Annotated in this window: 51 protein-coding genes and 3 pseudogenes (2 of these 54 running past the window's edge); 31 read left to right on the top strand and 23 right to left on the bottom strand. The window is 74.0% G+C overall.

The features are described from left to right. On the top strand, positions 1-507 hold the end of the coding sequence (locus tag AB0J86_RS07215) for a glycoside hydrolase family 3 N-terminal domain-containing protein (RefSeq protein ID WP_363853846.1). It extends 702 nt beyond the left edge of the window; 507 of the gene's 1,209 nt are visible here — the last part of the coding sequence; the start codon falls outside the window, past its left edge; it ends in the stop codon at positions 505-507. Between the two features lie 270 nt (positions 508-777). Here the strand turns inward: AB0J86_RS07215 and AB0J86_RS07210 are convergent, their stop codons facing one another. The 3 genes from AB0J86_RS07210 to AB0J86_RS07200 all read right to left on the bottom strand — a co-directional run bounded on the left by AB0J86_RS07210 (position 778) and on the right by AB0J86_RS07200 (position 4,406). Next, on the bottom strand, positions 778-1,404 hold the full coding sequence (locus AB0J86_RS07210; protein WP_363853844.1) for an NAD(P)H-dependent oxidoreductase: 627 nt from the start codon (positions 1,402-1,404) through the stop codon (positions 778-780). A gap of 453 nt (positions 1,405-1,857) precedes the next feature. Further along, positions 1,858-3,132 (bottom strand): UDP-N-acetylglucosamine 1-carboxyvinyltransferase, encoded by a 1,275-nt coding sequence (gene murA / locus AB0J86_RS07205; protein ID WP_363853842.1) that lies wholly within the window; start codon positions 3,130-3,132, stop codon positions 1,858-1,860. Between the two features lie 83 nt (positions 3,133-3,215). Then, positions 3,216-4,406 carry a low temperature requirement protein A gene (locus AB0J86_RS07200; RefSeq protein WP_363853839.1) on the bottom strand — a complete coding sequence of 397 codons (1,191 nt, stop codon included), beginning with the start codon at positions 4,404-4,406 and terminating at the stop codon, positions 3,216-3,218. Positions 4,407-4,664: 258 nt separating this feature from the next. Between AB0J86_RS07200 and AB0J86_RS07195 the strand changes: the two genes are divergently transcribed. The 3 genes from AB0J86_RS07195 (at position 4,665) to AB0J86_RS07185 (ending at position 8,838) form a co-directional block, all read left to right on the top strand. Next, a complete protein-coding gene (locus tag AB0J86_RS07195; protein ID WP_363853837.1) occupies positions 4,665-5,729 on the top strand; it encodes a glycoside hydrolase family 43 protein in 1,065 nt (354 codons plus the stop codon). Positions 5,730-5,857: 128 nt separating this feature from the next. Next, positions 5,858-7,378: an NAD(P)/FAD-dependent oxidoreductase gene (locus tag AB0J86_RS07190; RefSeq protein ID WP_363853834.1), complete on the top strand. Its 1,521-nt coding sequence runs from the start codon at positions 5,858-5,860 to the stop codon at positions 7,376-7,378. Continuing rightward, positions 7,375-8,838: a glycosyltransferase family 39 protein gene (locus AB0J86_RS07185; RefSeq protein ID WP_363853831.1), complete on the top strand. Its 1,464-nt coding sequence runs from the start codon at positions 7,375-7,377 to the stop codon at positions 8,836-8,838. The genes AB0J86_RS07190 and AB0J86_RS07185 overlap by 4 nt, the downstream gene beginning before the upstream one ends. Positions 8,839-8,936: 98 nt before the next feature. Here the strand turns inward: AB0J86_RS07185 and AB0J86_RS07180 are convergent, their stop codons facing one another. Beyond that, entirely contained in the window at positions 8,937-9,218 is a 282-nt protein-coding gene (locus AB0J86_RS07180) for a hypothetical protein (protein WP_363853828.1), read from the bottom strand. Positions 9,219-9,373: 155 nt separating this feature from the next. On the opposite strand from AB0J86_RS07180, the gene AB0J86_RS07175 reads away from it, so the two are divergent. Continuing rightward, positions 9,374-9,949 carry a hemerythrin domain-containing protein gene (locus AB0J86_RS07175; protein ID WP_363853825.1) on the top strand — a complete coding sequence of 192 codons (576 nt, stop codon included), beginning with the start codon at positions 9,374-9,376 and terminating at the stop codon, positions 9,947-9,949. On the opposite strand, the gene AB0J86_RS07170 is transcribed toward AB0J86_RS07175, so the two are convergent. From AB0J86_RS07170 to AB0J86_RS07160, 3 genes and pseudogenes are all read right to left on the bottom strand, one after another. Continuing rightward, positions 9,864-10,178: a hypothetical protein gene (locus AB0J86_RS07170; RefSeq protein WP_363853823.1), complete on the bottom strand. Its 315-nt coding sequence runs from the start codon at positions 10,176-10,178 to the stop codon at positions 9,864-9,866. The genes AB0J86_RS07175 and AB0J86_RS07170 overlap by 86 nt on opposite strands. An 80-nt stretch (positions 10,179-10,258) precedes the next feature. Next, complete coding sequence (locus tag AB0J86_RS07165) at positions 10,259-11,119, bottom strand: manganese catalase family protein (RefSeq protein ID WP_363853821.1); 861 nt, start codon at positions 11,117-11,119, stop codon at positions 10,259-10,261. A gap of 208 nt (positions 11,120-11,327) precedes the next feature. Then, positions 11,328-12,005, bottom strand: a pseudogene (locus tag AB0J86_RS07160) (HAMP domain-containing sensor histidine kinase); the annotation flags it as partial. A gap of 30 nt (positions 12,006-12,035) precedes the next feature. Here AB0J86_RS07160 and AB0J86_RS07155 point away from each other — a divergent pair. Both AB0J86_RS07155 and AB0J86_RS07150 read left to right on the top strand, forming a co-directional pair. Beyond that, positions 12,036-12,680, top strand: a complete 645-nt coding sequence (locus AB0J86_RS07155) for a response regulator transcription factor (RefSeq protein WP_363853818.1) — start codon at positions 12,036-12,038, stop codon at positions 12,678-12,680. Between the two features lie 90 nt (positions 12,681-12,770). Further along, positions 12,771-13,598, top strand: a complete 828-nt coding sequence (locus tag AB0J86_RS07150) for an MBL fold metallo-hydrolase (protein WP_363853815.1) — start codon at positions 12,771-12,773, stop codon at positions 13,596-13,598. Positions 13,599-13,711: 113 nt separating this feature from the next. Here AB0J86_RS07150 and AB0J86_RS07145 read toward each other — a convergent pair whose 3' ends face one another. Together AB0J86_RS07145 and AB0J86_RS07140 are read right to left on the bottom strand one after the other, a co-directional pair. Further along, a complete protein-coding gene (locus tag AB0J86_RS07145) occupies positions 13,712-14,149 on the bottom strand; it encodes a VOC family protein (protein ID WP_363853812.1) in 438 nt (145 codons plus the stop codon). A gap of 1 nt (position 14,150) precedes the next feature. Then, complete coding sequence (locus AB0J86_RS07140) at positions 14,151-14,735, bottom strand: DinB family protein (RefSeq protein ID WP_363853809.1); 585 nt, start codon at positions 14,733-14,735, stop codon at positions 14,151-14,153. Between the two features lie 61 nt (positions 14,736-14,796). Here AB0J86_RS07140 and AB0J86_RS07135 point away from each other — a divergent pair, with 61 nt between their 5' ends. From AB0J86_RS07135 to AB0J86_RS07125, 3 genes are all read left to right on the top strand, one after another. Further along, positions 14,797-15,756 (top strand): YafY family protein, encoded by a 960-nt coding sequence (locus tag AB0J86_RS07135; protein WP_363853807.1) that lies wholly within the window; start codon positions 14,797-14,799, stop codon positions 15,754-15,756. A 180-nt stretch (positions 15,757-15,936) separates the two neighbouring features. Next, positions 15,937-16,482, top strand: a complete 546-nt coding sequence (locus AB0J86_RS07130; RefSeq protein ID WP_363853804.1) for a hypothetical protein — start codon at positions 15,937-15,939, stop codon at positions 16,480-16,482. A 60-nt stretch (positions 16,483-16,542) separates the two neighbouring features. Then, complete coding sequence (locus AB0J86_RS07125) at positions 16,543-18,480, top strand: hypothetical protein (RefSeq protein WP_363853802.1); 1,938 nt, start codon at positions 16,543-16,545, stop codon at positions 18,478-18,480. Positions 18,481-18,594: 114 nt separating this feature from the next. Here AB0J86_RS07125 and AB0J86_RS07120 read toward each other — a convergent pair whose 3' ends face one another. Continuing rightward, positions 18,595-19,467, bottom strand: a complete 873-nt coding sequence (locus tag AB0J86_RS07120; protein WP_363853799.1) for a putative protein N(5)-glutamine methyltransferase — start codon at positions 19,465-19,467, stop codon at positions 18,595-18,597. A 193-nt stretch (positions 19,468-19,660) separates the two neighbouring features. Then, positions 19,661-21,007, bottom strand: a complete 1,347-nt coding sequence (locus AB0J86_RS07115; protein ID WP_363853796.1) for an FAD-binding protein — start codon at positions 21,005-21,007, stop codon at positions 19,661-19,663. 262 nt (positions 21,008-21,269) lie between these two features. On the opposite strand from AB0J86_RS07115, the gene rhaI reads away from it, so the two are divergent. The 8 genes from rhaI (at position 21,270) to AB0J86_RS07075 (ending at position 32,002) form a co-directional block, all read left to right on the top strand. Then, on the top strand, positions 21,270-22,451 hold the full coding sequence (rhaI, locus tag AB0J86_RS07110) for an L-rhamnose isomerase (protein ID WP_363853794.1): 1,182 nt from the start codon (positions 21,270-21,272) through the stop codon (positions 22,449-22,451). Further along, complete coding sequence (locus AB0J86_RS07105; RefSeq protein WP_363853792.1) at positions 22,451-24,481, top strand: bifunctional aldolase/short-chain dehydrogenase; 2,031 nt, start codon at positions 22,451-22,453, stop codon at positions 24,479-24,481. The genes rhaI and AB0J86_RS07105 overlap by 1 nt, the downstream gene beginning before the upstream one ends. A 94-nt stretch (positions 24,482-24,575) precedes the next feature. Further along, a complete protein-coding gene (locus AB0J86_RS07100; RefSeq protein ID WP_363853789.1) occupies positions 24,576-26,030 on the top strand; it encodes a rhamnulokinase family protein in 1,455 nt (484 codons plus the stop codon). A 101-nt stretch (positions 26,031-26,131) separates the two neighbouring features. Next, positions 26,132-27,166, top strand: a complete 1,035-nt coding sequence (locus AB0J86_RS07095; protein WP_363853786.1) for a substrate-binding domain-containing protein — start codon at positions 26,132-26,134, stop codon at positions 27,164-27,166. 176 nt (positions 27,167-27,342) lie between these two features. Then, the gene (gene nhaA, locus AB0J86_RS07090) at positions 27,343-28,647 is read left to right on the top strand and encodes a Na+/H+ antiporter NhaA (RefSeq protein WP_363853783.1); all 1,305 of its coding nucleotides are present in this window, start codon (positions 27,343-27,345) and stop codon (positions 28,645-28,647) included. A 136-nt stretch (positions 28,648-28,783) separates the two neighbouring features. Continuing rightward, a complete protein-coding gene (locus AB0J86_RS07085; RefSeq protein ID WP_363853780.1) occupies positions 28,784-29,491 on the top strand; it encodes a TetR family transcriptional regulator in 708 nt (235 codons plus the stop codon). Continuing rightward, positions 29,469-30,398: an ABC transporter ATP-binding protein gene (locus AB0J86_RS07080; RefSeq protein WP_363853777.1), complete on the top strand. Its 930-nt coding sequence runs from the start codon at positions 29,469-29,471 to the stop codon at positions 30,396-30,398. The genes AB0J86_RS07085 and AB0J86_RS07080 overlap by 23 nt, the downstream gene beginning before the upstream one ends. Then, positions 30,395-32,002 (top strand): ABC transporter permease, encoded by a 1,608-nt coding sequence (locus AB0J86_RS07075; protein ID WP_363853775.1) that lies wholly within the window; start codon positions 30,395-30,397, stop codon positions 32,000-32,002. Before AB0J86_RS07080 ends, AB0J86_RS07075 begins: the two co-directional genes overlap by 4 nt. Before the next feature lie 111 nt (positions 32,003-32,113). On the opposite strand, the gene AB0J86_RS07070 is transcribed toward AB0J86_RS07075, so the two are convergent. The 3 genes from AB0J86_RS07070 to AB0J86_RS07060 all read right to left on the bottom strand — a co-directional run bounded on the left by AB0J86_RS07070 (position 32,114) and on the right by AB0J86_RS07060 (position 34,943). Then, positions 32,114-33,328, bottom strand: a complete 1,215-nt coding sequence (locus tag AB0J86_RS07070; protein ID WP_363853773.1) for a S8 family peptidase — start codon at positions 33,326-33,328, stop codon at positions 32,114-32,116. Between the two features lie 662 nt (positions 33,329-33,990). Beyond that, entirely contained in the window at positions 33,991-34,590 is a 600-nt protein-coding gene (locus tag AB0J86_RS07065; protein ID WP_363853770.1) for a DUF4291 domain-containing protein, read from the bottom strand. Continuing rightward, positions 34,587-34,943 (bottom strand): phosphoribosyltransferase family protein, encoded by a 357-nt coding sequence (locus AB0J86_RS07060; RefSeq protein WP_363853767.1) that lies wholly within the window; start codon positions 34,941-34,943, stop codon positions 34,587-34,589. Before AB0J86_RS07060 ends, AB0J86_RS07065 begins: the two co-directional genes overlap by 4 nt. 49 nt (positions 34,944-34,992) lie before the next feature. Here AB0J86_RS07060 and AB0J86_RS07055 point away from each other — a divergent pair. Both AB0J86_RS07055 and AB0J86_RS07050 read left to right on the top strand, forming a co-directional pair. Continuing rightward, positions 34,993-35,181 (top strand): annotated as a pseudogene (locus AB0J86_RS07055) (IS30 family transposase); the annotation flags it as partial. A 319-nt stretch (positions 35,182-35,500) separates the two neighbouring features. Further along, positions 35,501-35,875, top strand: coding sequence for a group 1 truncated hemoglobin (locus tag AB0J86_RS07050; protein WP_363853764.1), 375 nt, complete (start codon positions 35,501-35,503; stop codon positions 35,873-35,875). A 90-nt stretch (positions 35,876-35,965) separates the two neighbouring features. On the opposite strand, the gene AB0J86_RS07045 is transcribed toward AB0J86_RS07050, so the two are convergent. Further along, positions 35,966-37,174 (bottom strand): cytochrome P450, encoded by a 1,209-nt coding sequence (locus AB0J86_RS07045; protein WP_363853761.1) that lies wholly within the window; start codon positions 37,172-37,174, stop codon positions 35,966-35,968. A 195-nt stretch (positions 37,175-37,369) separates the two neighbouring features. On the opposite strand from AB0J86_RS07045, the pseudogene AB0J86_RS07040 reads away from it, so the two are divergent. Next, positions 37,370-38,188 (top strand): annotated as a pseudogene (locus AB0J86_RS07040) (serine/threonine-protein kinase); the annotation flags it as partial. Positions 38,189-39,214: 1,026 nt separating this feature from the next. Here the strand turns inward: AB0J86_RS07040 and AB0J86_RS07035 are convergent. Then, positions 39,215-40,051 (bottom strand): hypothetical protein, encoded by an 837-nt coding sequence (locus AB0J86_RS07035; RefSeq protein WP_363853758.1) that lies wholly within the window; start codon positions 40,049-40,051, stop codon positions 39,215-39,217. 273 nt (positions 40,052-40,324) lie between these two features. Between AB0J86_RS07035 and AB0J86_RS07030 the strand changes: the two genes are divergently transcribed. Continuing rightward, complete coding sequence (locus tag AB0J86_RS07030; RefSeq protein ID WP_363853755.1) at positions 40,325-44,896, top strand: glycoside hydrolase family 2 TIM barrel-domain containing protein; 4,572 nt, start codon at positions 40,325-40,327, stop codon at positions 44,894-44,896. Positions 44,897-45,025: 129 nt separating this feature from the next. Continuing rightward, positions 45,026-46,762 carry an Hsp70 family protein gene (locus AB0J86_RS07025; RefSeq protein ID WP_363853903.1) on the top strand — a complete coding sequence of 579 codons (1,737 nt, stop codon included), beginning with the start codon at positions 45,026-45,028 and terminating at the stop codon, positions 46,760-46,762. A gap of 47 nt (positions 46,763-46,809) precedes the next feature. On the opposite strand, the gene AB0J86_RS07020 is transcribed toward AB0J86_RS07025, so the two are convergent. The 3 genes from AB0J86_RS07020 to AB0J86_RS07010 form a co-directional block, all read right to left on the bottom strand. Further along, positions 46,810-47,715: an LLM class flavin-dependent oxidoreductase gene (locus AB0J86_RS07020; RefSeq protein ID WP_363853752.1), complete on the bottom strand. Its 906-nt coding sequence runs from the start codon at positions 47,713-47,715 to the stop codon at positions 46,810-46,812. A gap of 96 nt (positions 47,716-47,811) precedes the next feature. Next, complete coding sequence (locus AB0J86_RS07015) at positions 47,812-48,132, bottom strand: transcriptional regulator (protein ID WP_363853750.1); 321 nt, start codon at positions 48,130-48,132, stop codon at positions 47,812-47,814. Continuing rightward, positions 48,132-48,587, bottom strand: coding sequence for a hypothetical protein (locus AB0J86_RS07010; protein ID WP_363853747.1), 456 nt, complete (start codon positions 48,585-48,587; stop codon positions 48,132-48,134). Before AB0J86_RS07010 ends, AB0J86_RS07015 begins: the two co-directional genes overlap by 1 nt. Positions 48,588-48,813: 226 nt before the next feature. On the opposite strand from AB0J86_RS07010, the gene AB0J86_RS07005 reads away from it, so the two are divergent. From AB0J86_RS07005 to AB0J86_RS06995, 3 genes are all read left to right on the top strand, one after another. Next, complete coding sequence (locus tag AB0J86_RS07005) at positions 48,814-49,269, top strand: SRPBCC family protein (protein ID WP_363853745.1); 456 nt, start codon at positions 48,814-48,816, stop codon at positions 49,267-49,269. Then, entirely contained in the window at positions 49,266-49,655 is a 390-nt protein-coding gene (locus AB0J86_RS07000; RefSeq protein ID WP_363853742.1) for a metalloregulator ArsR/SmtB family transcription factor, read from the top strand. Before AB0J86_RS07005 ends, AB0J86_RS07000 begins: the two co-directional genes overlap by 4 nt. A 71-nt stretch (positions 49,656-49,726) precedes the next feature. Further along, a complete protein-coding gene (locus AB0J86_RS06995) occupies positions 49,727-50,659 on the top strand; it encodes an aminoglycoside phosphotransferase family protein (protein ID WP_363853739.1) in 933 nt (310 codons plus the stop codon). Here the strand turns inward: AB0J86_RS06995 and AB0J86_RS06990 are convergent. From AB0J86_RS06990 to AB0J86_RS06980, 3 genes are all read right to left on the bottom strand, one after another. Beyond that, the gene (locus AB0J86_RS06990) at positions 50,634-50,933 is read right to left on the bottom strand and encodes a hypothetical protein (RefSeq protein ID WP_363853737.1); all 300 of its coding nucleotides are present in this window, start codon (positions 50,931-50,933) and stop codon (positions 50,634-50,636) included. The two genes, AB0J86_RS06995 and AB0J86_RS06990, sit on opposite strands and share 26 nt — an antisense overlap. Next, the gene (locus AB0J86_RS06985; protein WP_363853734.1) at positions 50,930-51,169 is read right to left on the bottom strand and encodes a hypothetical protein; all 240 of its coding nucleotides are present in this window, start codon (positions 51,167-51,169) and stop codon (positions 50,930-50,932) included. Before AB0J86_RS06985 ends, AB0J86_RS06990 begins: the two co-directional genes overlap by 4 nt. Before the next feature lie 83 nt (positions 51,170-51,252). Next, a complete protein-coding gene (locus AB0J86_RS06980; RefSeq protein WP_363853731.1) occupies positions 51,253-51,447 on the bottom strand; it encodes a hypothetical protein in 195 nt (64 codons plus the stop codon). A 113-nt stretch (positions 51,448-51,560) separates the two neighbouring features. Between AB0J86_RS06980 and AB0J86_RS06975 the strand changes: the two genes are divergently transcribed. Beyond that, on the top strand, positions 51,561-52,841 hold the full coding sequence (locus AB0J86_RS06975; protein WP_363853729.1) for a helix-turn-helix transcriptional regulator: 1,281 nt from the start codon (positions 51,561-51,563) through the stop codon (positions 52,839-52,841). Between the two features lie 22 nt (positions 52,842-52,863). After that, entirely contained in the window at positions 52,864-53,334 is a 471-nt protein-coding gene (locus tag AB0J86_RS06970; RefSeq protein ID WP_363853726.1) for an NUDIX hydrolase, read from the top strand. Positions 53,335-53,370: 36 nt separating this feature from the next. On the opposite strand, the gene AB0J86_RS06965 is transcribed toward AB0J86_RS06970, so the two are convergent. Next, complete coding sequence (locus AB0J86_RS06965; RefSeq protein ID WP_363853723.1) at positions 53,371-54,315, bottom strand: YafY family protein; 945 nt, start codon at positions 54,313-54,315, stop codon at positions 53,371-53,373. Positions 54,316-54,419: 104 nt separating this feature from the next. Here AB0J86_RS06965 and AB0J86_RS06960 point away from each other — a divergent pair, with 104 nt between their 5' ends. The 3 genes from AB0J86_RS06960 to AB0J86_RS06950 all read left to right on the top strand — a co-directional run. Continuing rightward, entirely contained in the window at positions 54,420-55,253 is an 834-nt protein-coding gene (locus tag AB0J86_RS06960) for an NAD(P)H-binding protein (RefSeq protein ID WP_363853720.1), read from the top strand. Positions 55,254-55,292: 39 nt separating this feature from the next. After that, a complete protein-coding gene (locus AB0J86_RS06955; RefSeq protein ID WP_363853717.1) occupies positions 55,293-55,928 on the top strand; it encodes a hypothetical protein in 636 nt (211 codons plus the stop codon). 156 nt (positions 55,929-56,084) lie between these two features. After that, positions 56,085-56,235, top strand: partial view of an epoxide hydrolase family protein gene (locus tag AB0J86_RS06950; protein ID WP_363853714.1) — the 5' end (the start) only. 995 nt of this gene lie beyond the right edge of the window; the window shows 151 of its 1,146 coding nt (coding positions 1-151); it begins with the start codon at positions 56,085-56,087; its stop codon lies off the right edge, out of view.

The following is a 56,235-nucleotide window of genomic DNA, read 5'->3' as shown; positions in this document are numbered from 1 at the left end:
GCCGCGGGCGTCAAGACGTCGATCAAGCACTTCCCGGGCCTCGGCAGCGCGACCGCCAACACGGACTTCGCCGTGGTGGACGTCAGCGACAGCTGGACGCCCCGGGAGCTGGAACCGTTCCAGCGGCTGATCGCCGGCGGCGTGACCGACTCCGTACTGGTCGCGCACCTGCTCAACCGGCAGCTCGACCCGGACCTGCCCGCCTCGCTGTCACGGGCGGTCGTGACCGACCTGCTGCGGGGCCGGCTCGGTTGGCAGGGTCCGACCGTCAGCGACGACATGCAGGCGGTCGCCATCACCGCCCGCTTCGGCCGGGACGAGGCGGTCGCGCTGGCCCTGGAGGCCGGTCTCGACCTGCTCGTCTTCGCCAACCAGCAGGTGTACGACCCGAACGTCGTCGACGAGACGATCGACGACGTGGTCGCTCTGGTGCGCTCGGGGCGGCTCACCGAAGCCCGGATCGACCAGTCGGTGGCCCGGGTCGACGCGCTGCGCCCGCGCCGCTGAGCGGGGTCGACGCGCCGGGTGTCGGGGCCGGCGCGCCTCGCTCGTCCGGTGCCAGCCCGCGGGTGGTCCTGCCAGGACCTCTTGCGTTCGATCGATCGGCAGGGCCGGGCCGGCCGCGGCGGTCTCGGCCGGTTCGGGATCGTGCGCGAACCCCCACCGGCCCAGCCGGTGGTCGGGGCTCACCGCGCCCTGGCAGGGCCGCGCGCTCAGCGCGGCCCATGAAACACGCCCGGGCCTGGCAAACCGCGCACCGATCGGGCGCTGCCGTTCTCAGAACGACTTGGCCAGCTCGCGGGCGCGTGCCTGCGCCGCCTGCCGGCCGGCCTCCGGGTCCGCCGTTGCCAGGTTCGGCCGGAACTCGACCTGGTCGATGTCGGTCACTCCCGCCCACCGCAGCCAGCCGTCGAAGTAGCTGGCCTGGAAGTCGGAGCCGAAGGCCGGGCCGCGACCAGGACCGTACACCGCGCTGGTGTAGATGACCGCCGCCTTCTTGCCGTGCAACAGCCCGCTGTAGCCCTGTTCCGGGTCGAAGCCGAACACCATGCCCGGCTGGCTGACCACATCGATGAACTGCTTGAGAATGTACGGCACGCCCGCGTTCCACATCGGAACGCTGAACAGGTACCGGTCGGCGCGGTCGAACCGCTCGAACGTGGCTTTCACGTCCTCCCAAACCGCCGCCTGGGCGCTCGTGAAGGAAGCTCCGCCGAAGACCGCCATCTTGGCGGCCGTCGCAACCGGGCCGAACTGCGGCAGCGAGCCGTCCCACAGGTCCCAGTGGTCGACGGCGACGTCCGGGTGCGCGCTCCGGTAGGCACTCAGGAACGTCTCGGCGATGGCAAGGGACTCGGAGTCGGCTCCTCGGGGTGACGCCGAGATGTGCAGCAGAGTGGTCACTTTGGTTCTCCTCCCAGGCCACGACGGCAGACTCGGCGGGAAGGCCGGTGCCCACCCGATCCGGGATGCCGTCGCGAACTCGCGAATGTTGGCGTAGCCGATCGCGGCCAGCCCTTGCGCCGTTCGGGCGGGAGGGCCCGAGCGGTACGTCGCGTTCGGCGTCGCCCCGGTGGGCAGCGGCCGACCCGCGAGCGCGACGACCTGGTCTCGGCCCCCTCCCACACCTAAGTGGACCACGGTCCGGTCGCGCTCCACGAGAATAGCGGACCGTGGTCCGCTTTGGCCAGCCCGCCGCCGGAACTCCTCCGTGTTGTCCCCGCCACCACCCCGAGAGCGCGCGCGACACCGCCCGCGAGCGGACCGCCGTCCTGGACCCGGTCGCCGACCGGTCCTCAGCCGCTCGGCTCGGCCGGCGGGCGGCTCATCGGCTCGGCCGGCGGGCGGGCGGGCGGCTCAGTCGACGACCTCGCGGCGCACGTCGGCGCCGAGCGCGGCGAAGCGGGTCACCAGGTCGGCGTGCCCACGTTCGATCATCGCGCCGTTGCCGACCACGGTCTCCCCCTCGGCGACCAGCCCGGCCAGGACCAGCGCTATCCCGGTACGCAGGTCGCGCGCGACCACCTCGGCGCCGCGCAGCGGGGTCGGGCCGTGCACCACCGCCTTCTCGCCGTCCACGGCGATCCGCGCGCCGAGCTGGTTGATCTCCGGTACCAGCGCGTAGCGGGCGTCGTGGATGCGCTCGCGGAAGTAGCTGACGCCGGGCGCCTGCGTGGCGAGCGCCAGCAGCGGGGGTTGCAGGTCGGTGGCGAAGCCCGGGTGGGTGTCGGTGATGACGTTGATCGGGTGCAGCGGACCGGGCCGGGTGACGGTGGTGACCGCCCCCGCCGCGGTCAGCACCACGCCCATCTGTTCGAGCTTGTGCCGGAAGACGCCGAAGTGGTCGAGCACGCTGCCCCCGACCAGCGTCACCTCGCCGCCGGTGAGCGCGGTCGCGATGCAGAGCACCCCGGCGTCGATGCGGTCCGGCATGATCGTGTGCTCCACGGCGCGCAGTTCCTCGACGCCGTCGATGACGATCCGGCCGGTACCGCCGCCGCTGATCCGCGCGCCCATCGCGTCGAGGAAGGCGATCACGTCGAGGACCTCGGGTTCGAGCGCGGCGTTCTCGATCACGGTACGCCCCGGCGTGAGTGCGGCCGCGATGATCAGATTCTCGGTACCGGTGTGCGACGGGGTGTCCAGGTAGAGATCGGCGCCGCGCAGCTCTCCCGCCTTGACGTGGATCGTGCCGTCGTGCTCCTCGATGTGCGCGCCGAGCCGGGCCAGGCCGCGGTAGTGGAAGTCCAGTCCCCGGGTGCCGATGTTGCAGCCGCCCGCCCCCTCGTAGATCACCTGTCCGCAGCGGTGCAGCACCGACGAGAGGAAGAGCACGCTGCCCCGGAACCGGCGGGTCAGCTCGGCCGGAAGCAGCGGATTCGCCACCCCGGCGGCGTCGATGACGAGCAGCCGGTCGGCCGGGTGGTACTCCACCTCGGCGCCCACCAGCCGGGCCAGCTCGACCGCGCGGCGTACGTCGGCGATCGCCGGTACGTTCCGCAGCACCGTACGGCCGCTGGTGGCCAGCAGGGCGGCGCCGATCATCGGCAGGGCGGCGTTCTTGGCCCCCTGGACGACCGCCGTACCGCGCAGCCGGTTGCCGCCCCGCACGTGATAGCGCACCTCGCTCATCCGACGTGCTCCTTCCGGTTCTGGCGGCCGACCGGCGTGGCCGGCGCCGAGGTGGCGCGGACCGGGCGGTCCGTGCCGGGGGCTCATGTACCCCGTTCCGCCTCCTCCTCCACCTTCCGTCGCGGTGTCCGCGCCGATTCCCAGGCCGGCACCGCGGCCAGGACCAGGGCCGACGCGGCGCTGAGGGCCAGCGGCGGGATCAACCGGCCCACCGGGACCAGGGCGGCGAGCGCGGCGATCGCCGCCAGCCGCGGGGTCGACAGGTGGTCGAAGATCGCCAGCTTGAACAGCGTGTGCCCGGCCAGGAAGAGTGCCGGCCCGCCGAGCAGGGTGATCACCATCCCCCACCGGGTCGGACCGCTCGGATGGCCGAGCACCAGCTCGTCACCGACGGCGGTGAGGATGATCCCGGCGACCATCGGCAGGTGCCAGTAGGTGTAGGCGGCCCGCCCGCGCCGGCCCGGGTCCGACACCCGCGCGATCCGCTCGCCGGCCAGCGGCGCGCTGCGGTCGAAGTAGCTCCACCAGAGCGCGGCCGTGGTGGCGAACGCGCAGACCAGGGCCGCCAGCCGGGCCAGGTCGGGCGGGGAGCGGCCGAAGACGGTACCGGTGATCAGGATCGACTCGCCGAGCGCGACCAGGATGAAGAACTGGTGCCGCTCGGCCAGGTGCCGTCCCTCGATCGGCCAGTCCTCGGTGGTGGAGCGCCCCAACCCGGGGGTGTAGAAGCCGAGCGCCGCGGCGACGTACTCGATCGCCACCGCCGCGACCCAGATCGCGATCCGCGCCTCGTCGTGGGCCAGCCCGCCGACGACCCAGAGCGTCCCGGCGGTGGCCTTCCAGGCCAGTACCCGCTGGAAGTTGCGCCGCAGGGCCGGTTCGCCCCCGAGCATGGCGACCGCGAAGACGGTGCGGCCGACCTGCATCGTCGCGTACGCCGCGCCGACCCAGAGGCCGCGCGGGCCGAAGGCGTCCGACAGCGTCGCCGAGAAGACCAGGCTGAGCAGGGTCAGCCCGAGCAGCATCAGCCGGACCTCCGGCCGGTTCGGGTCGAACCAGTTGGTGATCCAGGAGGTGTCGGTCCACGCCCACCAGACCGGCAGCAGCAGGATCAGGGCCTGGACCGCGCCGGCGGGGGTCAGGTTCTCCACCAGCAGGTCCGTCAGCCGGGTCACCGCGAGCACGTAGACCAGGTCGAAGAAGAGCTCCATGGTGGTGACGGGGACCTGACCCGGCCGCCGCAGCGCCGCCGTACCGCCCTCGGATCCCGTCACCGCCCCGCCTCCGTGCCGGGCCGCCGCGCCGGTCCGCGCCGACGCCCGGGTTCCAGTCAAGCGGATCCGCCCCGCCGGCACCGGCGGTTGCGGCGCCGGTCGGCAGGTCGGCGCTCCCGCCCGGGCCGCTCCGGCGGGGGAAGGCCGGCGGGGTGCCAGGCGTTCACTCTCGGTGACGTCACGGCGGCGCGGGCCGGTGCCCGGCCGGTACCGCCCCGGATGTCCGGCCGACTGTCCCCGAGTCGAGGAACGTGTCTTGTGTCCGGTCTCTCCCGTTCTCGCCGCCAGCTCACGGCGACGCTGACCGCGCTGCTGGTGGCCGTGCTGGCCCTCGCCGGCTGCGCCGTCCTCCGGGACCCGGCCGGTACCGCCGCCGGCGCCCTCCCCGGCGCCGGCACGTTCGTCGACCCCGTCTACCGGGGCGACGCGCCCGACCCGCAGGCGATCCGGGTCGGCGACACCTGGTACCTCGTGCACACCAATTCGGGCGGGCAGAACGTACCGCTGCTGACCTCGCCGGACCTGGTGCACTGGAGCCCGGCCGGCGACGCCCTGCCCGCGCTCCCGGGCTGGGCCGACCCCGGTCGGACCTGGGCACCGGAGATCCTCGACCGCGCGCCCGACCGGTACCTGCTGTACTACACCGCCGCCGACCACGCCTCCGGACGCGAGTGCGTCGGGGTAGCGGTGGCCGGGACGCCGCAGGGACCGTACCGGGACGATTCACCCACACCGCTGGTCTGCCCGGTGCCGGCGGGCGGGGCGATCGACCCCAGCCCGTACCGCGACAGCGACGGCAGCCTCTGGCTCGTCTGGAAGACCGACGGCAACTCGATCGGCGCCGACACCTGGCTGGAGTCGCAGCGCCTCACCGACGACGGTCGGCACCTGGTCGGGCCGGTGCACCGGCTGCTGAAGCAGACCCGAGCCTGGGAGGGGCCGCTGGTCGAGGCGCCGTTCCTCTGGCGGCACGACGGCCGGCTCTTCCTCTTCTTCTCGGCCAACGCCTACGACGGCCGCTCCTACGCCGAGGGGTACGCCGTCTGCGCCACCCCGGCCGGCGACTGCCAGGAGGCCCCGGAGAACCCGATCCTGCGCACCGACGCGGTCGCCTCCGGCCCCGGGCACGCCGCCATGATCGAGTACGCCGGCCAGACCTGGCTGCTCTACCACGCCTGGCAGCCCGGCCACGAGAACGCCGCACCCGGCCGGCAGCTCTGGCTCGCCCCGGTCACCTGGGACGGCGGCCGACCCCGGGTGCACGCCCCGACCGCCGTACCGCAGCCGTCGCCCGGCGGTGAGCGGGCCGCCGCCCTCGCCTGAACGCCCGCCGCTCGGCGGAGTCGGGCCGGCCGGGCCCCGCCTGAGCCGCCCCGACCGCCCGGGGCGAGGCGACCGAGGCGCACGACCGGCCCGGCGTGTGGTTCGCGCCGTCTGGGGAAGGCAGCGCCGTGGAGAGCGGACGGGCCGGGGGGACCGGCGCGGGTGAGCGGGAACGCGTGGTGGTGGTCGGAGCCGGGCCGGCCGGGTTGACCGCGGCGTTGATGCTGGTCCGGGCCGGGTACCGGCCGACGGTGCTGGAGTCGAGCGGTGAGGTCGGCGGGATCAGCCGGACCGAGGAGCGCGACGGGTGGCGCTTCGACCTCGGCGGGCACCGCTTCTTCACGAAGGTCGACCCGGTCCGCGAGCTGTGGCACGAGATCCTCCCGGCCGAGGACTTCCTGAGCCGGCCCCGGATGAGCCGTATCCTCTACCGGGGCAAGCTCTTCGACTACCCGCTCAAGCCCCTGAACGCGCTGCGCAACCTGGGACCGCTGGAGGCGGCCCGCTGCGTCGGCTCGTACGCGATGGCCCGGATCCGGCCTCCCCGCGACCAGAGCACCTTCGAGGGGTGGGTCAGCGCCCGGTTCGGCCGGCGGCTGTACGGGATGTTCTTCAAGACGTACACCGAGAAGGTCTGGGGCGTGCCTGGGACCGAGATCCAGGCCGACTGGGCCGCCCAGCGGATCAAGAACCTCTCGCTCGGCGGGGCGGTACGCGAGGCGCTGCGCCCAGGCCGGCTGCGCCGCAACCGGCGGGGCAAGGAGGAGATCACCACTCTGATCAACGAGTTCGAGTACCCGCGGCTCGGCCCCGGCATGATGTGGGCGCGGGCGCGGGAACTGGTCGAGCAGGGCGGCGGCGAGGTAAGGCTGCACCACCCGGTGACCGGGATACGGCGTACCGACGCCGGCGTCACCGAGGTGACCGTCTCCCGCGACGGCGGCGCCGAGACCCTCCCCTGCGACCGGCTGATCTCCTCCATGCCGCTGACCGAGTTCGTGCTGATGCTGGACCCGCCCGAGGAGGTGGCGCGGGCCGCCCGGTCGCTGACCTACCGCGACTTCCTCACCGTCGCGCTGGTGCTGCCGGTACGGGACGTCTTCCCCGACAACTGGATCTACGTACACACCCCGGGGGTACGCGTCGGCCGGGTGCAGAACTTCGGCTCCTGGTCGCCGTACCTGGTGAAGGACGGCTACACCTGCCTCGGGCTGGAGTACTTCGTCAACGAGGGCGACGAGCTGTGGCGGAAGCCGGACGACGAGCTGATCGAGCTGGCCGGCCGGGAGCTGTCCCAGCTCGGGCTCGTCGACGGCCGGGTGGAGGCCGGGTACGTGGTCCGCGTGCCGAAGGCGTACCCCGTCTACGACGCCGGGTACGCCGAGCACGTCGAGGTGATCCGGCGCTGGCTGGAGCGGACCGTGCCGAACGCGTACCCGGTCGGGCGCAACGGCATGCACAAGTACAACAACCAGGACCACTCGATGCTCACCGCGATGCTGGCGGTCGAGAACATCACCGGCGCGGAGCACGACCTCTGGTCGGTCAACGTCGAGGACGACTACCAGGAGGAGGGGAAGGGCGAGGCGCGCGGCGGCGGCGGGCGGGCCGCCCCGACGTTCGCGGGGGCGTCCCAGGGCAAGGGATGACGGTACGCCGGGGCCTCCGGCCGCGCGGCCGGCTCTCCGCCCTGACCGCGCTGGTCGCGCTGGTGGTGCTCGCCGGGGCCGCCCTGCGTTTCCTGGCCACCTCGCCGCTCTGGCTGGACGAGGCGCAGAGCGTCGCGATCAGCGCGCTGCCACCGGCCCGGCTCGTCGACGCGCTGCGCGCCGACGCCGCGCCACCCCTGTACTACCTGCTGCTGCACGGCTGGATGAGGCTGTTCGGCGACGGTGACCTCGCCGTACGCGGCCTCTCCGGGCTCTTCGCGGTCGCCGCGCTGCCGCTGTTCCACCGGCTGGCCCGCCCGTACGGCGCGGGCACCGTGACGCTGGCGTTGGCCGCGGCGAACCCGTGGCTGGTGCGCTACGCGACCGAGGCCCGGCCGTACGCGCTGGAGGTCCTGCTGGTGCTGCTCGGCGTGCTCGCGCTGGAGCGCGCGTACCGCCGGCCCGGCCCGGCCCGCGCGGCGGCGCTAGCGCTGGTCAGCGCGCTGCTCCTGCTCACCCACTACTGGTCGCTCTTCCTCTACGCCGCCACGGGCGCGGGACTGCTGGTGGCGCTGCGGCGACCCGGCCGCGCCGCGCCGGCGTGGTGCCTGGTCGGGCTGGCCGCCGGGGCGGTGCCGTTCCTGGCCTGGTTACCGGTCTTCTGGTACCAGAGCCGGCACACCGGCACCCCCTGGGCCGGACGCAGCGGCATCCAGGTCCTGCCGAACCTGATCGCCGACTGGTTCGCGTCGGGCGTGGCGCCCGCCCGGGTGCTGCTGCTGGTGGTCTGGCCCCTGATCGTCTGGGCGGCGGTCTCCGGCGGCCGGCGTACCCGCCTGCTCGGCGCCGCCGGGGCCGCCACCCTGCTGCTCGCCTACGTCGCCGCCTGGCTGACCGGATCGGCGCTGGCCGGCCGGTACACCGCCGTGGTGGTGCCGTTCGCGCTGCTGCTGCTCGGGACCGGTGCCGCGCTGCTGCCCCGGGTCTGGACCGTCGTGCTCGTCGGCGGCCTGGTCGCCACCGGGCTCGCCACCGACGCGGTGCTCGTGACCAAGCAGCGCACCGAGGCCGGAGCCGTCGCGGCGGTGCTCGACCGCCGCCTCACCGACGCCGACACCCTGGTCTTCTGCCCGGACCAGCTGGGGCCCGACGTGGTACGCCGGCTGCACACCCACCCCCGGCTGGTCAGCTTCCCGCACCAGGACGACCCGGGCAGGCTGGACTGGACCGACTACGCGCGGCGGATCGAGGCGGAGGACCCCGCCCGGCTGGCCGACCGGCTCGCCGCCGAGCGGGGCTCCGGCGCCGTCTGGCTGATCCCCCGGTACGGGTACCGGCCGTTCGGGGACCGCTGCGAGCGGCTGGCCGCGGGCCTGCGCGCGGCGCTCGGCCCGGAACGGCAGATCCCGGTACGCGGCCCGGAGGGCTGGGAGATGCTCTGGCACTGGCCGGCCGACTGACCCGGCCCGGGCCGGCCTCCCCCTCCGGGCGCGGCGCTGCCGCCTGCCCCCTCGGGCCGCGGCAGTTCCGCCTGCCCCTCGGGCCGCAGCGGCTTTGCCTACCCCTCCGGGCGCAGCGGTTCGGCCTGGCCGGAGGCCATCGGGGAGGCGAGCCGCTCGGGCTCCGGTTCGGTGCCCGACTCGCCGCCGGTGGGCGAGACCGCCCCGTCGTAGTTGTAGACCGTCAGCGCGGCGCCGTCGTGCTCCCGCTGCTGCGTGGTACGGATGTACCGGTGGATCAGCCCGTCGATCTTCAGCTCGACCAGGCCGGCGTCCCCGGCCGGTACGGTGTTCCCTTCCCTGGGGCCGCCGATGAGGATGGCGTCTGCGCTCGTCGTCATGCCATCCCACTACCCACTGGACGCCCCGTTCATCCCGCGCCGGTGCCCGCGACGCGGCGGCGTGGCGTACCGCCCGGGTGCCGTCCGCGCACATGGCGGGGCCGGTACCGGGAAAGCCGCGGCGACCGCAGCGGCGCCTGGGGAGGGTGACGGCGATGACGACCGGCGTGGAACAGGACGTTCTGGACCTGCTGCTCGATCAGCACAACCGGCTCCGGAGCCTCCTCTGGCGGCTGTCGGACGGGCCCGGCGCCCGGAGGCGCGAGCTGTTCGAGACCCTGGTCGGGCTGCTCGCGGCGCACGAGGTCGCCGAGGAGGTCGTGGTGCACCCGACCGCGCAGCGGGCGATCGCCGACGGCGCGGAGCTGGTCGAGGCGCGCAAGCAGGAGGAGGAGCGGGCCAGGCGGGACCTGGCCGAGCTGTACGAACTCGGCGTCGACCATCCGGACTTCGACGCGCGGATGGCGGAGTTCGCCACGGCGATGGTCGAGCACGCGAGCCGGGAGGAGCTGGAGGAGTTCCCGTACCTGCGGCAGAGCGCCGCGCCGGAGCAGCTGCGCCGGATGGCCGACGCGGTACGGGTGGCCGAGGCGGCGGCGCCGACCCGGGCCGGTACGCACGGCGGGGCGGCGGCCCACGGCGCCCTCATCGCCGAGCCACCGATCGCCGTCTTCGACCGGGTACGGGACGCCGTACGCCGCTGGCGGGACTCGCCCGAGGGATGGACCTGAACGGCGGCCGGAGCAGCAGCCGCAGCCCCGGCAGCCCCGCGTGCACGGCGACGGCCAGCGGGATGGCGATCGTGGTAGCCGCGAGCGCGAGCCGGGTCCAGCCGGGCAGCCCGACGAGGGCGGCGACGACCGTGGCGGCGGCGAACGCGTACAGCTTGCCGCGGATCGCGCCGATCTCGCCGGCGCTCGCGCGGCGGACGTCCGCGCCGCCCCGGGTGGCTGGGTACATCCGTCGCCCCCTCAGCCGAACCCGACCCGCATGAACGCGTCCGCGAGCGGACGGAGCAGCAGCTCGACCATCGCCCGTCCTCAGCGCCGCCAGCCGTCGGGCGTGGGCTGGCCGACCAACGGCGGCGTGCCGTGCAGCCGTGGGTCCGCGGCGGGCAGTACCGGTTCGGGCGCGCTGGTCATCGGGCGCGTCGCGTAGCTGAACTCGGCCTTGCCGTCCGGCGTCGGACCGGAGGCCCATTTCCCCTCGGCCGACTCCTCGCCCGCCGAGAAGTTGATGAACTGGTAGGCGACCGAGTTCTCCTGCTCGGCGTCCGGGAACGCCTCGGGGACCGGCATCTCCTCCAGGCCGTCCTCCTTCAGCTGCTCGATCGCGGCCAGCCACATGTTCTGGTGCATGGTGTCGCGGGCCAGCAGGAAGCGCAGCATCTGCTTGACGCCCGGGTCGTCGGTCATGTGGAACAGCCGGGCGACCTGCAGGCGGCCCTGCGCCTCGGCGGTCACGTTCAGGTGGAAGTCGGCGAGCAGGTTGCCGCTGGCAGTGATGTAGGAGCCGTTCCAGGGCACCCCGTTGCTGTCCACCGGAAGCGGACCGCCGCCGGCGTGGATGAAGTGCGCCGGGTTCGAGCCGCCGTAGATTGCGGCGAGCATCGGGTTGTCCTCCGCGGCGGTCTCCTGGATCGACAGCGGCGCGCCGTCCAACAGCCGGGCGATCATCGTGCAGATCATCTCGACGTGACCGACCTCCTCGGTCCCCACGTCGAGCAGCAGGTCCTTGTACTTACCCGGCAGCCGGCAGCTCCAGCCCTGGAAGAGGTACTGGTTCGCGACCGTCATCTCGCCCCACTTGCCGCCCAGCACCTCCTGCAACCGCGCGGCGAAGCCCGCGTCGGGCGCGTCCGGCCTGGCCTCGAACTGTAGATCCTTGACGTGACTGAACACGGTCCCCTCCTTGGCCACGGATGGCTGACACCGGCGCCATTCCCGTTCCGCGGGCCCACCGGGGCCAACCGCTGACCCGACGGGGCCATCCCCGCACCACCGCCGACCGCCGCCGGGCGCGCCTCGGCCACGACCGGCTCGGCGTCGGCACGCCCGCCGGGGACCACCGCCGAGGCACCGCGAGCCGCACCGGACCGGCGGGGAGGACCACCTCGACCGCGACCCCGCGCGGTCGCCGCCGGTACGCCGCGACCCGCCCGCCCTCCGCCTCCACCAGCCGGCGGACGAGCCAGAGCCCCAGTCCGGAGCCGCCCGGGGGCGGGGACGCGCGGCGCAACGCCGCCGCCAGCCGGTGGCAGGAGAGCCCCTCGTCGAGCACCACGAGCAGCAGGTCGCCCCGGCGGACCGTGGCGCGCAGCGACACCCGGCCGCCGGGGGGACCGTGCCGCAACGCGTTCTCCACCAGGTTGATCAGTACCTGCCGGACCGCCTGCGGCGGCACCAGCCGCTGCCCCGCCGCCCGCCCGAGCCGCACGCGCAGCCGCGCGGGCGGTACGGGACCGAGCACCGCGGGGAGCACCTCGCGCAGCGGCCGGCGCGGCTCGGACGCGGGTGGCGCGGTGCCGGCCAGCGCCGCCGCCTGCCGCCACACGCCGTCCAGGTGCAGCACCTGCTCCCGGACGAGCGCCAGGATCGCCCGCCGCTGCGCGGGACTGAGCCCTCCCGTCTCCTCGACCAGCGCCCGGGTCAGCGAGCCGAGCGCGCTGATCGGCGTCCGCAGTTCGTGGCACAGCGTCCGCAGCAGCAGCGTTTCGGCACCGGCTGCCGGCGCCGTGCCGGGTGCCGCCCGTTCGTCCGCCGCCACTCGCTCTCCCCGCCGGCGCATGATCAGGGTCGGTCCGGGTAACGCCGGGAGATGCCCGGCCCGGCCAGCATCCGCATCGCGCTGGTCGACGACCATCCCCTCTTCGTCCGGGGCCTGGAGCTGCTGCTGCCCGCCGCGACGGGCGGACGCGCGCGGGTCGTGGGCTCGACCGGGGACGCCGCTGCCGCCGCGTCGATGGTCCGGGGATCCGCGCCCGATCTGGTCCTGGTCGATCTGCACATGCCGCCTCCCGGTGGGGTCCGCGCCATCGCCGCCATCCGCCGCACCACGCCGGCGGTACGGATCGTCGCCATGTCCGGCCTGGCCGAGGCCGAACTCGCGGTCGAATCCCTGCGTGCCGGCGCCGAGGGATATCTGCCCAAGAACAGCGAGCCCGAGGAGTTGTTGCCGCCGCTGCTGGCGGTCCTCGACGGCTGGGCGGTACTCCCCGCCGAACTGCTGGCGGCGCTGCTCGCGCCGGTGTCCCGGCGCCCGCCCGTCTCGGCCGTACTCGACCACGAGGAGCGCCTGCTCCTGCAGCTTATTGCGAAGGGACAGAGCACGGTCGAAATCGCCGAAGCGCTGCACGTCTCCGAGCGGACCGTGAAGCGGCTGACGGCGGCGCTGCTGCGCAAGCTCCGCGTCTCGACGCGCGCCGAGGCGGCCGCGCTCGCCGGCAACGCCGGCCTGCTGTGACCGCCCGACCCGATAACCCTGCGGGCGGCCGGGACGCCGTGTTGTGATGAGGCTGAGCGGACATACCGGCAGGTTGCTGGGGGTGCGGGCATGGCGGGAATTTCACCGACTCAGGCGAGCGTCACGTTCATCGGTACCGCCACCACGCTGATCACGGTGGGCCAGTTCACCCTGCTGACCGATCCGAACTTCCTGCACCACGGGGAGCGCGCCCACCTCGGGTACGGGCTGTGGACCCGGCGCCGTACCGACCCCGCCATGGAAATCGAGGAGTTGCCGCCCCTCGACGCGGTCGTCCTGTCCCACCTGCACGGCGACCACTTCGACCGGGTAGCCCGGTCCGGCCTGGACAAGCAGCTGCCGATCATCACGACGCCGCACGCCCGGCGCAGGCTGCGCCGCTGGGGCTTCGCCGGCGCCGAGGCGCTCCCCACGTGGGAGAGCCACGAGATCAGGCGCGGCGACCAGTTGCTGCGCATCACCGCCGTACCGGGCCGGCACGGGCGCGGCCTGGTGAACCTCCTGCTGCCGCAGGTGATGGGCACGATCCTCGACTTCGAGGATCAGGGCCAGGTGCGGCTGCGCCTCTACATCACCGGTGACACGCTCTACCACCCGAGCCTGGCGGAGGTGCCCGCCCGCTTCCCCGAGATCGACGCGATGCTGATCCACCTGGGCGGCACGCGCGTCCTCGGCGCACTGGTCACGATGGACGGCCGGCAGGGCGCCGAGCTGCTGCGGATGATCCGCCCGCGGGTGACCGTACCGGTCCACTACGACGACTACACCGCCTTCCGCTCGCCGCTGCGGGACTTCCTGGACGCCGCGCGGCGGGTGGGGCTCGATCCCGGGGTCTACCCGCTCCGGCGCGGCGAGACGCTGGGCCTGCCGCAGCGCGCCATCATGCTCACCGTCTGACGCCCCGGAACACCACCGGCGACGCGGCGCACCCGACCGGCGGCGCGGCCCGGGGAGACCAGCGGCGCGGCCCGGGAGAGCGATGGTACGTCCCCCGGGCCGCGCTCGGCCGGTCAGTCGAGACAGAACTCGTTGCCCTCGGGGTCCGTCATCAGGATGTGACCGGCGCCGAGCGGGGGTGCCGGCTCGTACCGCCGCAGCCGGGTGGCGCCGTGGGAGACGAGCCGCTCGGCCTCGGCCTCCAGGGCCGCCATCCGCGCGTCGCCGGCGAGCCCCGGGGCGGCCCGCACGTCGAGGTGCACCCGGTTCTTGACCTGCTTGCCCTCCGGCACGCGCTGGAAGAACAGCCGGGGCCCGGCGCCCTCCGGGTCTACCACCGCCGACGCGTCGTTGCGGTGCTCGGCCGGCACGCCCATCGCGTCCAGGGCCTCGTCCCAGGAGGCGAAGCCGCGCGGCGGGTCCTGCAACCGGTAGCCGAGTGCCTCGGCCCAGAAGGCCGCCAACCCGGCCGGGTCGGCGCAGTCGAAGGTGATCTGTACGTCGCGGGCCACCTCAGCTCGCCTCCCGCCGGGTCTCGTGCCGGCCGTGCAGGTAGAGGTCGCGGAGCAGGCACACCTCGGCCAGGTGGTGGATCATCTCGCGGTTGATGTTCAGCACCAGCGCCGCCATCGGCTGCCCGGCGAACGGTCCCTCCGCCGGTCCGCACGGGCGGGCTAGCCCGCTCTCGGCGAGGGACTCGACCCCGGCCTGCCACGTGGCGTACTCCGCGTCGAGCTGGGCCAGCGCCTCGGCGGCGGTCGGGGCGTACTCGAACGACTGGTAGTCGGCGGGCGCGCGACCGAAGTGCGTGGCGTTGCGTACCGCGAGCACGCCGACGATCACGTGCGCGAGTCGCCAGGCGATCGTCGTGACCGGCGGCGGGGTGGGCTCCGGCAGCGCGAAGTCGATGGTCACCGCGCCGGAGCCGGCCTGTATCGGTGCGCTGCCGGTGCCGCGCGGGCGCACGCTCCAACAGTCGGGTACGGGCTCCCAGAAGTACTCGTCGTCGGTGAGCCCGTCGAGGCGGTCGCGCAGTTGGCTGGTCCAGTGCCACGCGAGCTGCTCGCGGAGCAGCGGATTCCAGGTCTGGTCGGTCATGGGCCCAGCCTGCCGCAAATAGCGGACAGGATCGTTCCGTGATCCGTGCGACGATGGGCGGGTGACCGTCGAGGCGACAACCGAACGGGTGCTGCGGTTGCTGGCGCTGTTGCAGCGACGCTCGTCCTGGACCGCCACCGAACTCGCCGCCGAGCTGGGGGTCACCGACCGCTCGGTACGCCGCGACGTGGAGCGGCTGCGCGCCCTCGGCTACCCCGTACGCGCGACCGCGGGCGTCGGCGGCGGCTACCGGCTCGGCGCGGGCACCCGGCTGCCGCCGCTGCTCCTCGACGACGAGGAGGCGATCGCGACGGCGATCTCCCTGCGGCTGGCCGCCGGGGGCACGGTCGCCGGGGCGGACGAGGCGGCCCTGCGGGCGCTCGCCAAGCTCGACCAGGTGATGCCGCCCCGGCTGCGCGCCGAGGTGCGGGCGGTGCACGGCGCCACCGAGATCCTCGTCGGCCCCGGCATCGAGATCGACGCGGAGGTGCTGGTGACGCTCGCGCGGGCCTGCCGCGACGCCGTACGGGTGCGGTTCCGGTACGCCGGCCGCGACGGCGCGGAGCGCGAGCGCACGGTCGAGCCGGTGCGGATGGTCGCCACCGGCCGGCGCTGGTACCTGATGGCCTGGGACGTCGACCGCGACGACTGGCGCACCTTCCGGCTGGACCGGATGCGCGAGGCGGTGGCGACGACCCTGCGGTTCCGGGCGAGGGAGCATCCCGACCCCGCCGCCTACGTGCAGCGGTCCGTGGCCGCGGCGCCGTACCGGTACGTCGCCCGGGTGCGGGTGCGCGCCAGCGCCGACCGGGTGCGGGAGCTGGTGCCGCCCCGGGCGGCTCGCGTCGAGGACGACCGCGACGGGTGGTGCCTGCTCGTCGCCGGCGCGGACGACCTGGACTGGCTCGCCATGCAGGTGGCCCGGCTGGGCTTCGAGGCGCGGGTGCTGGACCCGCCCGAGCTGCGGGAGGCCGCCGCCCGGCTCGCCCGCCGCGTGGCGGCGCTCGCCGCGACCGGCTGACGCCCGCCCGCGCCCGGCCGAGTCCGGGTCGACGGAGTCCGGCACCGGTCCGCTGCCGGCCGGGTGTGGGTGGTTCTGCCGACGCCGCACACCACAGACACCACCCCCGTCCCGCGCCGATCATCGACCGTACCGGCCGGTGGGCACGGCATCGGCGGACGGCGACGGGAGGGCGGCGGCATGCGTACGGGAACGAGGGGACGGATCCGCCGGATCGGCGCGGCGGCGCTGGCGGCGGTCGCGGCGACCATGGGGCTCGACGTGGTGGGCGCCGCGCCCGCGCGGGCGCTCGGTGCGGGGCGGGTCTGCCTGTTCAACGCCACCGAGGGTGCCGGCACGGCCGGGCACGTCGGCTGGGCGTTCCGGGTCGGCACGGCCGACGACTGGATCTACGGGGCCACCGAGAACGCCGACTGGAGCTGGCGGCGCGAGGGGAACTGGTCGAGCGCGCTGGCGACCTTCGACGTGACCAACGGGGACGGGTACTACGACCACTACCGCTGCCGCGACACGCCGAGCAGTTCGGTCGGCGCCGCGAAGAGCAAGGTGGACGAGGTCTACGGCCGGGCCTACCACCTGCTCTGGGACAACTGCCTGACCCGCTCGGTCGAGATCTTCAAGGCGTACGACGGCGCCCTCGCCGACCTGCCGTACGCCGGCGGCACCGGACCGAACTGGTACTACGACAACTCGCTCGTCGGCTTCGGCGGCCGGGCCTACCTGTGACGGCCGACGGGTGTACTACGTAACCGGGTAGCGCCGTCGAGCGAAGCGAGGAGGACTGGCGTGCCGAAGCGCAGTGATGCCGCGCGGCCAGGGCTGGCGCCCGGGTCCCGCCGCACCGCCGGCACCATGTTCGCCGCCCTCTACGGCGATCTGGTGCCGCACCCGTGGCACGAACCCGATTCGGAGCACGACGCCTATCAGCTCTTTCACCAGCGGTCGATCGCCATGGGCTGGCTCGACGACCGGTCGGCCGGGGGCGGCGCGGAGGACGGCCTGCGCCGCGCGCCGGGGCTGTGGGGCATGAACGACGCCGGCTGGGGGCATCCCCGTGCCGCCGCCGGAGCGGGACCGGTCTCGTGGTTCCAGGTCGAGGCCAGCGAGGTGCCCGGCGACCGGCCGCTGCCCGTACGGCCGTTCCTGCGCTGCGCGCTGGACGTGACGGCGCGGGCGGGGAGCCTGGACCTGGCCGCGGTACAGCTCCTCCTGCCGGTCCAGGGGCTCGATCCGGCCGCCCGCCCGCCGTACGCGCCCGTGCCGGCCACGCGGACGACGGACTGGTTCGCCGACCGCGCGCCGGGAGCGGGCACGGCGGTGGAGGTCCACGTCGACAGCGGCCGGGACCCGTCCGTCCCGGCCGTCGCGCGGCGGCTCACCGACCGGCTCGCCGGCCTCGACCAGGACGTCTTCGTCTGCGCCTCCGCCGGCGTCGCGGGCGGCGCGGCCACCGTCGCCCCGCCGTTGCACGACGGCCTCCGGAACGGCCCGCCGACGCACGGGATGGTGCTGCGCGGAGAGCTGGCCGAGTGGTCGGGCGACGCGGTCGGGTGGCTGGCCGAGGTCGTCGCCGGCTGCGCCGCCCTGCTCGGCGTACGCTCGCCGCTGCTGCTCAGCGTCGCGCGTACCCCGCCGCCGGCTGACCGACCGGCCGTCTCCGCCGGGCGGCGGCGCGGCGCGGGTACGGCTGCCCCTACCCCCGATCCGCCGGTCTGCCGGGCTGTTTCCGGCCGACGACGGGACGAGCATCGAGGCATGACGCAGACGCTCACCGCACCGGCCGCCGCCCCGGTGCGCCCCGACGGCCCTCTCCCCCGCTGGCACCGACCCCTGCTGCTGGTCGCCGCCGCCATGGTGCTGCTCGGACTGGTCGCCGTCGGCGGGCTGCTGCTCGACGACCGGGTCCTCGTCGGCGCGCCGATCTGGCTCAAGCCGCTGAAGTTCACCATCTCCATCGCGATCTACGCGGCGACGCTCTCCTGGCTGCTGTCGCTGTCGCGGCGGGCCCGCCGTACGGGTTGGTGGATGGGGACGGTGGTGGCCGTGGCGCTCGCCGTCGAGATGGTCCTGATGGTGGTGCAGATCGGGATCCGGGGCCGCCAGCTGCACTTCAACCAGGCGACGTCGCTGGACGCGAACTTCACCGTCGTGATGGCCCTGACCATCTACGTCCTCTGGGCCGCCACCCTGGTCATCGCGCTGCTGGCCATGGTGCAGCGGCTGGGCGACCGGGCCACCACGCTGGCGATCCGGCTGGGGCTCGTCGTCACGCTGGTGGGTCTGGCGCTCGGCATGCTCATGGTGATGCCCACCCCCGAGCAGCAGGCCGCCATGGACGCCGGGCAGCGGCTGGCGATCGTCGGCGCGCACAGCGTCGGGGTGCCCGACGGCGGGCCCGGCCTGCCGTTCCTGACCTGGAGCACGACCGGCGGCGACCTGCGCATCCCGCACTTCGTCGGGATCCACGCGCTGCAGCTGCTTCCGCTCTCCGCCATCCTGGTGGCCCGCCTCTTCCCCCGGCTGGGCGAGCCGGTCCGGGTCCGGCTCGTCTGGGTCGCCGCGGGTGCGTACGCCGGTCTGCTGGCCCTCGTGACGTGGCAGGCGCTGCGCGGACAGCCGCTGGTCCACCCCGACGGGGCCACGCTCGGTGCGCTCGGCCTGCTGGTACTCGGCGCGGCCGGCGGAGCCGGCCTCGCCCTGCGCGGCTCCCGCGCCGCGCGCTGACCCGGGAGCAACGGTCCGGCGGGCGCGGGCGCGGATGGCGCGCCGCGCGTCGAGCCCGTCGGCGCGCCGCTCCCGGTACGGCCCCGGTCCGGGCCGTACCGGGAGCGCCGGGCGTCAGCCGCGACCCGCGTCGGGCCGGCTGCCGATCACGACGGTGGCGCCCAGCTCCTCCGAGCCGGTCATCCGGGCGACCAGCCCGGCCCGCGCGACGGTACGGACGATCCGCCGGCCCTGCTCCTCGCTGGTCTCGAAGAGCAGGTGCCCGCCGGACGCCAACCACGCCGGTGCCCCGGCGATCACGCGGCGCAGCACGTCGAGGCCGTCCGCGCCGCCGTCGAGCGCCACCCTCGGCTCGTGCACGCGCGCCTCCGGCGGCAGCAGCCCGACCGCCTCGGTGGGCACGTACGGCGCGTTCGCCACCAGCACGTCCACCCGTCCGCGCAGCCGCGCCGGGAGCGGGTCGTAGAGGTCGCCCCGGTACACCCGGCCGCCGACGGCGGCGACGTTGCGGCGCGCGCAGGCCACCGCCACGGGATCGATGTCGGCGGCGTGCAGCTCGATCCGGTCCAGCGCGGCGGCGAGAGCCGCGCCGAGCGCCCCCGAGCCGCAGCAGAGGTCGACCACGACCGCGGCGGTGGCGCGGGCGGCGAGGGGGCGGGCCAGCGCGATCGCCTGTTCGGCGAGGAACTCGGTGCGCCGGCGCGGTACGAAGACCCCGGCGTCGACGGCGACCCGCAGTCCGCGGAACTCCGCCCAGCCGAGCACGTGCTCCAGGGGCAGGCCGGAGATCCGCCGGCGGACCAGCTCGGCCAGGTGGTCGGGGGTGTCCGCCGCGGCGACGAGCAGCCGCGCCTCGTCCTCGGCGAAGACGCAGCCGGCGGCGCGCAGGCTCGCGACGACATCGGCGGGCGGGATCGCGGCGGCGGTGGGCGGAGCGGGGGCCGGCGACGCGGCCGGCGTGAAGGTGTCCGACGAGGAGGACGACATGGGAAACCTCTCGGGATGCCGATGGGGCGCTCCCCGGTCACCTATGTCAGGGCGACGGTCCCCTGGTTCAGGGCAACCTCGTGACCGTGGGAAGGAGCACCCGGCCTGATGTGGCGTTGATGGGTCTCACCTCCTCGGTAGGTCTGCCGCGAAGACCGTAACACCGATCATCGCCGCGCTGGCAGCGGGGCCGTCAGGCGACGGGGAAGTACCGGTCGACGAAGGCGTTGCGGAACTTGCCCGCCGGGTCCCACGCACCGAGCAGCCGGACGAAGTCGCCGTACCGTTCGTACCGCCCGGCGAGCCGGTCGGGCGCGACGGTGAAGACCTTGCCCCAGTGCGGCCGGACCGCGTACGAAGCGAGCCGCTCCTCGATCTCGGCGGCCACCTCGGCCACCGCCGCCGGGTCGGGCAACCAGGTGAAGTGCAGCGCCAGGCTGTCGCGCCGGTGGCTCGGGCTCAGCCACAGCTCGTCGGCGGCGACGGTACGCAGCTCGCTGATCTGGAGCACCGGCGCGATCCGCTCGCGCATCCCGTCGACCGCCTCGATCGCCGCGAGGGCGTGCTCCCGCGCGACGAAGTACTCCGACTGCAGCTCCTCGCCGCTGCTCGGGGTGAACTCCATCCGGAAGTGCGGCAGCCGCTCGTGCCAGGGGCCGGGCTCGCCCTGCTGGGCCGTGGTGTACGTGGTGGGCATGCCGGCGATCGGGTGGCGGGGGCCGGTCGCGAGCTTGGCGCCGAGCCACTCGGGCGCGGGCGTACCCGCCGCACCCGCCGGGCCCGCGGCACCCGCGGCGAACGCGTCCGCCGGGCTGGCCGCGCCCGCCGGGCCCGCCCCGTCCGCCGCGCTCCGGCCGTCGACGCGTTGCTTGAGCCAGACCTGGTTGATCCGGTCGGCCGTCCAGTCGGTGAAGAGGCTGACGCTGTACGCCGCGCCCAGCACGGTCTCCAGCCCGTCGGCGAGCCGGTCCAGCGGCAGGTCGTCGTAGACGTACTGGCGTACCTCGAAGGCCGGCACGACGTCCAGGGTGAGGCTGGTGACGACGCCCAGGGCGCCGAGCGCGACGACCGTACCGGAGAAGTCGCCGCCGTCGTCGCGCCGCACCACGACCAGGTCGCCGTCGGCGGTGACCAGCTCCAGCGCCGAGACGCCGGCGGCCAGGTTGCCGTTGCCGACGCCGGAGCCGTGGGTGGCGGTGGCGACGGCCCCGGCCACCGAGATGTGCGGCAGCGACGGGAGGTTGGGCAGTGCGTATCCGGCGGCCTGGAGGCGGGCGGCCAGCTCGCCGAGGCGTACGCCGGCGGCCACGGTGACGGTCCGACCGTCCGGATGCGGCTCGATCCGGGCCGGCAGACCACCGGTCGAGACCAGCGCGCCGGTGGTGTCGGCGACGGTGTTGAACGAGTGGCCGGTGCCGAGGGCGCGCACCCGGGCGCTGCGCGCCACCAGCGCGCGCAGCTCGTCCAGGGTCTCCGGCCGGTGCAGCCGCTCGGGCCGGAACGTGATGTTGCCGGCCCAGTTGGTGAGCTGTTCAGTCATCGCAACGCCTCCGAACGTCGGGCCGGGCGGCGGGTCCGCCACGCCGGACGCCGCGGATGTGCCGTCGGCGGGTCACGCTATCCGGTCCGGCCCGCTCCCGCCCACCGGCGGGTGGCCTCCGTCGCCCCCTTGACGTGCCGCGGCGGCGGACCGTACGGTCGCAGTACCCCGAAAATGAAACGTTTCATCGCGCTGATGAGGCGACTCCGGCGACCCACCCCCACGCCCGGCCCGATGCCGCGGGCCCGATCGGAGACCCACGATGACTGACCTGGCGGCGAGCACCCGCGAACGGGTGACGCGCGCGCTGCGCGAACAGCGGATCGAGACCGCCTCCTGGGCGTACGGCAACTCCGGCACCCGGTTCAAGGTCTTCCCGCAGGAGGGCGTGCCGCGCGACCCGTACGAGAAGATCGCCGACGCGGCCATGGTGCACCGGTTCACCGGTGCCGCCCCCACCGTCTCGCTGCACATCCCCTGGGACCGGGTCGACGACTACGCCGACCTCGCCGCGTACGCCGCCCAGCAGGGCGTCGCTCTGGGCGCCATCAACGCCAACGTCTTCCAGGACAACGACTACCGGCTCGGCAGCGTCACCAACCCGGACCCGGGCGTACGCCGCAAGGCGATCGGGCACCTGCTGGAGTGCGTCGACATCATGGACCGCACCGGCTCGCGCGACCTCAAGCTCTGGTTCTCCGACGGGCTCAACTACCCGGGCCAGGACAACATCCGCGACCGGCAGGACCGGCTCGCCGAGGCGCTGCGGGAGACGTACGACCGGCTCGGCCCCGACCAGCGGATGCTGCTGGAGTACAAGCTCTTCGAGCCGGCCTTCTACGTCACCGACGTGCCCGACTGGGGCACCGCGTACGCGCACTGCCTGAGCCTGGGCGAGCGGGCCCAGGTGGTGATCGACACCGGGCACCACGCCCCCGGCACGAACATCGAGTTCATCGTGGCGTTCCTGCTGCGGGCCGGGAAGCTCGGCGGCTTCGACTTCAACTCCCGCTTCTACGCCGACGACGACCTGATGGTCGGCGCGGCCGACCCGTTCCAGCTCTTCCGGATCATGTTCGAGATCGTGCAGGCCGACGCGGTCGGGCCGGCCTCCGGCATCGCCTTCATGCTCGACCAGTGCCACAACATCGAGCCGAAGATCCCGGCGGTGATCCGCTCGGTGCTCAACGTGCAGGAGGCGACCGCCAAGGCGCTGCTGGTCGACACCGCGGCGCTCGCCTCGGCCCAGGCCGCCGGCGACGTGCTGGGCGCCAACGCGGTGCTGATGGACGCGTACCACACCGACGTCCGGCCGCTCCTGCGTGACCTGCGCGCCGACCAGGGACTCGACCCGGACCCGGTCGCGGCGTACCAACGCTCCGGCTACTTCGAACGGATCCGTACCGAGCGGGCCGGCGGCGACGCGGCCGGATGGGGGGCCTGATGTCCACGGTGGACGAGCTGATCGACCGGTCCAACCGGCTCGGCGCGGACCCGCGCAACACCAACTACGCCGGCGGCAACACCTCCGCCAAGGGGCTCGACCGGGATCCGGTCACCGGCGAGGACGTCGAACTGCTCTGGGTGAAGGGCTCCGGCGGCGACCTCGGCACGCTCACCCCGGCCGGGCTCGCGGTGCTGCGGCTGGACCGGCTGCGCGCGCTGGTCGGCACGTACCCCGGCCCGGAGCGCGAGGACGAGATGGTCGCGGCGTTCGACTACTGCCGGCACGGCCTCGGCGGCGCCGCGCCGTCGATCGACACCGCCATGCACGGGCTGGTGGCGGCCGCGCACGTCGACCACCTGCACCCGGATGCCGGCATCGCGCTGGCCACCGCCGCCGACGGCGAGGCGCTCACCAAGGAGTGCTTCGGCGACCGGGTGGTCTGGGTGCCGTGGCGCCGCCCCGGCTTCCAGCTCGGGCTGGAGATCGCCGCCGTACACGCGGCGAACCCGCGCGCCATCGGGGTGATCCTCGGCGGGCACGGCATCACCGCCTGGGGCGCCACCAGCGCCGAGTGCGAGGCGAACACGCTGGAGATCATCCGTACCGCGCAGGACTTCATCGACGAGCGCGGCCGGCCCGAGCCGTTCGGCCCGGTGCTGCCCGACCGGGCGCCGCTGCCCGAGGCGGAGCGCCGGGCCCGCGCCGCCGCGCTCGCGCCGCTGGTGCGCGGCCTCGCCTCGACCGACCGCCCGCAGGTCGGGCACTTCACCGACAGCGAGGTGGTGCTCGACTTCCTCGCCCGCGAGGCGCACCCCCGGCTGGCCGCGCTCGGCACCTCCTGCCCGGACCATTTCCTGCGGACGAAGGTCCGGCCGCTCGTGCTCGACCTGCCGCCGGACGCCCCGCTGGAGCGGGTGACCGCCCGGCTGCGCGAGCTGCACGAGGAGTACCGCGCCGCCTACCGGGCCTACTACGAGGCGTACGCCGAGCCGGACAGCCCGCCGATGCGCGGCGCCGACCCGGCGATCGTGCTGGTGCCCGGGATCGGCATGTTCTCCTTCGGCGCCACGAAGCAGACCGCCCGGGTGGCCGGCGAGTTCTACGTCAACGCCGTCAACGTGATGCGCGGCGCGGAGGCGATCTCCCGGTACGCGCCGATCGAGGAACGGGAGAAGTTCCGGATCGAGTACTGGGCCCTGGAGGAGGCGAAGCTGCGGCGGATGCCGAAGCCGAAGCCGCTCAGCACCCGGATCGCGCTGGTCACCGGGGCGGGCTCGGGCATCGGGCGGGCGGTCGCCCAGCGGCTCGCCGCCGAGGGGGCCTGCGTGGTCGTCGCCGACCGGGACGTCGAGGCCGCCGGCCGGGTCGCCGCGGAGATCGGCTCGCCCGACGTGGCCGTACCGGTGGCGGTGGACGTCTCGGACGAGGCGGCGGTGGCCGCGGCGATCGACGCGGCGGTACTGGCCTTCGGCGGCGTCGACCTGGTGGTCAACAACGCCGGGCTCTCCGTCTCGAAGCCGCTGCTGGAGACCAGCGTCGAGGACTGGGACCGGCAGCACGACGTGATGGCGCGGGGCTCGTTCCTGGTGGCCCGGGCCGCCGCCAAGGTCATGATCGAGCAGGGGCTGGGCGGGGACATCGTCTACATCGCCAGCAAGAACTCGGTCTTCGCGGGGCCGAACAACATCGCGTACGGCGCGGCAAAGGCCGACCAGGCCCACCAGGTCCGGCTGCTCGCGGTGGAGCTGGGCGGGCACGGCATCCGGGTCAACGGCGTCAACCCGGACGGCGTGGTCCGAGGTTCCGGCATCTTCGCCGGCGGTTGGGGCGCGCAGCGGGCCGCCGTCTACGGGGTGCCCGAGTCGGAGCTGGGCGCCTACTACGCCCAGCGCACCCTGCTCAAGCGCGAGGTACTGCCGGAGCACGTCGCGAACGCGGTCTTCGTGCTGACCGGCGGCGAGCTGTCGCACACCACCGGGCTGCACGTACCGGTGGACGCCGGCGTCGCCGCGGCCTTCCTGCGATGACCCGCCCGACCGTCACGGGCGGGCCGGCCGCGACCGGCGCCACGGGCGGAACCGGCGCCACGGGCGGCCCGACCGCGGCCGGCGGGGCACCGCGATGAGCGCCGAGGTCACGGTCGTCGCCGTCGACCTGGGCGCCGCCAGCGGTCGGGTGATGACCGGGCGGGTCGGCGCGGACCGGCTCGACCTGGCCGAGGCGCACCGCTTCCCCAACGAGCCGGTCGCGCTGCCGGACGGGCTCTACTGGGACGTGCTGCGGCTCTACCGGGAGCTGCTGGCGGGCCTGGACCGGGTCGCGGCCTCCGGGGCGGCGCCGGCCAGCGTCGGGATCGACTCGTGGGCGGTCGACTACGGGCTGCTCGACGCGACCGGCGCGCTGGTCGGCAACCCGGTGCACTACCGCGATCCCCGCTCGGCGGCGGGCGTGGCCCGGGTGCACGCCGCCGTACCCCCGGAGGAGCTGTACCGCGTCACCGGGCTGCAGCACCTGCCGTTCAACACGGTGTTCCAGCTGGCGGCGGCGCGGGACACCCCCGCGTTCGCCGCCGCCCGGACGCTGCTGCTCGTCCCGGACCTGCTCGGCTACTGGCTGACCGGGCGGGTCGGCGCCGAGCTGACCAACGCCTCCACCACCGGCCTGCTCGACCTGTCCACGATGGACTGGTCGCCGGCCCTGGTGGCGGCGCTCGGGCTGCCGCCCGGCCTGCTGCCCCCGATCCACCGCCCCGGCACCGTCCTCGGCGCGCTGCGCCCGGGGCTGCCGCTGGCCGCCGGCGGGCCGGGCGCCGTGCTGCGCGCCGTCGGCTCGCACGACACCGCCTCCGCGGTCGCCGGGGTGCCCGCGGGCGACCGGCCCTTCGCGTACGTCTCCAGCGGCACCTGGTCGCTCGTCGGGCTGGAGCTCGACCGGCCGGTGCGCACCGAGGCGAGCCGGGCCGCCAACTTCACCAACGAGGTCGGGGTCGACGGCCGGATCCGCTTCCTGCGCAACGTCGCCGGGCTCTGGCTGCTCCAGGAGTCGATGCGGGCCTGGCACCGCGACGACCTGGCCGGGCTGCTGGCCGCCGCCGCCCGGGAGACGCCGCTGCGCTCGGTGATCGACCCGGACGACCCGGAGTTCCTGCCCCCCGGCGACCTGCCGGCCCGGATCGCGGCGGCCTGCGTACGCCGGGGCGAGCCGGAGCCCGACACCCCGGCGCGGGTGGTCCGCTGCGTGCTGGACAGCCTCGCGCTCGCGTACCGTGCCGCGCTCCGCACCGCCGCCCGGCTCGCCGACCGGGACGTCGAGGTGGTGCACGTCGTCGGCGGCGGCGCCCGCAACGAGCTGCTCTGCCAGCTCACCGCGGACGCCTGCGGGCTGCCGGTGCTGGCCGGCCCGGCGGAGGCGACCGCGCTCGGCAACGTCCTGGTCCAGGCGGTCGCGGCCGAGGTGCTGCCCGACCTGGCCGCCGCCCGCCGGCTGGTGGCCCGGACCCAGCCGGTACGCCGGTACGACCCGCGCCCCGGCCGGGACGACTGGGCCGCCGCGGCGGTACGGGCCGCCCCGCGCTGACCGACCCGGGCCGCCGGCCGGTATACCCTTCGAGATCGGGTGACTCCCGGGTGACGGATCGCATCCGGCGGGTCCGCGATACGGGTTTGTGGGAGGCAGCGGTGTCGACGCCGGTGGTGAGCATCCGGGACGTGGCCAACCACGCCGGCGTCTCGGTCGGGACGGTCTCCAACGTGCTCAACCGGCCGGACATCGTGGCCGAGACCACCCGTACCCGGGTCCGGGCCGCCATCGTGGAGCTGGGCTTCGTCCCCAACGACGCGGCCCGGCAGCTCCGCCGGGGCCGCAGCCGCACCCTGGGCCTGGTGGTCCTCGACGTGGCGAACCCGTTCTTCACCGACATCGCCAAGGGCGTCGACGACACCACCGGCTCGGCCGGTATGGCGGTGATCTTCTGCAACAGCAACGGCGACGTCGGGCGGGAGAACGCCTACCTGGACCTGCTGGAGGAGCAGCGGGTCCAGGGCGTGCTGATCACGCCGGTCGAGACGGTCAACGAGCGGCTGTTGCGGCTGCGCGAGCGGGGCATCCTCGTGGTGGTGCTCGACCGCCGCTCGCCCCTGCCCGACCTCTGCTCGGTCTCGGTCGACGACCGGCTCGGCGGCGAGCTGGCCGTCCGGCACCTGGTCGAGGCGGGGCACCGGAGGCTGGCCTTCGTGGGCGGGCCGTGGCGCCTCGAACAGGTCCGGGACCGGTACCACGGCGGTCTGAAGGCGCTCCAGGAGGCGGGGCTCGGCGCGGAGCACCTGCGCCGGCTGGACATCCCCAGCCCCACCGTGGCGGCCGGGCGCGACGCGGTCTCCCGCCTGCTCGGCCTGCCCCGCGCGGCGCGGCCGACCGCCGTCTTCTGCGCCAACGACCTGATCGCCCTCGGCATGCTCCAGGGGTTGACCCGCCAGCAGGTCCGGGTACCCGAGGACATCGCCCTGGTCGGCTACGACGACATCGAGTTCGCGGCGGCCGCCGCGGTGCCGCTGTCCTCGGTACGCCAGCCCCGGCAGCGGCTGGGTCAGACCGCCGCCGAACTGCTCCTCGACGAGGCGGGCGATCCCGCCGGGCACCGGCACCAGCAGGTGGTCTTCGAACCCGAGCTGGTGGTACGCGAGTCGAGCCAGCATCGGTTCGGCCGCGACTGAACCGGTGCCCGGCGGCGACTGGACGGACGCCCGACGGTGACTGGGCGGGCGTCCGACGACGGCCGGGGCGGTCGTGATGATCTGCCCGGCCAGGGCGATGATCCGTTAGGGTAGGGACCGGTGTGCCGGGAAGTCTGGTCGGCGAGCTGACCCGTCGACCCCTCCGGAGGACCCAGATGGCCCCGCCGCGCCGACCCGTCCCGCCGCTGCTGGTGCCCGGCAGCTGGCCCGAAATGCGGCGGATCGGCGACATCCTGCGTACCGAGACGGTCGGCGGGCTGCTGCTGCTCGGCGCCGCCCTGCTCGCCCTCGCCTGGGCGAACTCCCCCTGGGGCGACGCGTACCGCGACCTGGCCGCGTACCGGCTCGGCCCGGCCGACGTCCACCTGGACCTGACCCTCGGCCAGTGGGCCTCCGACGGCCTGCTGGCGATCTTCTTCTTCGTCGCCGGGCTGGAGCTGAAGCGGGAGTTCGTCGCCGGCGACCTGCGCGCGCCCCAGCGGGCGGTACTGCCGGTCGCCGCGGCGCTCGGCGGGATGACCCTGCCCGCCCTGATCTACGTCGCGGTCAACGCGGGCGCCGACGGCGCGCCGGTCGGCTGGGCGATCCCGACGGCCACGGACATCGCCTTCGCGCTGGCCGTGCTCGGGGTGATCAGTACCCACCTGCCCGTGGCGATGCGCACCTTCCTGCTGACCCTCGCGGTCGTCGACGACCTGCTCGCGATCGTGATCATCGCGGCCTTCTACACCGGCGCGCTGCACCCGGCGCCGCTGCTGCTGGCCCTGGTCCCGCTCGCCGTCTTCGGGCTGCTGGTGCGGCGGCGGGTACGGTCCTGGTGGCTGCTGCTGCCGCTGGCCGTGCTGACCTGGGCGCTGGTGCACGCCTCCGGCATCCACGCCACCGTCGCCGGGGTGCTGCTCGCCTTCACGGTTCCGGTGGTCCGCCGGGCCGCGGGCCCCGGTCCGGGCCTCGCCGAGCACTTCGAGCACCGGTTCCGGCCGCTCTCGGCCGGCGTCGCGGTACCGGTCTTCGCGTTCTTCGCCGCCGGGGTCTCCATCGCGGGCGCGGGCGGGCTGGCCGCGAGCTTCGCCGACCCGGTCGCCGTGGGGGTCGCCGTGGGGCTGGTGGTCGGCAAGACCCTCGGTGTGCTGGGCGCCACCTGGCTCGTGCAGCGGTTCACCCGGGCCCGGCTGGCCGAGGAGATCGGCTGGTGGGACGTCTTCGGGCTGGCTCTGCTGGCCGGCATCGGCTTCACCGTCTCGCTGCTCATCGGCGAGCTGGCGTTCGGCCCGGGCAGCCCGCGCGACGAGCACAGCAAGATCGGCGTACTGACCGGCTCGCTGCTGGCCGCCGTGCTGGCGACGGCGGTGCTGCGGCTGCGCAACCGGCGGTACCGGCGGATCTGCGCCGCCGAGGAACGCGACACCGACGCCGACGGGGTACCGGACATCTACCAGGCGGTCGACCCCAACCGCTGAATCCCGCCCAGCGTCGCGGGGAGGCGCCCGCGTATGGAAAGCGTCAAGAACGGTCGCCCGCACCAGCGCGACTACACAGGCGTGCAGTAGACTGTACGCGTGCATAACCCGCGACACATCCGTACAGGTTCCGCCCATGGCTAGCCCCGTACCGGAGCGCTCCGCCGACGACCTCACCGCCCGGGCCCGGATCCGGGACGCGGCGCTGCGGCTCTTCGCCGAGCGCGGCATCGCCGCGGCGACGATCCGGGACATCGCCGCCGCGGCGGGGGTCTCCTCCGGCCTCGTCCGCCACCACTTCGGGTCGAAGGAGGCGCTGCGCGACGCCTGCGACACGTACGCCATGGAGTGGCTCGACCGGTTCCGGGAACAGATGTTCCTTGAGGGCCGGATGGCCGACCAGGCCTTCGTCGGCTCGACCCACCCGATGGCCAGCCTGCTGCAGAACTACCTGGTCCGCTCGATGCTGGACGGCTCGGCCACCGCGAGCGACATGTTCCAGCGGATGGTGCGGGTCGCCGAGGAGTGGCTGAGCCGGCTCAACGTCGACAGCCCGGACCCGCGCGCCTGGGCCGCCGCGCTGGTCGGGACGCAGGCCGGGCTCTTCCTCATGCCGGACCAGATGTCCGAGGCCCTCGGCGTCGACGTACGCAGCCCGGCCGGCCAGGCACGGATGTTCGGCGGTCTCGTGGATCTCTTCACCTATCCCCTGCTCACCTCGGAACAGGCCGCCCAGCTGCACACGATGCTCGACCGGTTCCCCTCACCACCACCCACCAGCGGCGCGTCGGGCGCCGCGCGCTCCGAGGAGTTCACCGACGATGACCGAGGCGATTCGTACTGAGGGTCTGGTCAAGACGTTCGGGCGTACCCGCGCCCTGTCCGGGCTGGACCTGGCCGTACCCACCGGTGAGGTGCACGGCTTCCTCGGCCCGAACGGGGCCGGGAAGACCACCACGATCCGCGTCCTGCTGGGGCTGATCCGGCCCGACGGCGGCACCGCGCGGCTGCTCGACGGCGACCCGTGGGCCGACGCGACCCGGCTGCACCGCCGGCTGGCCTACGTACCGGGCGACGTCACGCTCTGGCCGAACCTCACCGGCGGCGAGGTGATCGACCTGCTCGGACGGCTGCGCGGCGGGCTGGACCGGCGGCGCCGCGACGAGCTGCTGGAGCGCTTCGAACTCGACCCGCGCAAGAAGGGCCGCGCCTACTCGAAGGGCAACCGGCAGAAGGTCGCGCTGGTCGCGGCGCTCGCCTCGGACGTGGAGCTGCTCATCCTGGACGAACCGACCTCGGGGCTCGACCCGCTGATGGAGGAGGTCTTCCAGCAGGTCATCCGGGAGGAGAAGCGGCGCGGCGACCGTACCGTGCTGCTCTCCAGCCACATCCTCGCCGAGGTCGAGGCGCTCTGCGACCGGCTGACCATCATCCGCGACGGCCGGGCCGTGGAGAGCGGCAGCCTCGCCGACCTGCGCCACCTCACCCGTACCTCGATCGAGGCGGACCTGGCCGGCCGGCCCGCGGGACTGGCCGACCTGCCGGGCGTGCACAACCTGCGCACCGACGACGGCCGGGTGCGCTTCGACGTCGACACGGACTCGCTGGACGCCGCGCTGCGCCAGCTCACCGCCGTGGGCGTACGCGGCCTCGTCAGTCAGCCGCCCACGCTGGAGGAGCTGTTCCTGCGGCACTACCAGCGCGGCGGCGACCAGCCTTCCCGGACCGCCACCGCGGAGGTGGCCCGATGACCGCGCTCGCCGGCACCGGCCAGCTGTCCCGGCTCATCCTGCGCCGCGACCGGGTACTGACGCCACTCTGGGTGGTCTTCATCGCGGTCGTGCCGCTGTCCTACGTGGCCTCGATCAACGAACTCTTTCCCACCGCCGCCCAGCGCGCGGACTACGCCCATCTGATGCAGCACAACGCCAGCTTCGTGACGCTCTACGGCCTGCTGACCGGGTCGAGCCTCGGCGAGCTGGTCTCCTGGCGGGCGGGTTTCATCCCGGGCATGATCGGGCTCTTCAGCATCCTCACCGTGGTCCGCCACACCCGTACCGACGAGGAGGCCGGCCGGCGCGAGCTGCTCGGCGCCACGGTCGTCGGCCGGCACGCCGGTCTGGCGGCGGCGCTGCTCACCACGTTCGCCGCCAACGCGCTCCTCGGCGCGCTGCTGGCGCTCGGCATGACGAGCCAGGACCTGCCCGTCGCCGGCTCCTGGGCGTTCGGCCTGGAGTTCACGCTGTCCGGGTGGGTCTTCGCCGCGGTCGGCGCGGTAGCCGCGCAGCTGACCACGGGCGCCCGGTCGGCCCGGGGCATCGCGATCCTGGTGCTCGGGGTCGCCTACGTGCTACGCGTGGTCGGCGACCTGAGCGCCACCGGCAACGGCGCACTCTCCTGGCTCTCCTGGCTCTCGCCGATCGGCTGGGTGCACCGGATCCACCCGTACGGCGGCGATCGCTGGGCGCTGGCGCTGCTGCCCGTCGGCCTCGCCGCGCTGCTGGTCCTCGCGGCCGTGACGCTCGCCGCACGGCGCGACATCGGGGCCGGGCTGCTGCCGCCGCGGCTCGGCCCGGCCTCGGCCGCGCCCGGGCTGCGCTCGCCGGTGGCGCTGGCCTGGCGGCTGCACCGCGGCCTGCTGGCCGGCTGGGTCGCCGGGTTCGCCGCGCTCGGGGTGGTGATGGGCGGCGTCGCCGAGGGCATCGGGGACCTGGTACGGGACACACCGGAACTCGCCGACGTCTTCCGGCGCATCGGCGGCGCGCAGGGGCTGATCGACAGCTACCTCGCCGGCACGCTGGGCCTGTTCGGGCTGATCTCGGCCGGGTACGCCATCCAGGCCACCCTGCGGCTGCGCGAGGAGGAGGCGGTCGGGCACGCCGAGGCGGTACTCGGCACCGCCACCGGGCGGCTCCGCTGGGCCGCGAGCCACCTCGTCTTCGCCCTGCTGGGCCCCGCCGCCACGCTCGCCGCCAGCGGCCTGGCCATGGGGCTCACCCACGGCCTGAACAGCGGCGACCCGGGCCGCGAGCTGCCCCGGGTGCTGGCCGGCGCCATGGTCCAACTGCCCGGCGTCTGGGTGCTGGCGGCGGTCGCCGTGGTCTTCTTCGGACTGCTGCCCCGCGTCGCCGCCGCGAGCTGGGGGGCGCTGGCGATCTGCATGCTGATCTCGATCGTCGGTCCCGCGCTCCGGCTCGACCAGTGGATCCTGGACGTCTCGCCCTTCACCCACCTGCCGCACCTGCCCGGCGGCGAGGCGACCGCGACCCCGCTCGTGACGCTGACGCTGCTGGCGGCGCTGCTGGCGGCGGCCGGGCTGCTGGGGCTGCGCCGCCGCGACATCCCCGGCGTCTGACCGCGAGCGCCGACTTCCGGTGCTGCACGCGGGGCGGGGACGGTCCCACCCGGGACCGTCCCTGCCCGACCGGGCCGAGGCGCACCCGCGCCGGCGGCCGGCCGTACCGGATCAGAAGCTCGCCACGTTGAGCAGCTTCTCGTGGCCGGCGTCCGGGTCGGTGCCGCTCGACCAGTTGGTCGTGCCGGCGGCCTGCAGGGCCGACTTCACGGTCGTCGGCGTCGCGCTGGGGTGGGTGGCCTTGTAGAGCGCCGCCCCGCCCGCGACGTGCGGAGACGCCATCGAGGTACCGGAGATCGTGTTGTAGGCCCCGCCCTTCCAGGTCGAGTAGATGCAGACGCCGGGCGCGATCAGGTCGACGTCCGCGCCGTAGTTGGAGAAGTCCGCGAAGGTGTCGTCGACGTCGGCGCGGCAGGTGGCCGCGGCACCGCCGCCCGGGAGCCCGTTGAAGTCGGCCAACGCGCTGACGGTGACCACCTCGTCGTAGGCGGCCGGCACCGAGTTCGCGGCGTCGGTGGCCTCGTTGCCGGCCGCGACGACGTAGGTGACGCCGGCGGCGACCGAGGCGCAGATCGCCTCGTGCATCGCGTCCCGGTTGGACCCGCAGGCGCTGTCGCCGCCGGAACCACCGAGGCTCATGTTGGCGACCTCGATCTCGTTCGCGTGGGCGGTGACGTAGTCGATGCCGCAGATGATCGCCGAGAAGCTGCCGCTGCCGGAGTTGTTGAGAACGCGGACCGGCCAGACCCGCGCACCGGGGGCCACGCCGACCGCGCCGATGCCGTTGTCGAGCGCGCCGATGGTACCGGCGACGTGCGTACCGTGTCCGTTTCCGTCGTTGGCGCTGTTGCCGGTGGAACAGTTCATCGCGCCCGCGGTGTAGACGTTGAGGTCCGGGTGGGTCAGGTCGATACCGGTGTCGATGACCGCCACGTCCACGTCGACCCGTTGGTCCGCGGCGTCGATCCGGGCGGTCGGGCTCAACTCGGCGTCGGCCCGGTTGATGCCGGTGGGCAGCGTCTGCGCCGTCGCGACGGCCACTCCGTCGGGTTGCACGAGCTGTACGGCGGGGTCCCGCGCGAGCCGGGCGGCGGCGCTGGCGCTCATCCGGGCCGAGTAGCCCCGCAGCGCGTGCTGGTAGACGTGTTCGACGGCCGCGCCGTAGCTGTGCCCCTGGTCGGCGGCGAGCCGCGACGCGTCGGCGCCGGGGCGCAGCATGACGATGTAGCTGTTCGACTCTTGTGGTGGCGCGGCCTGCGCGGGCGCAGCCGTCGCGGTGGCGACGGTCGTACCCGCGAACAGCGCGGCGAGGATGGCTCTGCGCATGGTGGTTCCTCCCATGTGGGTCGGCGCAGTCGGACGTGCCGGACAGGCAACCGGTACGGGGAGACTCGCAACGATCATCACTGCGGGTCCAGGCACCGCGGATATTCGTTACTAGAAATTCATAAATGCCCCGAACATGGACATAATGCAGCGTTCGACGTCGCCGCGTCGAGTGCACTCCTGGTCTGGAAGGCGCCACCGAACGCCGCCACGTCACTCCGATCCCACACGCGGCCCTCCGGGCCCGTGGCGTACCCGCCCGACCGCTCGCGGATCGGAGTCGGCCTACGGTCCGGTCGGCCGCCCGCACGACCCGGAACGGCCGCCGGACCGGGTGGGGGTCTGCCCGGTCCGGCGGCCGGCTGTTCCGTCGGAACCGGCGGACAGCTTCTCGGGGTTGACGTCGGGATCCGTACCGCCGGAGCCGCTGCTCCCGGCGTGGATGACCGGTACGCAGAGACTGGCAGCGAAGATCACCTCTAGGCCAGACCTGAGAATGATTCGTTACTTGAAATTAATAAAACCCTCGAAAATAGACATAAGTCATCGTCCGGCGCCTCGCCGGCTCGCTCCCACCGTGAAAGCGCCCCCGGGCCCGGCGCCGTCACCCCGACGCCGCCGAGGGCCGGCCCGCCGTCGGATCGGCTCGGCTCCGGGTCCGGTCAGCCGTCGGCGTCGACGATCCCCGCGAGTTCCGGCGGCAGCGGATACGGGTGCTCGGCCGGCAGCAGCGCCGCCGCGCCCGCCTCGTCCCCGGCGCCCAGCAGCCGCCGGATCTCGCGCGCCAGCCCGGTGACGTGGCTCAGCCCCACGATCCACTCGTCGACGTACCGCTCCACCGCCTCGCCGGAGAGTCCCACCTGGAGCGACCGGTACGGCAACGGGCTCAGCCGCAGCGACCGCTCGGGGTCCCACTGCACCCGTACCGGGCTGGCGCGCAGGGCCCGCGCCCACTCGGCCCGCCCCGGGTGCCGCCCCGGCACGTAGTGGCTCAGGCAGGAGTGCGCCAGCGCCCACTCGAACCCGTCGCGGCTCATCTCGACGGCCAGCACCCGTTCCTGTCCGGGCTTCTCCGCCCAGCCGCAGCGGTACATCATCCACAGGAACGACGGCTTGATCCAGGTCATCCGCGCGCGCTTGAAGGGCGGCACGAACCGGCCCGCGGCCAGCGCCGGCGCCGCGATCTCGGGCGGGTACGCCTGGTAGACCGTGATGGTGCCGGCCGAGTACCGGGCCCGGATCTGGCGGGCGGGAACGGTCACCGGGCCGTTCCGGCGGCGCGTTCCAGGTCGGCCCGGGTCAGCAGGGCCCGCAGCCCGATCCGCTCGGCGGCCAGCGCCTCAGCCCCGCCCTCCTGGCGGTCGATCACGCAGAGCGCGGCGTCCACCCGGGCACCGAGCTGCCGCAGGTCCCGGGTCGAGAGCACGACCTGGCCGCCGGAGGTCACCACGTCCTCGACCACCAGCACCCGCCGGCCGGCGACGTCGGCGCCCTCGGCCAGCCGCGCGGTGCCGTACGGCTTCGCCGCCTTGCGGACGAACGCGCACGGCAGACCGGTACGGAGTCCGAGCGCGGTGACCACGGCGATGCCGCCCATCTCCAGCCCGGCCAGCACCTCCGTCTCCGGCGGTACCAGCGTGTCCCCAGCGCACCCGCGTCGGTGGCTACGCCAGTACTTCCCCAAAAGCACTGACCTGTCTGCCCACAGCTCATCCGATCTCGCCGCCGTCGCCGCCGAACTCAACGCCAGACCTCGCAAAACCCTCGGGATCCGCACACCTGCCGAAGCCCTGGCCCAGCTACTGTCAGAGCCGCCAACAGCAGAAACACCCACCGTTGCCACGACCGGTTGAATCCGCCTGTCCGATAACGCCTCTGGTGTTCAGGCGACGGGTTTGAGGGTTGGTGTCGTCCGCGCTGGCCGCGTGGCTCGTTCGGGTCAGGTGCGGGCGGGACACGGTCTCGTGTGGGCGGGACGCGTCTCGCAACGGCCTCACCACGGCCGTTCGGATGCTGTGCGCGCTTCGTAGCGTCGGGGATTTGCTCGCCCAACGGCCGGGCAACGACGCGCCCATAGCCTCCGCCCTGTACGCCCGCCGGGGTGGCCCGCGCCGCCTGCCGGGAGCGGTTCGCGCGAAAGACGAGACGCGAGAGACGAGAGAGGGCCACGACATGAGCATCTACGACGCGATCGGCGGCGCGCCCGCCGTGGCCGCCGCGGTCGACGACTTCTACGTACGCGTACTGGGCGATCCGGGACTGGCCCCGTACTTCGAGGGGGTGGACCTGCCGCGGCTCAAGGCGCACCAGCGGGCCTTCATCGCGGCGGCGATCGGCGGGCCGGAACTCTACGCCGGCCGCGACATGCGCGCCGCGCACACCGGGCTCGACATCACCGACGCCGCCTTCGACTCCGTGGTCGGCCACCTCGTCGGCACGCTGACCGGGCTCGGCGTACCGGAGGAGACGATCGCGCAGATCGGCGGTGCGCTCGCCCCGCTGCGCGCGGATATCGTCCGCACGCCGGAGCCCGAGCCGGCCGGCTGATCCGGGCCGAAGCCCGGCCGAGGCAGGGCCGGGCCGAGCCGGGGTTGAGCCGAGCCGGGTCCGGCTAGGGGCTCCGGCCGAGCGGCGCGTTCACCAGGTGACGTGCAGTGCCGTGGGTCCGGAGTCGACCGCGCCGTCGACCCACGGGATCTCCTCGACCGGCCCGGCGAGCCGCAGCCCGGGCAGCCCGAGGGCGAGCGCCCGCAGCGCGGCGGCGACCTCGATCCGGGCCAGGGGCGCGGCCAGGCAGTGGTGCGGGCCGCGCCCGAAGGCCAGGTGCGGGTTGGGCTTCCGGTCCGGGTCGAAGCGGTCGGGGTACGGGAAGCGCGCCGGGTCGCGGTTGGCCGCGGCGAGCCGGACCAGCAGCATCTCGCCGGCCGCGACGCGTACCCCGGCCAGGTCGAGGTCCTGCCGCGCCCAGCGGGGCAGCGCCTCCCCGGTGAGGCCGGACTGGTGGCGTAGCACCTCCTCGACGGCCGACTCCACCCGCTCGTCGTCGCCCGTCAGGTCGGACAACCGCCCCGCGACGGCGAGCTGCGCGACCCCGGTACAGATGGCGTTGCAGCTGCTCAGATAGCCGGAGGCGACGAGCGTGGTGACCATCGTGACGAGTTCGCCGTCACCGAGCCGGCCATCCTCGGCATCCCGCACCGTGATCAGTGCGCTGAGCAGGTCGTCGGCGAGCCGGTCGCGTTTGGCGGCGACGAGTTCGGCCGCGTAGGCGGCCAGCTCCGCCCATGCCTGTTCCACCAGGACGACGCCCGGCCGGCCGTCCGGCTGCACCGCCCGAACACCGTCCGGGTCGGGCGCCTTTCCGGTCAGCGCGGCGTCGGCCAGCCGACGCAGCCGGGCGTGCTCGTCGATGCGTACGCCGAGCAGCTCACCGACGACGGCGATGGAGAGCGGCGCGGCGAGCGCCGCGACCAGATCGGCCGGTGGACCGGCCGCGACCATCGCCGCGACGTGTCCGGCGGCCGCCTCCTCGACGCGGGGGCGCAGCCCGGCGAGGTGGCGCGGCGTGAAGGCCCGGCCGACCAGGCGACGCAGCCGGGCGTGCGCGGGACCGTCCTGGAACAGGCTGTCGTTGCCCGGGTAGCCGCCGCCGGGCGGGGTCACCGCGAACCGCGGGTCGGCGAGCACGGTGGCGGCCGCGTCGTACGAGGTGACCAGCCAGGCCGGTTGACCCTCGGGGGTGACCACGCGGGCCACCGGAGCCCGGTCGCGCAGTTCGGCGTAGGCGGGCGGCGGTTCCAGGGGATTCGGCCGGTCGAAGGGCAGGGCCGGCGTCGCGCTCGACATGGCGGGCCTCCAGGCAGCTGTGTGGCGGGGTGGGCGCAACGCCGCGCATCCGCTTTACGTTGCAGTCGTAATGTAAACGCCCCGCGACGCGGGAGTCAATACGACTGCAATGCAAACGACCCGGCGGGCGCCGCGAGCAGCGGCCTGTCCGATGGGTCCTGACGGCGCCGGATTTGCGCCCGGTAGCTTGTTCGGGTGCTGTCTCACGGGGTCGTACTCAACAACCGCTACCTGCTCAACGAACGCATCGCGACCGGTGGCATGGGCGAGGTCTGGTCGGCGACCGACGGCCTTCTCAAGCGGCGGGTCGCGGTCAAGGTGCTGCTCCCGTCGCTGGTCTCCGACACGGAGTTCATCACCCGGTTCCGCACCGAGGCCCGGCTGCTGGCCGCCCTGCGGCACCCCGGCATCGTGCAGGTCTACGACTACGGCGAGGACGCGGTGGTCGACGGCAACCGCGTGGACTACCTCGTCATGGAGTTCATCGACGGCGTACCGCTGTCGAGGCGGGTCAGGGAGGGCGGCCGGCTCGGCGTCGCGGAGGCCCTCTCCGTGCTGGTACAGGCCGCGCAGGCGCTGCACGTGGCGCACGCGGCCAACATCGTCCACCGCGACGTCAAGCCCAGCAACCTGCTGATCCAGCCGGACGGCGGCGTCGTCCTGGTCGACTTCGGCGTGGCCCGGTCCACGAACGTCACCAGCATCACCGGCACCAACGTCGTGCTCGGCACGGTGGACTACATGGCCCCGGAGCAGATCGCCGGGCAGCCGGTCTCGCCGGCCACCGACATCTACGCGCTCGGCGCGGTCGCCTACTACTGCCTGACCGGCCGTCCCCCGTTCACCGGGGCCAACCCGTTCCACGTGGTCACCCAGCACGTGAACGACGAGCCGCCGACCCTGCCGACGGACGTACCGGCCGCCGTGGCGGCGCTCGTGTCCCGCGCCCTCGCCAAGGCCCCGGCCGGCCGGTACCCGAGCGCGGCGGCGTTCGCGGACGCGGCGCGCGCCGCGCAGGGCGCCGTCCCGGCGACCCCGGTTCCCGGTCCGATCCCGGCCCAGTTCCCCGGTCCGATTCCGGCGCCGGTCTCGGCACCGACGGGCGCCGGCGGTACGGCCGCCAACCCCGTGGGCGACACCCTCGCGGAGACGCGCCCGCCCGCGGCGCCCCCCGCGGTGCCGCGGTTCGCCCCGGCGCGGCACCCGGTCGTCCCGCCCCAGCCCTTCCCGGCACAGCAGCCGTTCGGCGCGCACGAGCCGTTCGGCGCGCACGAGCCGGCCGCGGGGCAGCCGGCCGTCGGCGCGCCGGCCCCGGCAATGGGCTCGGGCCGCAGCAGCACCATTCTCGCGGTCGCGGTGGGTGCCCTCGCCATCGCGCTGAGCGGCCTGGTCGCCGTCATCGTCCTGCGCCCCGGGCACGACGAACCGGCGGCCGGTCCGGGGGCGAAGGACGGGGTCGCCCTCAGCGCCGGCCCCGGCATCGCGAACTTCGAGACGGGGGCGGCGGAGGCGCCGACCGGCAAGCCGGGCCAGGCGAACGCTTCCCCGTCCAGGTCCGCCCCGGTGAAGTCCGCCGGGCCGAGCACGCCCGCCGGCTCGAAGCCCAGCGCCACCGGTACGGGCACCGGCAACACGACGACCAACCCGTACACGGCGGCGAAGGTCTGCGGCAGCGGGTACCAGGTCATCGACTCGGCGCCGCTGACCAGCGCGAACGGTACCCAGGGGCGGGTGTACCTGCTCTACAACGCCGGCAACGGCTACAACTGTGTGGCCACCATGAAGAGCACCTCCGTCGGTACCGCGAGCGCGGCGTCCGCCTTCCTTGAGGTGCAGGGCAAGCCCAGGAGCAGCAACAGCGGCTCCTTCGAGTACTACGCCGGTCCGGTGCGCGCCTCGGCCGCGAAGAGCTGCGTGCGGTGGGGCGGCTCGACCGGCGGGGCCAGCTACACCAGCCCGTTCGAGCACTGCGGCTGAGCAACCAGCCAGTTCGGAACGCTGCGGCCGAGCGCGGCCGGCGGAGACCGGCCCGTCCCGCCGTCAGGCCGGGTTTCCCCAGGAGGTGACCAGGTCGATCAGCGAGCCGACGACGAAGCAGCCGGCGGCGGCCCAGCGGAACGGATGCAGTGGACGGCTACGGTTCAACAGGCGGGAGACGCACAACAGCGACAGCGCGGCCCGTCGCTGCATTCTCGCGCCGATGACGCCCGGCGCCATGGACGGCATGATCGCCAGGGTGACCAGCACCGTCAACAGCACCAGCCCGATTCCGCCGGCGGCGGGGCCGTTCCAGTCCTGCAGCAGGTAGGCGACGCCCATGGCGGCGACGCACGCCGCGGCCACGAAAAAGGCCGAAAAGCCCGTCGACCGCTGCTCGATCGCCGCCGCGCGCTCGACGAGTCGGCTCCCGTCGGTCGCGGTCGCGGTCGCGGTCGCGTCGCGCAGGAACTCGTCGACGCGGCGTTGGATGTACGGCACCGCGGCCTCGACCCGTCTGCTGGTCTCCTTCTCCCGTAGGCCGAACCGTTCGCCGACGTCGTCCATGACCGCGTGCCAGAACGCGATGAACCGCCCCTCGTCCAGTTCGGGCGCCGGTGCCGCCGACGGCGGCGAGTGGACCAGGCCGCAGAGCACCACACTGCTGCCGGCGCTGTCGTCGACGGAGCTGTATCTGACGAACGAGTGCATGATGTCCCGGCGCAACTGCACCATCCGGCTTGCTTCCATAAGCTCGCGCCGCTGGCGGACGACCGCGATGCACCGCCGGTAGAGGCGCACCCCGCGCGCCCGCAGCCGGTCCGGCTCCACCAGGTCGATAAGGATGGTGAGGCCGGCGAGAAACACCAACAGCTTGCCGCACCACACCATCCAGGCCACAGGTCGATGTTAGAAGTGGCCGACACGGTGCCGGCGCCCACGCCGGACGCCCGGCCGTTCCGGGCGGTCGGACCGGTCCCGGCCGCGACCCCCCGGGCCGACGGTGACGGCCGCCCCGAGGCGCGCCGGAAGGCCGGCACCTCGCCACGATCGCGCTCCCCCGCTTGGTGAGCAGCCACCACCCCTCCCCTTGGAATCGGCCGCCGTGGATGTTAGGAAGGGTTGGAACGTGTCGGTTCCCGTGCCGATCCGTGCGTTGCTGGGAGGGTGTCGATGCCAGTCCGCAGGTCGCTCGCCGCGCTCGTCCTCGTCCTCCTGCTGGCGCCCGGCGCGGTGCCCGCCGCTGCCGCCGCCGCGCCGCGCCTCCCGAACGGGGCCCCCGCCGCCGGCCCCGGCGACGGCCCGAGCACGGTCGACGACGTCTACCGGTACCTCGACGATCCCGGCATGACCGGCGAGGGGCAGCAGCCGCCGCACGCGGTACTGCGGCCCTATCCGGACGCCCGTACCGCCGCCGCCGATGTCGCCGACCACAGTGCCCGGTCGCCGTGGATCGCGTCGCTCGACGGCGAGTGGCGACTCTCCCTCGCCGATCGCCCGCACGACGTACCGGCCGGCTTCCAGCGCGAGGACTTCGACGTCTCCGGCTGGCCTACCGTCGACGTGCCGCACACCTGGCAGTCCGACTTCGTCGACCACCCGATCTTCCGCAACATCCCGGAGGAGATCTGGCCCGACGACCCGCCCCGGGTGCCGCGCGACGTCAACCCGACCGGCGCGTACGTGCGCTCGTTCGAGGTCTCCCCGTCCTGGTCCGGCCGGCGGACGTTCCTGCGCTTCGAGGGGGTCACCAGCGGCTACTTCGTCTGGGTCAACGGCCGCTACGTCGGGTACGACCAGGGCGGCTACACGCCGGCCGAGTTCGACGTGACGGACGTCGTACGGCCGGGCCCGAACCGAATCGCGGTGCAGGTGCACCGGTGGGGCTCCGGGGCGTACCTGGAGGACGTCGACCAGTGGCGCTACAGCGGCATCTTCCGCGACGTCTGGCTCTACGCGACGCCGCGGACGTACCTGCGCGACGCGTACGTCACCACCGGCCTGGACGATCGGTACCGGGATGCGACCCTGAGCGCCCGGGTCGAGGTGGCCGGCGCGGTCGACGGGTACCTCGTCCGGGGCACCCTGCTCGACGCGGGCGGCCGGCGGGTCGCCACCATGACCGGCCCGGCGGCGCCGACCGACCCGACGACGACGCTGCGCGCCAGCGTGCCGAACCCGGCGAAGTGGAGCGCGGACGCGCCGAACCTGTACGCCCTGGTGCTGGAGCTGCTCGACCCGGGCGGACGGGTGGTGCAGACCACCGCGCAGGCGGTCGGCTTCCGCGAGGTCGAGGTCCGCGACGCGCAGCTGCTCGTCAACGGCGAACGCATCCTGATCAAGGGCACCAACCGCGCCGAGACCGACCCGGAGACCGGCCGGCACCTCACCCGGGAGGCGCAGCGCCGCGACGTAACGCTGATGAAGAGCCTGCACATCAACGCCGTACGCACCTCGCACTACCCGTCCGACCCCTACCTGTACGACCTGGCCGACCGGCGCGGGCTCTGGATCGCCGACGAGGTCGACATCGAGACCCACGCCCACGAGAACTGCCCGAACGACTGCCTCGCCTCCCGCCCCGAGTGGCAGGCCGCGTTCGCCGACCGGTTCCGGGCGATGGTGCACCGCGACAAGAACCATCCGAGCGTCATCATCTGGGACACCGGCAACGAGGCCGGGCTGGGCACGGCCCACCACGCGATGGCCGCGTGGGCGGACGCGAACGAGCCGACCCGGCTGCTCTACCACCAGTCCAACAGCCCCAACGGCGACGCACCGTACGCGGACGTGTGGGGGCCGCGCTACCCGACGCCCGGCTACGTCGAGTCGATCGCCCGCACCACCACGCGACCGGTGGTCTTCGGCGAGTACGCCCACGCGATGGGCAACAGCGTCGGCAACTTCGACCGGTTCTGGGAGCTGATCCGGCGGTACCCGTCGTTGCAGGGCGGCTTCATCTGGGACTGGGCCGAGGCGAACCTGCGCCAGCCGCTGGTATTCACGCCCGACTCGTCGCCGCACCGGATCCAGGCGTTCGCGGTCGGCAAGCCCGCCCTGGCCGCCGGCCGCCGGGGACAGGCCGTCGCCCTGTCGGGGCTGGACGACTTCGTCGACGTCTTCCGCGACCCCCGGCTCGACTTCACCGGCGCGGCCGTGACGCTGGACGCCTGGGTACGCCCCGACGAGTGGTACGGCAGCTTCCCGATCGTCACGAAGGGACGCGCGTACGCCCTGCAGATGCGCGACCGGGGCACGCTGGAGTTCGGGGTCACCACGACCTCCTGGGGCGCGGTGGCCGCACCCGTACCGGCCGACTGGTACGGCAACTGGCACCGGGTCACCGGCGTCTACGACGGCGCCGCGCTGCGGCTCTACGTCGACGGCGTCGAGGTCGCCACCGCCGCCCGCTCCGGCGCGCTCGACCCCGGCCTGTACGAGGTCAACGTCGGCCGCAACGCCGCCACCCAGCAGGACGACCTGCGTACCCGGCTGGCGCACGGCCTGGTCGACGACGTCCGCGTCTACGGCGCCGCCCTCACCCCGCGGGCGCTCGCCGCCGACCCGGTCGGCGACGCCGCCCTCGCGCTCGACTTCGACCGCTTCGACCGGCGCGGCGACTTCGACAGCCTGGGGATCAGCCTCTCCGGCACCGACGGCCTGGTCGGCACCGACCGGTACCTGCAGCCGGAGACGGTGGAGGTGGCGTGGGCGCAGGCCCCGGTCCGGTTCGCCACCGACGACGCGGCGACCGGCCGGGTCCGGGTGCGCAACGAGCAGCCGGCGGGCGCCCTGGACCTGACGCTGCGCTGGTCACTCGTGGAGGCGGACCGTACGGTGCGTGGCGGCACCAGGCGGCTGCGGCTCGGCCCCGACTCCTCGGTCGACCTCGACCTCGGCGCCGCTCCGGCCAACCCGCAGGACCGGCAGCGGTGGCTGCGGCTGGAGGCCGTGGGCGCGGACGGGATCCGCTACGGCTGGGACGACTTCTCCGCCGGCGGCCGGGTCGTGCCCGGCGTCGTCCTGCCGCCACCGTCCGACAGCGGCGCGCCGCGCCAGAGCCGGGACGGTACGGAGATCGTGGTCTCGGGCCGGGGCTGGACGTACCGGTTCGACACCGCCGCCGGCACGCTCCGTTCGATGTCCAGCGACGGCCGGGAGCTGCTGCACACCGGCCCGCAGCTCGACGTCTACCGGCCGCCGACCAGCAACGAGACCTACTCCTGGGGCACCGCCGACCGGGAGGTCTGGCACACGCTCGGCCTGGACCGGCTGCGGACCGAGGTGACCGGGGTCTCCGCGTCCGAGGAGGACGGTCAGGCGGTCGTCGAGGTGCGCAGCGTCGCCCGGGGGTCGGCCACCTTCGAGATCGAGCAGACCATGCGGTACCGGATCGACGCCCGGGGCACCATCACGCTCCAGCACCGGGTCACGCCGCGCGGGTCGGGGGTCGCCTCGCTGCCGTATCTGCCCCGGGTCGGCGTCCAGCTCAGGGTGCCCGACTCGATGCAGCGGTTCGCCTGGTACGGCCGGGGCCCGCACGAGACGTACAACGACCGCGAGAGCGGCGCCTTCACGGGCGTGTGGCGCAGCACCGTGGAGCGGGAGTACGTGCGCTACTCGCGCCCGCAGGCGTACGGCAACCACACCGGCGCGGGCTGGGCGACGCTGACCGACGGTCGGCGGGGCCTGCTGGTCGGCGCCGCCCCGGGCGCCGACCTGGACGTCAGCGTCACCCCCTACGACGAGCTGGCCCGCGCCGAGTACGACTTCCAGCTGCCGCTGGTCCGCAACGACGGCTGGGTGACGCTGCACGCCGCGGCCGGCGAGACCGGGATGGGCGAGACGCCGAACTCGGTGCTCGACGAGTACCGAATCCCGGCGAACCGCACGCACGAGTACAGCCTGACGCTGCGCCCCCTGACCGGCGCCGAGCTGCGGTCCGGCGGCGTACCCGACTCCACCGCCCCGGCGCCCTGTCCGCCCGACGTCACGGTCGACGCCGGGGATCTGGTCACGCCGGGCCAGCCGCAGCGGGTCACGGTCGGCGTCGCCGCCCGGTGCGCCGGTGGGCTGCGCGACGCCGTCGCGACCCTGGCCGCCCCGGCGGGCTGGACGGTCACCCCGGAGCGCGCCGGGCTGGGCACGGTGGCGCCGGGCACGCCGGAGACCGCGGTCTTCACGGTCACCGCGCCGCCGGGGACCGACTACGGCGCGTACGAGCTGAGCGCGTCGGTGACCGCGGTGAGCAACGGCTTCCGGACGACCTCGCCGGCGGCGGCGACGGTACGGGCGCCGCTGCCGGCGGGTGACCGCTGGGTGAGCGACCTGCCGTTCCTGGCCACCGAGAACGGCTGGGGTCCGGTCGAGCGGGACATGAGCAACGGCGAGCAGGCCGCCGCCGACGGGCGACCGCTGCGCATCGGCGGGGTCAGCTACGACAAGGGCATCGGGGCGCACGCGCCGTCCCTGGTCGCGGTCGACCTCGGCGGAGGCTGCACCTCGTTCCGGGCCGAGGTCGGTGTGGACGACGAGATGGGGGCGGACGGTTCGGTCGCGTTCGAGGTGTGGGTCGACGGCGAGCGGCGGGCCGCCACCGGGGTCCTCACCGGCGCGGCCGGCCCGGAGCGGATCTCGGCCGACGTCACCGGCGGGCAGCGACTCGAACTGCGGATCACCGACGGCGGCAACGGCATCGGGGCCGACCACGGCGACTGGGCCGCCGCCCGGCTGACCTGCCCCTGACCTCCACCGGGTCCACCCCGGTCGCCGGGCCGGGGTGGACCGGACGGAGCGGCGTCGGTCCACTAGGGTGGCCGGGTGGTCGTGCGGGCTGCTCTCGGCATCGATTTCGGAACCTCCAACACCGTGGCGATGCTTCGGCGGTCGGACGGCTCGGTCACGCCGCTGCTGTTCGATTCGTCGCCGCTGCTCGCCTCGGCGGTCTACACCGACGCCGGCGGCACCGTGCTGACCGGGGCCGACGCGGAGCGGGCCGGCGCGGCGCAGCCGGCGGGCCTCGAGCCCAACCCCAAGCGGCGCGTCGACGACGGGACGCTCTGGCTCGGCGAGCGCGAGGTGCCGCTGGACGAGCTGATCGCGGCGGTCTTCGCCCGCGTCGCGACCGAGGCGCGGCGGGTGTCGGGCGCGTCGTCGGAGTTCGAGGTACGGCTGACCCATCCCGCCGCGTGGGGCCGGAGCCGGCTCGACGTGCTGACGCGGGCGGCGGGACACGCCGGCCTGACCGAGGTGGGTCTGGTGCCGGAGCCGGTCGCGGCGGCGGCGTACTTCGCGACGGAGTTGGACGGGCGACTTCCGCCGGGCCGCTGCGTCGTCGTCTACGACCTGGGCGCCGGCACCTTCGACGTGAGCGTGGTGCGGCGTACGGAGCGGGGCTTCGAGGTGCTCTTCACCGACGGGCTGCCCGACGTGGGTGGGCTGGACCTCGACGCCACGGTGGTGGCGCACGCCCGGTCGCTGACCGTCGACGCGCCGGAGTGGGGACGGCTGAACTGGCCGGAGAACGCCGCGGACCAGCGCGCCCGTTGGCTGCTGTGGCAGGGCGCGCGGGCCGCGAAGGAGCAGCTCAGCCGGCACGCCACCGCGCCGCTGCACGTACCGTTGGTGGAGCGGGACTTCCACCTGACCCGCGAGGAGTTCGAGGCGGCCGCCCGGCCCCACCTGGCCCGTACCGTCGAGCTGACGCGGGCGGCGCTGCGCTCCGCGGGCGTGGCCCGGGAGCAGATCGGCGGGCTGTTCCTGGTCGGCGGCTCCAGTCGGGTACCGCTCGCGGCGACCCTGCTGCGACGCGAACTCGGCATCGCGCCCACCGTCATCGACCAGCCCGAGCTGGTCGTGGCGCGGGGCGGGCTGTACGCGGACCCGACCCCGGCACCGCCCGCGTCCACGTCGCCCGCCTCCAGGTCCACGTCCACGTCGGCACCGACGGCCGCACCGGAACCGGCGCCCGCGCCCGCGACCCCCGCGCCGGCACCCACACCGACCCCGGCACCGGAACCGGCGCCCGCGCCACAGGCCGCACCGCGGGCCGCCTCGTCGTCCGGACCGCCGTCCGATCCTCGGCCCGGTCCCCGCTTCGCCCCCGGTAGCCCGCCGGCCTCGTCCCCGGCCACCACGCCGCCGGCCGGCGCCGGTTCCGGCGGGGCCCGGGTGCCCCTGATCTGGATCGGTGGTGTCGCCGTCGCGACCGTGGCGCTCGTGGCGCTCGTGCTCGGCTTCCGTCTCATCGGGGACAGGCCGCCCGACGACCTCGGCACCTCCCCCACCGGCGGCACGACGTCCGGCGCGAACGCGAGCGGCGGCGACCGGGGCGCGCGGGCCGCGACGGTGGACTACCGGGTGACCGGTACGGGCGCCGTGAACATCGTCTACACCGACGAACACGGGGCACCGAAGACCCTCAGCGGCGTCCCGCTGCCGTGGCAGCAGCGGGTGGAGGCGCCGAACCACGCCCGGGTCGAGGTGCACGCGTTCGGGGTCACCGGCCGGCCGACCGGCGACCTGACCTGCCACATCGCCGTGAACGGCCAAGAGGTGACCGCCAAACACAACGTCGGCGCGATCGACTGCGCCACCACCGCCGACGGCTGACGCGGCAGTTCGCCGTCGCGTCCGGCCGGGTGGCGGCACCGTCGCCGCTAGCGGGCGATCGCCTCGCGTACCGCGGGGACGATCTCGCCGCCCCAGCGGCCGAGGGTGACCGGGTCGGGGGTACCGCCGCCGGGCGAGAAGAGCATGAAGCCGGAGGCCCCGTGCTCCAGCACCGCGCCGGTCAGCTCCTCGACCCACTGGTCGACCGAGCCGCCGATCCAGCGGCCGTCCGCGCTGCGGGTGGCCGCGAGCGGCCGGTCGGCGACGCGTCCGGGGAGGTTGAAGACGGTACGGATCTCGCGTGGGTCGCGACCCACGGCCGCCGCCGCCTCGTCGATGACCGGGCGGGAGGTCCGGTACCGCTCGCTGAACCAGTCCGCGGCGTGGCCGGGAATCCAGCCGTCGGCGACCCGGCCGGTGGCGGCCAGGGACCGGCGGCCGACCGATCCGGTCCAGACCGGCGGCGCGGGCACGGGGGCCGGCTCGATCCGCTCCACCCGGTGGAACCGGCCCCGGTACGTGACCGGCCCGCCGCCGCCCGACAGGGCCTTGACCAGGACGATCGCCTCCTCGAAGGCGTCCACGGCGTCGCCGGGCGAGAGCCTCGGCACGCCCATGTCGGTGATCCGGTCCCAGATCCCGCCCGCCCCGGCGCCGAGCACGATCCGTCCACCCGAGAGCGCCGACAGGGTGGTGACGGTACGCGCCAGCATCGGGGCGGGGCGGGTCGGCAGGTTGGTGACGTTGGCGAAGCCGGCGAGGCGCCGCGTCTGCCCGAGGACGAAGCCGATGGTGGCGTACGCGTCCAGGCGCGCGCCGAGGTAGGGGTGGTCCGACAGCGAGAAGACGTCGAGCCCGTCCCGGTCGGCCCGCTGCGCCATGCGCAGCAACTCCGGCCCGTCATCGACCATGCTGTGCGCGCCGAAGCCGAAGACGACCTCTGGTACCGCCAATGCCCTGCCCCCGTTCCCGCGCGCCGCACGGGAGCGGCGCCATAAGTTCGCATCACGAACCATATTAGTTCGCGGCACGAACCACAACCGCCGCCGTCAGGCCGTCTCCGCGTCGGCCGGCTGCGGCACCCGCGCGGCGGAGGCGATCCGTTCCAGCGCCCTCGCGTGCGCCTGGAACGCCGCGCGGCCGTGGGGGGTGAGCCGCACCAGGGTCCGCCGGCCGACCACCCCGGGAAGCTTGCGCACCTCGACGTAGTCCGCGGTCGCGAGCGCCGAGAGCTGCTTGGACAGGGCCGAGTCGCTCGTACCGACCGCGTCGCGGATGAACCCGAACTCCGTCCAGCTCGCGGGCGCCAGCAGCGCGACGATCGTCAACCGCGCCGGGACGTGCAGGAACTCGTCGAAATCGCGGTCCATCAGCTCCGCCGGGCCCCCCGCCGCGCCAGCGCTTCGACGCTCCGACAGACCGGGACGGCCAGCAGCAGGCAGACCACCGACCCGACGGCCGCCGCGGCGACGTGCGGGGTCGGCAATCCGACCGCGCCGGCGATCTCCGCCAGGCCCTGGAGCACCGCCGAGAGGACGATCCCGGCCGCGACCCCGCCGAGGAGTTCGCCGGAATCGAGCTTCCGACGGACCGGCGCGCGGCGCAGGTAGACGCAGGCCAGCAGCGCCAACAGCGCGGTCACCGGGATGAGCATCGCGCCGTTCCACGGGTTGGGCAGGTCGAACGAGGCGTACGAGATCAGCACCACCAGCGCGAGAATCCCCAGGTACAGCGGGGACGAGTGGTGCCGCGCCGCTTCGGCGCGGGACTGCTCATGCCGCCGCCGGATGTCGTCGAGCGCCCCGCGCGCGTCGTCAGGAGTCATCGACCTGCCACCCTCCCCGGGATATGTACTTTCCTGCGAGGAAAGTAGCCGGCTCTTTCCTCTGAGGCAAGTACCTCGGCGGCCCGGCCGACTCGCCAACGACCGGCAGCCGGGCCCCAACCCCGAGGGCGGACTGGGCGGCGAATAGCAAGTGACTGCTTGCACATCAGGGGAAGCCTGTGCAAGTATCGGCCTGCAGATGACGTGCGAGCGGAAGGAGAGTCCGATGACCGCGGACCAGATCGAGCAGGAAATCGTGATCGACGCGCCGGTAGAGCGGGTCTGGGCGGTGTTGACCGAGCCGGGCTACATCGGAAAATGGTTCGGCCAGGGCGATCCGACCCCGGTGGACCTGCGACCCGGAGGTTTCATGCACCTCGACCACGGCGAGAACGGAAAGTTCGCCTGCCGGATCGAGAAGGTGGACCCGCCACACCTGCTCGCGTACCGGTGGGCCAGCGCCTACCCGGGCGAGGAGGCGACCGACGACAACTCCACCCTGGTCGAGTTCACGCTCACGCCCGACGGGGCGACGACCCGGCTGCGCGTGGTGGAGAGCGGCTTCGCCTCGCTCAGCATCCCGCCCGAGCGGGTGGCGTCCGCCGGCTACGACAGCCACCTGCTCGGCTGGCCGGAGGTGCTCGGCAACCTCCGACGGTACGCGGAGCAGCCGGCGGCGTGACGACCGAGTCCGACGCGGCGGGCGCGGTACTGGCCGCGCTCGCCGACCCGACCCGCCGGCTCATCCTGGACACGCTGGCCAGCCGGGGCGAGGCGAGCGCCACCGCGCTCGCCGACACGCTGCCGGTGACCCGCCAGGCGATCCTCCAGCACCTGTCGCTGCTGGAGCGGGTCGGACTGGTCGCCAGCCGCAAGGACGGGCGCGAACGGCGGTACGCGGTGCGCCCGCGCCAACTGCTGGACACCGCCCGGTGGATGAACCAGGTCGCCGCGCAGTGGAACGCCCGGCTGGCGACGATCAAGCGCCTCGCCGAGGAGCCGGATTCCCCGAGGCCGGAGGCTCCGGAACCCGAGTCCCCGGAGTCGCAGTCCCCGCCCGGGCGCTGACGGCGCACGTGCCATCGCGCCGGCCCGTCCGCATCGACACCGACGAGCGGCGCGGCGGCTACGATCGCGAGATGACCGCCGCGCCGCTCGTCGTGCCGCCGCGCCTGGCCGGGTACCTGGAGAAGTTCTACGGCGAGCAGGGCCGCGCGTGGGCGACCGGGCTGCCGGGGCTGGCCGCCGCGTTCCTCGACCGCTGGGAACTGACACCCGACGGCCCGGCGCGGCACGGCATGGTCGCCCTGGTGCTGCCCGTCCGCCGGTCCGACGGCGATCCGGCCGCCCTGAAGCTCCAACCGCTCGACCCGGAACATCCCGGCGAGCCGAGCGCCCTGCGGGCGTGGCGCGGCGACGGCGCCGTACGCCTGCTCGACGCCGATCCGGCCACCGGCACCATGCTGCTCGAACGCCTCGACGGTGACCGGGACCTGCGCGGCGAACCGGACGACCTCAAGGCGGTGCAGATCATCGCCGAGCTGCTGGCCCGGCTGCACGCCTGCGACCCGCCGGACGACATCATGCCGCTGCGGGACGTCGTGGCGGGGATGCTGGCGTACGCGCCGCGGGCCGCCGCCGCGCTCGCCGATCCGGCCGACACCCGCCTGGTCAACGGCTGGGCCTCGGCCGTGACCGAGGTGGCGGGCGAACCGGGCGACCGGCTGCTGCACTGGGACCTGCACTTCGAGAACGTCCTCGCCGCCGGCCGCGAACCGTGGCTCGCGATCGACCCGAAGCCGCTCGCCGGCGATCCCGGTTTCGACCTGCTCCCGGCGCTGCACAACCGTACCGACGAGATCCTCGCCGCCGCCGACCCGCGCCGCGCGGTGCTGCGCCGCTTCGACCTGATGGTGGAGATCCTCGGTCTGGACCGTGGCCGCGCCACCGCGTGGACGCTCGCCCGCGTCCTGCAGAACACGCTCTGGTCGATCGAGAACGGCGTGCGCACCATCGACTCGATCCAGGCACTCATCGCCGACGCGCTCACCCACCGGCCGGCCGCCCGCTGAGACGCTGGTTCGCCCCGGCCGCGCGCGGTCGGGGCCGCACGACCGGTCGCGGCCGCACCCACCGCAGCCCGTCGAGTTGTACGAAAATGTGCCGGCGCTCCTTCGCCTCGCCACGACCGTCCAGTTCGTACCCTTCCAGCCAGAGCCAGCCGTGGTACGTCTCCCAGCCCGGCACCCGGATCACGCGGAAGTAGATCGGGACGACGAACTGCACCGACGCCGCCCGCGTGATGACCAGTACGTCCCCGGACTCGGGCTGCCTGCCGCCGCTCATCCGAGCCCGACCGCCCGGCGCAGGGCCCTGACCGAGACCAGGACCTCCCGGCACCAGGGCAGCTCGCAGTCGGAGCTGTCCCAGGTGCATCCGAGGACGTGACCGCGTACCCAGGCAAAATCGTCGTTGAGCGGCTGCGCGTCCACCAGCCAGAGGTGCAGATCGGCCTGCGCGCGTACGCCGACGCGCGGGTACCACTCGTACGCCGCGAGCGCCAGGTGCGTACCGGCCGGCACCCTCGGCAGACTCGGCGTGCTTTCGCGTCGCTCCTGGCGAGGTGTGCCAGCCTCGGGTGCGGGGCGGGCATCGGGCGGGCGGCTCATATCGACCGCCTCGGCGCCGTACCGGGCAGCACCAACCGGCCGACCCGGATCAGCAGGCTGCGAGCGTCGCGCCGGTACGAGCAGGGGTGCAGGGAGCCGCAGCGGCACCAGCGCCCGCCGTCGGCGACGTGCTCGCGCATCGCCCTGTGCGCGTCTTCGACCGGGTCGCCGGTCGGTGTGTCATCGATCATCACTGCCCTCGCTGGGAACGATCGGGGATGCGGACCCGAACAGACAGGGGTGCCCGGGTCCGCGTCCGGCTGTGGGACGTGACGGCGGCCGGTACCGACACAGGCTGTGGCAGGTGGTGGCGGATAACCCGGAAAAACATTCCGGGGTCGGCAGAGCCCTGAGAGCGAGCGTCATCGTTGTGATGGACATGACGAGCACACTCACCATCGGCGAGCGTGTCGCCTGGTACCGCCGGCGCCGAGGCCTATCCCAGGAGGTTCTCGCCGGTCTGGTCGGCCGAACCGCCGACTGGCTCGGCAGAATCGAGAACAACCGGATCGAGTTGGATCGGCTTTCGGTCATCAGAGCCCTCGCCCGAGCATTGGACGTTCCACTCAGCGCGCTACTCGCCGAGCCGGCGGTGGACGAAAGCAGCACGCCCGACACCGTGCCGGCCCTCCGCATGGCCCTTACGGACTACCGCACCATTACGGCGCTCGGCCGTACTGGCGACGGCCGAGCGCCGACCGCCACCAGTCTGAAACGCGACGTAGGCGCGCTCTGGTCTGCCTACCAGGACTCTCGCTTCGGGCACGTCATCGGCCGGCTACCCGATCTCATCCGCCGCGCTCACGTCGCCGCGGACGTACTCGACGGTGATGACCAGGACGAGTCGCGCCGGCTGCTCGGGCTCACCTATCAACTCGCGACCACCCAGCTCACGAAGCTAGGCGAGACCGACCTGGCCTGGATCGCCGCCGAGCGCGGACTCGCTGCTGTCCGCCCCACCGGCGACCCGGTCGTAACGGGGTCGCTGTTCCGCTCCGTCGGGCATGCCCTGCACTCCACCGGCCGATACCGCGATGCCGTACGCCTCACCGAGGACGCCGCCGCGTACTTGGATCCCTACCTCAGCAAGCCCACGCCAGCGCTGCTCTCCGTCTACGGCGCCCTGTTCCTGGGCGGCTCGATGGCGGCAGCCCGCGCCAGCGACGCGGGTACGGCCCGTGCGTTTCTGTCGACTGCCGACGAGACCGCGAACAGGCTCGGCGGCGACGCCAATCACCTGTGGACCGCGTTCGGGCCGACCAACGTCGCGATCCACCGCGTCTCGGCCGCCGCCGAACTCGGAGACGTGCAGGTCGCCGTTGATCGCGGTCCGCGCATCGACACCACGGGTCTTCCCACGGAACGACGCGTGCGGCACGCCCTCGAAGTCGCCCGCGCGTACGACTCGTGGAACCGCACGGAGGACGCGCAAGCGGCCCTGTTCCAGGCGGAGCAGATGGCTCCCGAGCAGGTACATCACCACTTCCTCAGCCGACAGCTCGTCCTCGCGTGGGTCCGCCGCCAGCGAGGCAAGCCGTCCGCCGAACTTGTCGGACTCGCCCAGAGACTGAACGTGCTGACCTGAGCGAGCGTCTAGGCTGCCTCGAGTGACGGCTGCTGAGCTGCCCCGGATCGCCACCCCGCGTGTCGCTGCCGGCGTTCTCTTCTTCGACGACGAGGGCCACGTACTCCTCGTTCGGCCGACGTACAAACCGCACTGGGACATCCCCGGCGGCTATGTCGAGCCTGGCGAGTCACCGCGTGCTGCCTGCATCCGAGAAGTCGAAGAGGAGTTGGGCCTTACTGTTGACGTCGGCCCGATGCTCGTCGTCGACTGGGCGCCCGCAGACAGGGAAGGCGACAAGCTCCTCTTCATCTTCGACGGTGGTCACCTGGGCAAGGACCGTCAGAATCGCATCACCTTCCAGGACGGCGAACTCGCCGAATGGCGCTTCGTCGCCACCGACAACTTGAACGACCACGTTCCCGCCCGGCTCACGCGCCGCATCCGCACTGCCGTTTCCGCTCGACAAAAAGGCCAGCCGGCCTATGCAGAGCACGGCTCGGAACCGAACTGACATTCGCAACTCGGCGGATCCGGTCGACCACGTCGATCAGTCGTCGCGGCTCGCGCGGGTGAGCCGATGACCGAGCGCTCGGATGTGGTCTTTGAGTTCGGGCGGGTCGAGGACCTGGAAGTCGATGTTCTTGAGCGCGACGTAGAGGGCGATTTTGTCGAGGGAGTCGCCGCCGGCGTGGAAGAGACAGCTGTGGGCGTCGCGGTGTTCGAGGCGGCCGGCGGTAGGTGAGGTGTGTTCGGCGACGACGTCGAGCGGCGCGTGGAACAGGATGGTCGCCCGGTACCGGTACGGGGACGCGGTGAGAGCGTCGGAGACGTAGGCGTGCATTCCTTCGGCGGGTTCGGGTCGGGGGGTGAAGCGCGGTCCGGGTTGCGGGGCAGGGTCGATGCGGTCGACGCGAAAGGTGCGCCAGTCGTCGCGGTCGAGGTCGAAGGCGAGAAGGTACCAGCGCCGGCCGGTGTGGACGAGGCGGTACGGCTCGACGCGTCGGGTGCGCTGCTGGTAGCCGAAGCGGATGCCTTCGTGGGCCCGGCAGGCGGCGGCCAGAGTGGTGAGCAGGTCAGGGTCCACCGTGGGGCCGGGGCCGGTCAGCGGCAGGATGGCCGACTGCATCGCGCCCACGCGGTGGCGCAGCCGGGAGGGCAGGACCTGTTCGAGCTTGGCGAGAGCACGCAGCGAGGTCTCCTCGATCCCGGTGACCGTGCCCGTGGCGGCGGCGCGCAGGCCGACGGCGACAGCGACGGCTTCGTCGTCGTCGAGCAGCAGCGGCGGCAGGGCGGCCCCGACGCCGAGCCGGTACCCGCCGGTGGTGCCGGTAGCGGACTCGACCGGATAGCCGAGGTCGCGGAGCCGGTCGACGTCGCGGCGGACGGTGCGAGTGGTGACACCGAGGCGCTCGGCCAGCTCGGCGCCGGGCCAGTCGCGGCGGGATTGGAGCAGGGACAGCAGCCGCAGCAGCCGCGCTGAGGTTTCCAGCATCGCACCCAACCTCCTTGGGCTTGAGGACCGGATCTGTCCTCAACGGTACCTAGTGTGGCTTCTGCCCGATCGCCCGGGCACCTCGAACCCCAAGGAGAACGGTCATGATCCTCGTCACCGGCGCCGCCGGAAACGTCGGCAGCCACGTGCTCGACCTGTTGGTCGCCGGCGGCCACCCGGTACGTGCGCTGAGCCGGACGCCGCAGCAGAGGGCGTGGTCGGCCGAGGTCGACGTCGTCACCGGCGACCTGGTCGACCCGGCGTCGCTGAAGGCGGCCCTGACCGGCGTGGACTCGGTGTTCCTGTTCGCCGTACCGGGCAGCGGGCCGGCATTCGTGGCCGCGGCGCGGCGGGCCGGCGTGCGCCGGGTCGTGCTGCTCTCCTCCGGCGCGGTCGACGACCAGGCCCAGGTCCAGGACGGGCCTATCGCCACCTACCACGCGGAGATCGAACACGCCCTGCGCGGCTCCGGCCTGGCGTGGACGTTCCTGCGCCCGGACGTGTTCGCCGCCAACAGCCTGATGTGGGCCGGACAGACCCGCTCCGGCGACGTGATCCGCGGCGCCTACGCCCAGGCGACTTCCGCGCCCGTGCACGAGGCGGACATCGCCGCGGTCGCCGTGGCCGCCCTCACCGAGGACGGGCACGCCGGCCAGGTCTACCGGCTGACCGGGCCGCACTCGCTCACCCATGCCGACCAGGCCACCATCCTCGGCCAGGCACTGGGCCGGCCCATCCACTACGCCGAGATCCCGGCCGAGGCGGTGCGCCAGGCGATGAGCGCCCACGTGCCGGGCCCGATCCTGGACGACATCTTCGGCACCTGGGCCGCCTCGATCGGCCGTACCGCACCCGTCACCACCGACATCGAGAAGGTCACCGGTCGTCCCGCGCGCAGCTACCGTGACTGGGTCCTCGACCACGCCGCCGCGTTCTAGTCCCCCAACCACCGTCCCGCGCCGAGGAGCAACCGAGACATGACCCGCGTCTACCTGGAAAAGGGCCGAACGAAGATCGTCGCCTGCGCGCTGGACTGGCCCGGCTGGGCGCGCATCGGCACCAGCGAGGACCGCGCCCTGGCCGCGCTGACGACTTACGCCGACCGGTACCGGCTCATAACCGCCGGTGCCGGGCTGTCCTTCGCCCCCGGCCCGATCGAGATCGTCGAGACGGTGACCGGCGTCAACACCACCGACTGGGGAGCGCCCGGCGTACCCGTCGCCGCGGACAGCGAGCCCTACGGCGCCGCGGCGGCGGAGCGTACCGCCGCGATCCTGCAGAGCGCATGGCGGGCCCTCGACGACATCGCCAGGTCCGCCCCGGAGACCCTCCGCAAGGGGCCACGCGGCGGCGGACGCGACCGCGACGAGATCGTCGCCCACGTCATCGACAACGAACGGGCCTATGCCCGCAAGATCGGCATCCGGCACCGACCGTTCGCCGCCCGCGACCGTATGGCCCTGGCCTCGTTGCGTACCGCGATCCTCGACGTCCTGGGCAGCCCGGCCGACGGGGTACCGCTCACCAGCGGCGGGTGGCCACCGGCCTATGCCGCCCGCCGGTTCGCCTGGCACGTCCTGGACCACGCCTGGGAGATCCAGGACAAGTCATAGCCATCCAGCCGATTTCCGGGCCCGAGGCCGCCACCGTCCAGATTGGACGACGGCGGCCTCGTCGCGTGGTACGGGTGCGCCGGCCGCCAAGATTCCGGGAAGTCGACCCGGCACTGCGGACCGAACCTGTCCGCAACGGTTTCTAGCGTAAGAGCCATGACAGCGATCACCGAGTTCCGCATCGACATTCCCCAGACCGACCTTGAGGACCTGCGCGATCGCCTCGCGCACACCCGGTGGGGCGGGCAGCTGCCGGGCGCCGAATGGGAGCGCGGCGTGCCGGTCGGCTACCTCAGGGAGCTGACCG

The sequence above is a fragment of the Micromonospora sp. NPDC049559 genome (assembly GCF_040676675.1).
GTDB lineage: Bacteria > Actinomycetota > Actinomycetes > Mycobacteriales > Micromonosporaceae > JBFAPK01.
Note: the sequence above shows the minus strand (reverse complement) of the source record. Positions and strands in the feature narration are given on the sequence as shown.

Excerpts from the sequence above, each read along its gene's own strand:
- AB0J86_RS07170 (WP_363853823.1), bottom strand. The coding sequence starts at position 10,178 with ATGTACCCAGCCACCCGGGGCGGCGCGGACGTCCGCCGCGCGAGCGCC.
- AB0J86_RS06965 (WP_363853723.1), bottom strand. The coding sequence starts at position 54,315 with ATGCTGGAAACCTCAGCGCGGCTGCTGCGGCTGCTGTCCCTGCTCCAA.
- AB0J86_RS06995 (WP_363853739.1), top strand. The coding sequence starts at position 49,727 with ATGACCGCCGCGCCGCTCGTCGTGCCGCCGCGCCTGGCCGGGTACCTG.
- AB0J86_RS07155 (WP_363853818.1), top strand. The coding sequence starts at position 12,036 with ATGCCCGGCCCGGCCAGCATCCGCATCGCGCTGGTCGACGACCATCCC.
- AB0J86_RS07140 (WP_363853809.1), bottom strand. The coding sequence starts at position 14,735 with ATGACCGACCAGACCTGGAATCCGCTGCTCCGCGAGCAGCTCGCGTGG.
- AB0J86_RS07120 (WP_363853799.1), bottom strand. The coding sequence starts at position 19,467 with ATGTCGTCCTCCTCGTCGGACACCTTCACGCCGGCCGCGTCGCCGGCC.
- AB0J86_RS07075 (WP_363853775.1), top strand. The coding sequence starts at position 30,395 with ATGACCGCGCTCGCCGGCACCGGCCAGCTGTCCCGGCTCATCCTGCGC.
- AB0J86_RS06980 (WP_363853731.1), bottom strand. The coding sequence starts at position 51,447 with ATGATCGATGACACACCGACCGGCGACCCGGTCGAAGACGCGCACAGG.
- AB0J86_RS07115 (WP_363853796.1), bottom strand. The coding sequence starts at position 21,007 with ATGACTGAACAGCTCACCAACTGGGCCGGCAACATCACGTTCCGGCCC.
- AB0J86_RS06960 (WP_363853720.1), top strand. The coding sequence starts at position 54,420 with ATGATCCTCGTCACCGGCGCCGCCGGAAACGTCGGCAGCCACGTGCTC.
- AB0J86_RS07070 (WP_363853773.1), bottom strand. The coding sequence starts at position 33,328 with ATGCGCAGAGCCATCCTCGCCGCGCTGTTCGCGGGTACGACCGTCGCC.
- AB0J86_RS07010 (WP_363853747.1), bottom strand. The coding sequence starts at position 48,587 with ATGACTCCTGACGACGCGCGCGGGGCGCTCGACGACATCCGGCGGCGG.
- murA (WP_363853842.1), bottom strand. The coding sequence starts at position 3,132 with ATGAGCGAGGTGCGCTATCACGTGCGGGGCGGCAACCGGCTGCGCGGT.
- AB0J86_RS07080 (WP_363853777.1), top strand. The coding sequence starts at position 29,469 with ATGACCGAGGCGATTCGTACTGAGGGTCTGGTCAAGACGTTCGGGCGT.
- AB0J86_RS07045 (WP_363853761.1), bottom strand. The coding sequence starts at position 37,174 with ATGTCGAGCGCGACGCCGGCCCTGCCCTTCGACCGGCCGAATCCCCTG.
- AB0J86_RS07130 (WP_363853804.1), top strand. The coding sequence starts at position 15,937 with ATGCGTACGGGAACGAGGGGACGGATCCGCCGGATCGGCGCGGCGGCG.
- AB0J86_RS06955 (WP_363853717.1), top strand. The coding sequence starts at position 55,293 with ATGACCCGCGTCTACCTGGAAAAGGGCCGAACGAAGATCGTCGCCTGC.
- AB0J86_RS07180 (WP_363853828.1), bottom strand. The coding sequence starts at position 9,218 with ATGACGACGAGCGCAGACGCCATCCTCATCGGCGGCCCCAGGGAAGGG.
- rhaI (WP_363853794.1), top strand. The coding sequence starts at position 21,270 with ATGACTGACCTGGCGGCGAGCACCCGCGAACGGGTGACGCGCGCGCTG.
- AB0J86_RS07015 (WP_363853750.1), bottom strand. The coding sequence starts at position 48,132 with ATGGACCGCGATTTCGACGAGTTCCTGCACGTCCCGGCGCGGTTGACG.
- nhaA (WP_363853783.1), top strand. The coding sequence starts at position 27,343 with ATGGCCCCGCCGCGCCGACCCGTCCCGCCGCTGCTGGTGCCCGGCAGC.
- AB0J86_RS07005 (WP_363853745.1), top strand. The coding sequence starts at position 48,814 with ATGACCGCGGACCAGATCGAGCAGGAAATCGTGATCGACGCGCCGGTA.
- AB0J86_RS07150 (WP_363853815.1), top strand. The coding sequence starts at position 12,771 with ATGGCGGGAATTTCACCGACTCAGGCGAGCGTCACGTTCATCGGTACC.
- AB0J86_RS07085 (WP_363853780.1), top strand. The coding sequence starts at position 28,784 with ATGGCTAGCCCCGTACCGGAGCGCTCCGCCGACGACCTCACCGCCCGG.
- AB0J86_RS07105 (WP_363853792.1), top strand. The coding sequence starts at position 22,451 with ATGTCCACGGTGGACGAGCTGATCGACCGGTCCAACCGGCTCGGCGCG.
- AB0J86_RS07025 (WP_363853903.1), top strand. The coding sequence starts at position 45,026 with ATGCTTCGGCGGTCGGACGGCTCGGTCACGCCGCTGCTGTTCGATTCG.
- AB0J86_RS07050 (WP_363853764.1), top strand. The coding sequence starts at position 35,501 with ATGAGCATCTACGACGCGATCGGCGGCGCGCCCGCCGTGGCCGCCGCG.
- AB0J86_RS07100 (WP_363853789.1), top strand. The coding sequence starts at position 24,576 with ATGAGCGCCGAGGTCACGGTCGTCGCCGTCGACCTGGGCGCCGCCAGC.
- AB0J86_RS07175 (WP_363853825.1), top strand. The coding sequence starts at position 9,374 with ATGACGACCGGCGTGGAACAGGACGTTCTGGACCTGCTGCTCGATCAG.
- AB0J86_RS06990 (WP_363853737.1), bottom strand. The coding sequence starts at position 50,933 with ATGAGCGGCGGCAGGCAGCCCGAGTCCGGGGACGTACTGGTCATCACG.
- AB0J86_RS07030 (WP_363853755.1), top strand. The coding sequence starts at position 40,325 with ATGCCAGTCCGCAGGTCGCTCGCCGCGCTCGTCCTCGTCCTCCTGCTG.
- AB0J86_RS07185 (WP_363853831.1), top strand. The coding sequence starts at position 7,375 with ATGACGGTACGCCGGGGCCTCCGGCCGCGCGGCCGGCTCTCCGCCCTG.